Source organism: Paenibacillus sp. SAFN-117 (assembly GCF_051966115.1).
Lineage (GTDB): Bacteria > Bacillota > Bacilli > Paenibacillales > NBRC-103111 > Paenibacillus_L > Paenibacillus_L residui.
The window spans coordinates 1-57671 of record NZ_JBQCLK010000007.1 but is presented as its reverse complement, the minus strand read 5'-3'; the positions used below and the strand labels follow the sequence as shown (position 1 = coordinate 57671).

Below are 57671 nucleotides of genomic sequence, written 5' to 3'. Positions count from 1 at the left end.
TGCGGTTTCTTGAACCAGACTTCGACCTGGTATTCCTGGGGCACCTGCCCCGTATGCAGCGTCATCCGGCCCACTCCCTGATAGCTCTCCATCTTGCTGACGACTTCGTTCAGTTCCTTGACTACAGCTCCGGCATCCTTAGCGCCGCATCCGGATAAAATGACTGCAATTGCCAATACGATGGCTGCCATCCACGTGACCCGTCGCATTCCCATCATCCCTCTCTCCTCAAGGTTTGTTAACCAGCCCAGCTTTCGCAAGCCTTTGCGATTTCACTGATACATGTCTATGTAGAGACTTGGCCATTTATGCGGACGGGTTTGACGAGCATGACAAGTCGTTTCCGCTTGGAGAGGCAAGAGTCGGCGTCCCGGACGGTTTCGCTGTCTCTGTAGCAAGTTCACGAAGGCGCTCCGGGAAACTGCTTACAATCGCTCGGCGCTAACTGCTTGCAAACAGGAACTCGCTGGAAGTGGTTTCAACGAAAGAGTGAACCGAGCGTACGCTCGTACTTCTGACAAAAAGAAAAGGAACCCCGAAAGGTTCCCCTGAGTGGGCGCGGTGAAGGCGGCTACAGAAGCCAAGACTTCCGACGAGTGTCACACCGAACCGGTACACGGATGCGTGCGTTCAACCCTGTAGCGACTGACTTTGTGCCGGTTCCAGTTGTACGAGTTCGTCAAACTTGGCGGCAGCAGCTTCTTGAAGCCCAGGGAGCAAGTGGCTGTAGCGGTCCAGTGTGATCGTGACGGACGAGTGGCCGAGTCGCTCACTGACTACTTTCGGGTGAACACCGGCTTTCAAAAGCAGTGAAGCATGGGTGTGGCGAAGGTCGTGGAAACGGATGTAAGGCAACTTTGTTTTCTTCCGAAAGAAGTAGTACCAGACCCCTTCCAATTGTTGTGGGGTGAGAGGACCGCCATCTTGCTTGCAGAAAACAAGGTCGTGGTTCTGGTAGTGTTCAGATGCCAACCGATCCGCCAGTTGCCACCTTCTGTGTTTTTTCAAGGCGGTGATGGTCTGCTCCGGCAAAGCGATGGTCCGAACTCCGGCGGCGGTCTTCGGCTCTTGGAACATGTATCCCTCGTAACCTCGCACATAGGCACGGCGAACAGACAACTTCGCTTGTTCAAAATCAATGTCTTGCCACTTGAGACCAAGCACCTCGCCCCGGCGCATGCCGGTGGTGGCGGCTACAAGAAACAGCGTGTAATAGCGTTCGTTCGTGAACTCCCGAAAAAACTGCGCCAGTTGTTCCTCGTTCCAGACCCGCATCTCTTTCTTCGGCACTTTCGGGGCTTTGACGAGCTTCGCCACATTAGCCTCGATCTTCCCCCACTTGACTGCCATTTCTAGTCCATCATTAAGAACCTTGTGCACGTGCTTCGCGGTCTGCGCCGCTAGTCCGTCTTTTTGCATCTCATCGTAGGTGGCAATCAGATGTTGCGGAGCTAGCTCACAAAGCTTCACAACACCAAGTCGCGGCACGAGGTGGTAATTGACCACCCAACTATACATGTTGTAGGTGCCGGGACGAACATATTGTTTCTTTTGTTGCAGCCATGACTTAAAGTAGCTTGAGACCGTTTCGTTCGTCGGCTCGTATAGTTTGCCGTGCCCCATCTTCGCCAGCGCCTTCGCCAGTTCTGTCTCTGCTTCTGCTTTCGTCGCAAAACCGGACCGCCACTTTTGTTTACGCCTTCCTGTGACTGGATGCTTCCCGGCCTCGACAACAAACGCCCACGATTTTCCACGCTTGGTTACACAGCCTCGTATTTGGAACGCCTCCTTCCCCGTCCCATTAAAAATTTGAAAAAATTTTCAAATCAAGAGAATTGCTTTCGGGAAAAGTTAAACCGCGTTAAACCGGGTTTAACAGTGGCTTGTTAGCCGTTGCTATGGTGCTGTTGGGGGCTTCCAGTTCCTGTACAGCAAAAAAGAACGCATGGCCAACAAACCTAACAGCTTTTGAACACTTACATCTTAGCGAAGGCGTAAGTATCATGGGTACGTAGACTTGTCCTTTCCAGAAACGGCAGAAAACGACAAGTTACGACACTGGACGACAGGGAGTATTGCTGAACAAAAATATGACATGTTTTAATGGAAGTAAGACAGGAAAGGCAGGTGTCTAAGATGGTAGAGGAACTGTTAACCGTGGAGGAACTTCGGGTCAAGCTGAAAACGTCCCGGCGGAATCTGGAGCGATTGCGAAAGCAAGGCATGCCCTATCTCATGTTGGGGAAATCGCCGCGTTTTGACTACGATGCTGTCTTGAAGTGGATGAGTGATCGAAAAGAAGCCGAGGAACTGGCGAAAAACGACGTTGAATTCTAGTTCAAAAAAATTTTTTGAAAAAATTTTGCGGTTCACGGAGCTCGTCTCTGACGAACCCGAGGTCACCTGAATGGCTCTACATCAAGGGTTTAGAGGCATTTAAGGCATTTACAAATTAGGCAGAAGCGCGTATGATGTTCATATAGACAGTCCATCAGTTTGAAACATGTGAAACGAACTGCCGACCATAAAAAATACTACGGCGGGTCGAATGTTAAGGAGTGTTGAACTAAATAAGGCATGCCCTGGTCCATCGGGGTGAAAGTCTTATTTGGTTTACACTTTGTAGCATTCGGTCCGCCGTTTTCGTGTTCTGTGCAGTTCGTGAAAGAAGGTAATGCCTATGGATGTCTGCCGTTTTCGCATTCAAAAATATAGGGAGGTTAAATCATGGTAGCACGTAACGAATTCTTGACTGATGTCCGGGACACCGGCCCAATGGATCAGAGATCTTCAGATTTTTTAAAAGCACTGAAGTTTGTAGAAACGCTGGAAAGTACAAGTCTGGATGACGACAGATGCCTTGACAAGATATTAGAGTTCGAAAAACCGTTGAATGCGGACGAACGTCTGTCTTATTGGGCGGCAATTGCGAAGCAAACGGGGATTTCTCAAGAGGAGTTACTGGGTGTGCTAAAAGACTTCAGGATGACTCAAATGTCCACTAAGCCCATCCAACAACATTTTTCGGGGTTCCCATACCCGAAGCTTCATTTACCGTTCGGATATACCGCGCGGATGAATGCAAAAACAAAACTTCCAGAAATCATCCTCTATGACAAGAAAAAAACGGTCGTGGTGTCCAATGTCGCTGCGTTTCCAATTCGCATGTATATTCCAAAAGCAAAAGCTACATTGGACCACCCTGAATTGTATCAACTTACCCGATACAATCCTGGAACAGGTTTATGGGAAGAAGTACCGCAGGTGTTCAAGAAATCGTACCTTTGCTATGCAGGGAGCATCCACAATCTTGCAGACACCGGGATTTCTGTCGGGTCTGCAAATGCTTCAGAATTGGCGAAGTTTTTTCAACTGTTCATTGATACAAATGCAAAGAATCTTGAGATTGTTGAAACGGTACACAAGTTCGGCTGGGTGACCAACAAATCGACAGGTGAAAAAACATTCGCTCCTTTCTTCGGCTCGTATACTGTTGTTCCGGCCTCTGGGGATATGACAGAAAAAGAAGAAGCCGCTGGCGATTTTGAACTCGTGAAAAAGAAAGCCGGAAATCGGAATGAAGCGGTGGCTATGGTACAGGAAATGAAGGAAAACAAAGTGTTTCTGACCATGCTCGCCGGAATGTTTGCGGGTCCGGTCGTGTACTTGCTTCGGGAACACTTGCAGGAAAGCATCGGGATCGATTTGTCTGGGAAAACGTCCAAAGGGAAAACGTCAGTTCAAAAAATCGCGTTTAATCTTGTGTATGGGAATGCCAACCCTTTCACCCGTTCATGGGAAGGAGCGACGCCAAATGGGATATGGGGCATCGCAGGCATTGCGAATCATCTTCCTTTCATTCTAGATGATTCGCATCTGATTCGTAAACATACAGCGAACATGCCACACGCCCTCATCAATGGATTTCAAGGCGACAAGATGCAGGTGAATAAAGCCACCAACGAACTGTCGCTTCGGGAGAGAAAAACGGTCATGACCGTCATGTTTTTTAACGGCGAAGTACAACTGAGTGAACAAACGCTAATTTCAAACAGCCGTGGCTTGCTTGGAAGAGTTATTATGGTGCGCGCACTACCTTTCCCTGAAACGTTCACATCTGAACAGGTGAAGGCTTATGTTCGTCGTTCGTATTTGAACCGAGGACATTTTCGGGACGATTGGTTGACGCATTTGTCCAAATTGGACCCAGAAGCTACTGTAGACCTAGTAATGGAACTGACCAAGCTTTTTGAAGTGGCAGACGCCTCATCTCTTTATGGGCGTTTGACGAGCAAAGCGGCCACGCTGTATTGGAGTTTGAAAGAAGCCAACGAAGTGCTTGGCCTGGGACTAGAGCCGGACATTTTGATTCCGTTTTTAATCGAGCAGATGACGACAACGACAACAAACGGCGACATTAATGAGGAAATCGTTCGTGACATAGTCGAGCATGTCAAGCAGCACAGTGCGCAGGAAGAAACATTTCACCCATTCACGCCAAATCGACTTCGTGAGGGATATAACAGCAGTGAGGATGACTTTTTTCTGGTCAAACGTACGTGCTTGGAGAAAATCGTCAAAGAGCGTCGCAAAATTGAGCCTTTGCTTGATGAATTGCATAACGAAGGTTACCTAACTCAAAAAGGGAGTCGCAAAGTCAATTATAAAACGCGAGAGGGCTCCTCTTCGTCTACCACGGGCTATTCTTTCTCTAAAAAATTTATAAGGGATAAGTTGGGAATATACTTGGAGATGCCGTTTGATGCTACTTCGGCACAGAAACCGGATATCGTACTAACCGAATCTCGTACCGAGTTTGAAACTGCAAAACAATTCTATGCCGGTTCAGATATCCCTGTGATTCGAACACCGCAAGCTGACCGTCAAAAACGCCGCACAAAAGTTTGACGAACTCGTACAACTGGAACCGGCACAAAGTCAGTCGCTACAGGGTTGAACGCACGCATCCGTGGTACCGGTTCGGTGTGACACTCGTCGGAAGTCTTGGCTTCTGTAGCCGCCTTCACCGCGCCCACTCAGGGGAACCTTTCGGGGTTCCTTTTCTTTTTGTCAGAAGTACGAGCGTACGCTCGGTTCACTCTTTCGTTGAAACCACTTCCAGCGAGTTCCTGTTTGCAAGCAGTTAGCGCCGAGCGATTGTAAGCAGTTTCCCGGAGCGCCTTCGTGAACTTGCTACAGAGACAGCGAAACCGTCCGGGACGCCGACTCTTGCCTCTCCAAGCGGAAACGACTTGTCATGCTCGTCAAACCCGTCCGCATAGCTGTCGGAATGCCTCTTTTGCTTCTCGGAACCATTCGCCGGAACCCTCACGGCGCAAGGGATTGGGAGGTTGGGAGAACTACACGTGCGGGGATATTTGGAAAGCTGCAAACACGCTGCAAACACGAAACTCGGCTAGGATATTTCGGAACCTCCAAGCCAAGAGGTTCTAAGCAGGAGCAAGAAGCCGGGGCGAGTGTTTGGCACGAGAGCTTCGGTGGTGGGCCGGGAAGCCGCACCCTTGGGCAAGCGTCGAGCAACTTGCCAAACCTGCGGGCATCCGACCGCCCCTCCGACCGGCAACAAACTACAAGATTAGGAAAGGGACTGGGCGGCCAGGGGGGGTTCCAAAGCGCCGTCCCACCTAGCTGAAGTAACCTTAGTAACCCTCAAGTAAACATGACTACACGCCTCTGTCTCGGTGTACACGAAACGCAGTAAACCAAGTAAAAAAAGTAACTATGTATATATACATCTAAATCTGTATGTGAGTACGGGGGTACGTTTAAAGAAGGCTTCGCCAGATGTTACTGCCTTTACTGCGGTTACTGCCTCCCGTTCCCGCCGAAGCCGAAGCCACCCCACACCTTTACTGGAGCCTTACTAAGCATTACTAGCCCTTACCGGCAAAGCACTGCGGTTCCTGTAGTCTGCCTCTCCGTTCACAAGCTAGCCGAAAACACTTACAGCTACAAGGTCATCTTACACTGGAGTCATGGTGGCAAGGCGGGCGAACTGCCGAGCGCAAAGGTTCAGAGGCTGGGTCCATTGGCTTGGAACCTACACGTGTAGTTGCTGGTCGGACTCCCGAGTCTCAAGCGGAGTATCCAACTGGACTAGCGAGACGTTTCCCGACAAACGGAGAGGCATGCTTCAATCCTTGATAGCAGACGTACTGGCGAGTGTCATCCTGCTCATTCAGCACACTTTCCAAGCGCTCCACCTGGCGATTCGTATTTTCCCGAAGCGGAAAAAAACCTCCGATTGCTTCGTAGCGGTCAATTAAATCTTGCAGCTGCTCCGGTTCAGGAGGGCGTCCGCGGCGAATATGCGTATAGTAGTCTATGACTTGTTCCATGCTTTCCGGCGTTCCGTAAGACATGACCAGCACGCCAACTTTTTGTTTTGCCATACGTCAAACTCCTTCCGATTCGACAAACGATTTTTCCCTGATCGCCTCTTCCGAGTATCGGTGAACAAACTCCGTTAACGCTTTTAGCTTGTCCAGCGAAACCTCCGGAAATAACCCATGGCCGAGGTTAAAAATAAACCCTTTGTCGCGGAGTCCGTGATCGATGACGTTTTTGGCATACTGTTCGATAACTTCCTGCGGTGCAGTCAGCACAGTCGGATCCAGATTTCCTTGTACGGCTACGGGCCGATCCAGCCTTTTGCGGCCTTCCGTAAGCGTTATTCGCCAGTCGATGCCGATGACATCCGCCTGGACACCTCCAAGCGTCGGCAGCAGTTCGCCGGAACTGACCCCCGGGTAATAAATTTTCGGCTGATCGTAATCTGAGAGACGGGCGAATATGCGCTCAATCGTCGGAAGCACAAACTTTTGAAAATCTTCCGGGGCCAGCGCACCGACCCAACTGTCAAACAACTGGATTGCTTTGGCGCCGTTTTTTAATTGAGCCTGGAAGTAGGCGACAACCATATCTTCCAGCTTGCTCATCAGCTGTGCCCAAAGCTCCGGTTCGCTGTACATCATCTGTTTTGTGCGCCAATAGTTTTTAGACGGCCGGCCTTCGATCAAGTAGCTGGCGATTGTAAACGGCGCACCAGCAAACGTGATAAGCGGAATCGACAGCTCCCGGTCCAAAATGCGGATCGTTTCCAACACATGGCCAAGATCGTTTTCCACATCGATCGGACGCAGCTTTTCCACATCCCGCCTTTCCCGGATCGGATTGTGAATGACCGGTCCAACGTTCGCTACGATGTCAAAATCGATGCCGATCGATTCGACCGGATTCATAATGTCCGAATACAAAATCGCCGCATCCACACCTAGCTTCTTCACCGGCATCATCGTAATTTCCGCGGCCAGCTCCGGCTGGCGGCAAATTTCAAGCAAGCTGTATTTTTTCTTGATTTCCCGATATTCCGGATCGTATCGTCCCGCCTGTCTCATATACCATACAGGAACCCGCTCTACCTTTTGTCCGCGGCAGGCTCGAATGAACAAATCGTCATATGTCATTAGTTCTGAGTCTCCTTAAACTCCGTGCTGTAAGCCAATTTCCGTGCACCGAAGAGGTGCTTCGTCCATACATGCGATTATGGGAACCGCCATGACGAACAGTGAAATCGACTCCTGTATTCTCTTAAATCCATTATGCCCTTTTTAAAGATACGTCACAACCAGCGTAAACAAAATGTTTCTGACAAATATATGACAAAGCTGACTTCGTGACGTCAGTTGGCTCGTCATTTAACTAGACGGTAACCGATCGCTTATTCCTTTTTTGCCTCGGTTCCGTCACGATCATCCACTAATTTATCAAGCTGCTTATTGTTCATGCGAAACCCTCTGACGACGATAGTTTTAAGCTCTTCCAATTTCCGTTCCTGAATTTCAAGCCGCTTTTTCACGTTCCAATTAAGATTCCAGACTAAAATCGCGATGATGAGCAAAAGAATCTCTACCATGTTCTCACCTTACTTTTTTGTATAATTTGATATATTCCTATACCAGCCAAGACAATCGATCGTTTGGCTGCCAGTGATTCCAATCTTCCTCTTCGTTTCACTTTACCATATCATTTGCAGACATAATTAAGCTTTTCAACTGCAAATTGATTATTCGCATTGACAAATTTGATCGATCAGTATAGGATTTAATTAAATGATTAAATTTTTAATTGAATGACCAATCAAAGGGGTGCTTTGATGAGCAAACAAATTAATTTTCACGATTTCCCTCGCTCGTTTCAATTAGCCTTTCCGTTTTTAAGCATTATTTTGTCAGGTGCGTCGTTTTGGTATGTTTTTTATCTTGTTAACCAGGAATCGTTGCAATTTATACAATGGATCAGACTCATTATTTTTGCCCTCATCGGTGTCATCCTGCTCTTGTCTGCTATCATTTTCATTTTTCACAAAGCGTTAGCATGGAAAGGGTTCATTTTCGGGTTGTCATTACTTCCTGTATTATTGTGTTTACAGCTTTGCTTGTTTATTATAACTATTATAAGAATGCTGATTGGATCGATATTTCAAGGACAACTTCCTGAACCGATCCGGATGTTTATTGAAAATTATCCAAGTAAATACGATGTTGCGATCATTATTATACTCTTGATCGTTGGCTTTCTGGTGGTTATCAATAAGCTAAACAAAAAGAAAATGAAAAAGGACTAAGGCTCGGAGGAATGACAATGGGAGATCAGCCGTCTTTTATCGCTCAAGCAAGGAGAGAACAAATTATCAAGGCAGCGGTTGAAACTTTAAATGAGATTGGCTATGTCAATGTCAGCCTAGCTAAAATCGCAAAAAAAGCAAAAATCAGCGCAGGATTAATCTCCTATCACTTTCAGGATAAAGATGACTTGATCAATCATACGCTGGTATATTTGTTAAAAAAACAATATGAATATATTGAAGAAAAAGTGCGCACACAGCAATCTGCATACGACCAATTGATTGCCTTTGTTGGAGCATCTATAGATTACCAGGCTGCTCACAATGAGCATAATATCGCATTAATTGAAATTATTTTTAATGCGCGCACAGAGGAAAACGTCCCTTTTTATAAGGTAACCAATGACGATGAAGACCCGTTATATGCGTTATTACAGAACATTTTGGTCTACGGACAGAAGACACAAGAATTTTCCGAATTTAATCCTAAATACGCTGCAATCATGATCCAGGGAGCGATTGCTGAATCTATGCTGATAAACGGAGAATCCTTTGATTCGGAAGTTTATAAGCAAGTATGCATTGAAATGATCACTAGGATGATTAAACGAAACGGTACGTAGGAAAACTGGCAGCCGCACTGTAAACGGCTGCTTTTTTATATCATTGAAGTCGGTGTCATCGGATCACGCTTCATCTCAAGAGGTTCTTTATTAATTGCCAGCTTCATCGATGAAAAACCGGAAAAGCTGAGCACCCGGTTTTTCGGCTACGTTGCTAAAGGGTTTATGTTTAAATGCGATTAAACGTCTTACGAAAGTCTCCGAAGCGCTTTCCGATGAGCTAAAATGGTTTGATCGATATCTTCGTCCGAATGCGCCAGCGACATGAACATCCCTTCGAACTGGGACGGTGCGATCGAAACGCCTTCGTCGAGCATATTGTTAAAGTAATTTTTGAATTTGTCCAAATTGGAGGATGAAAAAGTAACCGTAGGCGAAATTACCAAAACGGAAGCCTATGTCCTTTACATCAAAGATATTGCAAATATGGACTATGTCCGGGAACTGACCGACAGACTTATAAACATCGAAACCGATGCTATTTATGATACTAATATGTTGATTCAAGTGATCGATGATAATCCGAATTCCATCTTCCCGCAGTTTCTGACGACGGAACGCCCCGATGCGGCCGTATCCAAATTGACTGACGGCAGAGTTCTCTGCTTTATAGATGGCAGCCCTTCGGTTATCAGTGCACCAACCTCCTTTTTCGAATTCTTTACTTCTTCGGACGATTATTATCAGCGATGGGTCATTGGCACCGCCACCCGGCTGCTAAGATATGTCTCATTTCTCATTACAATTACATTCACGGCATTGTATGTATCCGTCACCACCTTCCATTATGAAATGATTCCGGAAAATTTGCTGCTGTCTCTGACAGAATCAAGAAGCAAGGTACCGTTTCCGCCATTGATCGAAGCTTTACTGATGGAAACGACGATTGAGCTACTACGGGAAGCGGGGGCACGTCTGCCTACCAAAATCGGTCAGACGATCGGAATTGTAGGGGGAATCGTTATCGGACAATCGGCGGTTCAAGCGGGCTTTACAAGCAATATTTTAGTGATCGCTGTCGCGTCTTCCGCCATCGCCTCCTTTGTCATCCCGAGTTATGTCATGAGCGCCTCTATTCGTTTGATTCGCTTCGGTTTAATCCTGTTGGCCGGAATGTTGGGAAATTTCGGACTGGCGTTAGGCATTGCCTACATTGTTATCCATTTAAGCGGACTGACAAGCTTGGGTACTTCCTATGTTACACCGGTCGCGCCATTTCAAATAACGGATTGGAAGGATGTATTCGTTCGAGCTCCGTTCTGGGTTATTAAACGAAGACCGACACAATCCGATTCGCCGAATAAAGTGCGTAACAAAATGCGGAAATGAGGTAATTCCAAAGTGAAAGAGAAGCTGAGCTTTTTTCACGCAACCATCTTAATCTATATGTTCCAATCAGGCGTCGCTATCTTGGGTATGCCGAACCTATTGGCAAATTATTTTGGAACGAACGGATGGCTTGGGATTTTCCTTGTTTCCTTTATAGTATCCGTCAACATATTGCTCATATGGATAGTTCACCGGCTTGGCGGAAGCAGATCGGTATACGACATTTTGGAGCAATCCGTTCCGAAGCTCGTCCTCTTTCCGGTTTATTTGGCATTAGCTTTTCTGTGGGCTATGCTTGGATGCCTGACAACCAAACAGTACGTGTTAATTTTTCAAATGTTCTCTTTTCCTACTACCCCACCAATGGCCTTGAAATTATTAATGGATATTCTTGCTTTGTTATTAATTAGTAAGGGAATTTACGTGATTGCTAAAGCCGCGACTATTTTTTTCTGGCTCATCATATGGATGCTGCTGTTGTTACTTTTCTTCTTGGGAGATTTCGAATGGGCCAGATTGACCCCTTTTGTATTTAAGGGCGGGGAGAGCATACTCTCGGGAAGTCTGAATCTTTTCTTCGGTTACCTCGGGTACGAACTGAGTCTTTTTATTTTCCCCTATACGGACCGAAAAACAAAGTTTATAAAGGCGGTGTTCATCGCCAACATAATGATCACATTCGTCTATTTAATTACTTGTATTGTTTGCTTCGGTTTTTATAGTATTGATCAATTGAAAACGATCCAATATCCCGTCATTGACATTATGTCTTACATAAGGCTCCCGTTTGTGCAGCGTGTAGAAAATTTATTTTACGGATTCTTTATGTTTACAACCTTATTTTCTACAGTCATGTATGTTTGGGCGGCCAAAGAAGCTTGTCAGCGTATATTCCCAAAGACGAAACCGGGAGTGCTTGAGTTTATCATCCTGACGATTGTTTATTTCATCGGATTTATTCCCGAAGTCATGAACGAAGTTAGACAATGGCTTCAGACGTCGGGACATATCCAAATCGGTGTAGCATTCGGCTTCCCTATCATTGTCATTCTCGTATTACTTCTACAGCGTAAGAAAGGTGGAGTGGCAGATGGTTAAAAAATGGTTTGGCCTAACGATACTTTTGTTAACCATTCTTACCGGATGCGGAGACCAGCGTATTTTGGAAAAAGCAGGATTTATCGAGACGGAAAGCTTCGATTTGCTACCGAACGGGCAATTCCTTATATCCAATAGCGTTCCGATTACGGAACCGGGGGTTAAAACTCAGAGGAAAGTGTTAACCACTGAAGCGAAAAGCAGTAAAGAGGCCAAAGTTGAGTTTGCCAGACAGACAAGCCTGACCTTAGTGAACGGACAATTACGAAATCTGATATTCGGTGTGTCGCTGGCGAAACGGGGGTTATGGGACCAGTTTGATACATTTAGCAGAGACCCTTCCGTTTCTCCACATGCCAAAATAGCAATAGTCAATGGGAGTGCAAGCAGCCTGCTGGCCAAAGATTTCAAGCAGCACCCGCGTACAGATCAATACATTGATCGATTATTAACAAAAGAAGCGAAGGAGCACGCAATACCTAAAGTGACATTATATGAATTTACCAGGGATTTTCTAGATGACGGCATCGACCCCGTCGTCCCGGTCATACGGGAGGATCGGGATAATATTTCATTAGACGGTATCGGTTTATTTAAGGATTCTCGATATATCACCAAAATTGAGCCGGATGATGCGCTTATCTTCGGATTTCTCCGAGACAATGTCAAACGTGGTCATCTTGATGTGGAACTCGGACAGGCTGAAGGAGAAAACGAATTGGTAATGTTCAATTCCTTAACCTCCCGCAGAAATATAAAGGTAAAACGAACGGACTCGGGAAGTCCGGAAGTCGAAATCAACGTGAAAGTAAAGGGTTCCATCCTCGAGTATATTGGACCGCGTGATCTGAGCGAAGAAAAGAATCGAAGCAGCATCGAAACCATGATGTCTGATCATATTACCCGTAGGGCAAACAAAATGGTAAAACATATGCAGATGAATCGGGTAGATAGTTTAGGGATAGGCAAATACGTGAGAAACAACATGAGTTACGAAGCATGGAAAGCTATGGATTGGGAGCAGAAATACCCGGATGCAAAAGTCAAATGTAAAATCCGATTTAAAATAAAAGATACCGGTAAAATCGAAAAATAAAATGCCGCCCCTTCGACAAAAGTGGACAAGAGAGTAAATGGCTTCCGAAGCCATGAAGCAACCGGCCGGGAAACGATGAACGTCCCCGGCCAAGGATATACTATTGCTATTCGATAAGGCGGTATGGCAAAAAACTCCGGCCCCCTTCAATTTAATTCCGGCTTCAGCGGACCGGCCAACTCGTTCATGAAAAACAGCTTGCCGGGGAGAGTAGGCATGTAGGAGGAGGGCACCCATGGGTCCGCCCCATACCGCAGTGTCGTCCAGAGCGACATTCCCTGCCACATCATCCCCCTGCCGAGAATTCCGTCCGCTCCGCCAATCGCATAGTCGGCCTGCAGGAACAGTCCCGGCCCGATCGTATTAGCGTAGCAAGGAATCAGGGTAGTCCGGCTCTTGAAGCTTGTGATTGCGTTCTGCTCGATCGTCAGCGGGTGGAGACGGGCCCCTGTCCGATGCGTGCTTAGCTTCCATTCGTCTTCCGAGCTGTATTCCCCGGCATAATGCGGTTCCCAGAAGGCAATGTGGAACACTCTCCCTATTCCGTATACGACTCCAAGCTTCGCATTCACCGATTTTAGCTCCGCTATTTTCTCCGCGTAGGTCCCGATATTATCCCTGGTTGCGAAGTTTCTCTGCTGCACCGGGACCGTCAGCTCGCCCAGCGGCCCGTAGAAAGCTTTTTCCATGGCATACTGGAACGAGCCCGGATTGGAAGCCGGAAGCGTATTTCCGTCCGCATCGCTCCATTCATCCATGTTGAAGCCATGGACATGATCAGCGCTCACATTCCACATTTTCAGGAAGTAAACGGTCCACTTGTACATCCCCATAGGGCCGACCGGCAGGATCAAGGCCAGCGGCTCTCCGCGTTCTTTGGATGTTTTGATAAGCATGGCTATTTCATGGCCAAGATAGACGTTAAATTCCTCAATACTATGGCAGGCCACCGGCTGAAATTGCTCGTGCCAATGCGCCTGACGCTCAGTAATCTCTTCGGGGGAGTTTCCTATGCACCCCTCTATTTTGGCAAGATCCCAGCCCGAAGGCAGCCATTCTTCCATCATGGACCCTTTGATCGTCGTCAGCAGATTCATCGACATCACTTCCTTCGCATATTTTATTGCAGCCAGCCCTTCAGTTGGGCAATCGCCGCTTGAATATCCCTGGTCTGCTGCTCTCCCCAGATTTCCCTCTCGATGATCAGGTTTCCGTCCATTCCTATTTCCCGCAAGCGTCTTATCAGCTCCGGAAAATGGGCTTTGCCTTGACCGACGGGAACCTCCCGGCCCAGTTCATCCCCATTGGAGGGGTACATCCCGTCCTTAATATGGACTTCCCTCACATGCTTACCGATAACATCAAGTGCGTCTACAGGATTTCCCTTGCCATACATAATCAGGTTCGCCGGATCCAGATTTATGCCCACGTTGCTCATTCCGACGCGTTCAATCGTTCTCAGCAGCACCACCGGCGTCTCCTGCCCTGTCTCCAGCCAGAACTCGATTCCCAATCGCTCGCAATAGCTTGCAATTTCACGGATAGCTTCCACAACACCGTCATACTCCGGGTCCGTCAAGTTCTCCGGGATAAAGCCGCAATGGGTGACCAGAGCCCGAGTCCCTATCCAACCGGCAAAATCGGCCCACTTCTTCAACACTTTCATGCGCTCCTCCCGGTACTTGACCGGAACAATGCCGAGGGTAAGCGGCCCTTCCTTGAAGTCCCACACCTGTGGCTGGGGCAGCCCACCCCAGAAGGCGCTGATCGTTACACCGGCAGCCCCGGCATGACGGACCGTGTTCTCAGCGATCTCCCGAGTCGCCATGGACACATCCCAGCACATGAGCTGGCAGACGTTCAAGCCGAAATCGCTCATCTTGGCAAAACAGTCTCCCTCATTCGCCAAGTGGGTGATAACACCGATATTCATTGCCATGAATTTCACCTGTCCCTCCTATCGTATTCATTCCATAAAATACTATAGATCCGGGGCAGGACCAGGACATATTTATAACCGGTCAAGTCATTTATTAAGCATTGGTGCACTCCGCTATTTCCCGGATGGCTTGGCGAAGCATCGGTTCGATCTCCTCGGAGAAAGGCGCGGGCAGCAGGAAATAATGAGTGGACCAATAAGCTTCATAGCCGCCCTCTCCAATCTGTGCCGCGGTAGGAATATACCCGATCATTCCGTTCGTGTATCCTAGAGGCAGTACGCGCCCATTACAGGCTTCTTTCATGGCTTCTTTAATATAGAGGCCATACTCCACAACGACTTCCGCATTCATGGCGACAACGGACAAGCCCTCTGCCAAAGTTAAGGTGACGACGTCCAGCGGCCTCTGCGGCTGCAGGCGGGGAGGGCATTCCAGCAGCTTCCTGCTCCATTCCCCGATGACCCCGGGCTCATCCATCCGCTTCACAAGCTCCTGAGCGGAGGGCGGGTTCTGCAATGGGGCGGACAGCGTTACGATGCGGGCTGTCAGCGGACAACCCTCCAGCCGTTCCCACTCTCCGTTCATCGCCCCGAGGACATCGCCGGCGAACTGCTTCGCTATTCGCGTCACTTCATCGTCATTGCCTTTCAGGATCAGCTCGCCGTCGGCGCCCGCCGGGTTGATATCCCCGCAGCAGCCCTGCAAATAAGCGGAGACGACCCCTCCCCCCAGCGTTTGTTCAATCGTATCCATGGCCGCTCCGCAAAATTCGGAAGACACCCAATTTTCCATATTAGCGACAGGATGACAAGCGAAATGAACAAGCAGAGCTTTCGTTTCCCCTGTCAGAGAACGGTAACGGACCAACTGCACTTCAGAGTCATGCGGCCCGTCCGGATTCGCCTTGAAATCACATTGTCCGTCCACCATCTTCCGGCGGTTGATGCCTATATCGCTGCGCCCTCGTATAAATTCCACATGTACGGCCTCCCGGTCGGCCATAGCCTGCCCGATCCCCTCCAATACAAGAGCCTCCAACTCCACTATATAGCGGAGATCCGCTTTGCCCAGTAAATCGGAAAATTGGGTGCTCGTCTGGGGCCCGGAGTGCGTATGGGTGCCATGAAGCAGGATCGAATCTTCCGGAATGCCCCACTTCTCATGAATTTGCAATTTAAGCTGAGGTACCCGCTCACTGCCCCACCAGATCAAATCCGCAGACACTAACAGCGCCTGCGTCTCTCGTCCGTCCCCGTCCATATGGCGATAATAAAAGATCCGGGCGTACAGCGGATGAGTTATCCCCTTGCAGCCCCCGTCTTCACTTCGCAAGCTGAATCCGGCAAGAGGCACACTATGCTGCGGGGTAATATCGATTTTCGAGGTTCCTAACCAAAGCTTCGTTTCCATCCTCAATCCTCCTAGTATATGTCAGCCTTTCACCGCTCCGACCAGTTGGCCGTGAATGAAATACTTCTGAACAAACGGGTAAATCGCAATAATGGGCAAGACGGTCAGCATCAACGCCGCCATCTTGATATTCTGGGGGTGTACCCGGTCCTGCCCTTTGATCATGGCCTCTTGCGAGAGCTTGCTGGCCGATCCGGAATCTATCAGTATGTCTCTCAGATGATATTGTAAGGTCCATAATTCTTTATCACGGATGTATATTAATACGTTAAACCATTCATTCCAGTAAGCAACGGCGCTGAATACCGTAAAAGCCGCTATCATCGGCAGAACCATCGGGAAGATGATACGTGTAAGCATCACCAGTTCCCCGGCTCCGTCAATTTCGGCGGATTCCATAATTTCCTTATGCAGCCGGTCAATCACATTTTTGAAGACGATAATGTAAAAAACGTTACATATGCTGGGAAGAATGAGCGCCCAATAAGTATTCGTCAGGCCCAGCTTTGTGACAACCAGATAAGTCGGAATCAACCCGCCGTTGAAAAACATCGTCAATAGAATGAAATGGAAGAAAAATTTTCTGCCGATCAAATGTTTATGGGAAAGGGAATAGGCCGCACTGATCGAGAACGCAATGACCAGAACCGTATTCACGACCGTCAGCATGACGGTATTGGCGAAAGAACGAAGGAAGGAAGCATTGGCCGCCAGCTTGATATACCCGTCCAGGTTGAACCCTCGGGGCCAAATGCCGATATTGCCTTGGACAACCTCTTGGTAGCTGCTTAGAGAGATAGCCATCGCATTGAAGAACGGGACAATAACGGAGAGGCAGAACAGCCCGAACAAAGAGTAGTTAAAGATATTAAAGATAGTTCTGGAGGTTGATTTGTAAACAATCATAGTTATGCCTGCCTTTACTAGGTTAATAGAGCCCTGTACCGCTCAGTTTCTTGGAGACCCGGTTTGAAACAACCAACAGCACAAATGCCATTACACTTTGAGTCAAGCCTATCGCAGTCGTTAAACTATATTGAGATTGTTCCAACCCCACCCGGTATATATAGGTGCTGATAACTTCAGATACGTCATACACCAATGGATTTTGCAATAAAAATACCCTCTCGAAGCCAATGCCGAAAATGTTCGCGAGCTGCAGCAAAAACAGCAGCGTAATCATAGGAACCATCGCAGGCAGCGTAACATGAATCGCCTGCCGGAAACGGCTGGCTCCATCGATCATCGCCGCCTCATACAGGCTGCTGTCAATGCCGGCAATAATGGCAAAATATAAAATCGCGGACCAGCCCACACTTTTCCATATTTGCGCTATGACTGCAATGGCACGGAACATTTCTTTCTCGGCCATAAAGTAAATCGGATCGATTCCGAACGCCGATTTCAGGAACATATTGAGCAAGCCGTCCGCAGGGGACAGCATCTGATGAACCAGCCCGGCGACGACAATCCAGGACAGGAAATGGGGCAGATAAGAAATGGTCTGCACTATTCTCTTGAAGCCTCGGGCGAAAATTTCGTTAGCCAAAAGCGCAAACAGAATCGGCGCCGTAAACCCGAATAGAAGATCATAAAAGTTCAAGATGAGGGTATTTTTCATAACCGACCAAAACTTGGCATCGTTAAGAAAATAGGCGAAGTATTTCAAACCTGCCCAATCGCTGCCAAACACGCCTTTATACACGGAATAATCCTTAAAGGCGACAATGACGCCGTACATCGGAATGTAGTTGAAGAAGAACAAGGAAATAAGGGTCGGCGCTAGAAGCAAATAGAGGGTGATAAGGGATCGGGTGCGTACTTTTCGCTTGGACATCTTCCCCGCCATATCCTCCTTCCTTTAATAGACTGAGGCGCCCGCTTTGAGCTATGGAAGCGAAAGGGCACCTTCGATATAAAATCAATGAGCTTTACCAGCCGGCATGCTTCACGCCCTGGCGGATAAGCATTTCTTTGTTTTCATCCAGATATTTCTGCATCGGACCGTAGATAACATCGCGGAATTGAGCTTCCCATTGCTTCACCCGCTGATCGAATTGTTCCATCGTAATCTTGCCCATGATCGCCTCGACCGTAAAGCTGTTGATCGCCAGCCGGGCTTCCGAAGCCTTCAATACGGCTTCATCCGGCGCTACATAGCCGGGCAGCTCTCCGATTCCGTTCTCCCTTGCGATTTGGTCCATTGCGTATATGCTGTTATATACCTCGTCCGTATACTTATCCCCGAGAGCCAGTCTATGAGAAGCGACTTTGGCATCCTGCCCTTCGAGAAAACCGAACACTAATGCCAAATGAAGTGACCAATAATCCTCTGTCCCGGGTCCGATCTTATCCGTAGGAACCCGCTTTCCGTCAACGGTATTATAGGTCACGCCTTCGCCTTCGTAGCCCCAGAAGATGGATTCGTATAATTCGTCCGAGGCGAAAGCTTCGATTACCTTCCATGCTTCATCCGGATGTTTGCTGCTCGAAGAAATGTACAAACCGTGTGTAATGATGGGAAGCCCCATCTTCGGCTCGGCATATTTCTTATCTTTCAACACTTTCGGATATTCCTTCAGCGGAGGCGCAAACAGCCACTTAACCTCTTTGGCGTGAGGAGGCAGCGATTTCTCCGTCTTGTAGTACACCGCCCCGGGAGCGATCTGATCCGCGCTGTTCACCTGCAGCAATACCGTGTTGTTAATAACCTTCTCATTGTATCTGGAGTCGTCGGTCGTCGCGAATTCGGGATCCAGCAGTCCCTGGTCGTATAAATCTTTCATAACCAATGTCGCTTCCCGGAATTCCGGCAGAAGGACGTTGGGAATGATTTCTCCGTCCTGAATTCGCCAACCGTAGGGAACCGCCCCGTACCAGAAATAAATCACGCTGCCTCCGCCCGTGAATACATTATCACCCGATGCCGCATTGGACATGATGACGGCGTCCGGGATCTCCTTCTTCACGACCTTGAAAAATTCAATCCATTCGTCAACCGATTTGGGCCATACCCCGTTATTATATTTATCGATGAGTTCCCCTCTCATCATGTTCACACCCGAGCCCTGCGGACCGGCCTCCCAGGCCATCGGTATCCTCCAATACTTGCCGGTGACCGGATCTTTGGCAAATTCCATCATTTCCTTCGTAATATACTTCTGCACCTGCGGGGAATTGTCGTAGTATTCCTTCAAGTCGATGAAGGCGCCTTGTCTGGCGGCCCGGTAGGTCTCGTCAACCAAATAAGTCTGAACCAAATCGGGCATCTTGCCCGAAGCCAGCATAAGATTGAATCGGGTTGGAAAATCTGCGTAGGAGGGAACCTCCAGCTTCAGGTCTACACCCGCTTGTTCCTTAACGATATTAATAAACTTGTTGTTCTCCGGATCGACTCCTTCGGGATGGGGCAGTCCGGAATCCCCCATGAACATGGAAATGGCCACCCTGCCTTTGTTATCCGAATCTCCTTCATTCGAAGAGGGATCTTTCGAGCATGCGGCGACAAACAGGATCAGTACGGTTATCATAGACAAAAAGATACGATTGGTTTGTCTACCCATCGTTGATCAGCCCCCAATTTTTCACAACGGTTGTAAGCGCTTACTAATGGTTTGTGCCATACAGCCTCACGATATAATTACTTCTGAGGCAAGTGAATATCAAACCGGTTCGTTTGCATCACTGGCCTCAGATGAAATCATTCGTATAGGATTAGGAATAAGATTTAATGACTTTCTCAAGAGCTTTCGCAATATCATGCATGGCCTGCTCATCTTCGAGCAGTGTAACCTGTGTCAGCCACAGCGCCTCTTTCTCGCAAGCTCTTTCGCTTACAGGACAGGAATACTCATGATCCCGCCCGCTTAACTCCTTGGATGCCTGCTTGATGGCCTCGTTGGTATTCAATGAGTTATAGCCGGTCAGGACGAAGATGCCCTCCGCATTCACCTTGTTAATAAAATCGTCCTTATCGATGCCGCTCGCGAAATCGGAATCCAGCTTGAACATATACAAGTGATTGGCATGTCTCGTCACTCTCGGATCCCTGGTCAACAGCTTAATGCCGTCTATCTCGGAAAGAAGCCCATCCAGAATCTTTACATTGGCCTCCCTTGTTCTCATCTGCTCCTCCAGGCGGGTCATTTGCGCAAGGACGAGCGCGGCCTGGAATTCCGTCATCCGGTAGTTTTGGCCGATTCTTTCATGCTGGTACCACTTGCCTCCCGGGATTCTGCCGACGTTGATCAGCGACCACGCATTGATCAGCAGTTGTTCGTCATTCGTCGTGATGACTCCGCCTTCTCCGGAGTTCAAGTTTTTGCTGGATTGCAGACTGAACGTCCCCATATCGCCGAGCGTCCCGACACAGCGCCCGTCCCACTTCGCCCCAATGGCTTGAGCGGCATCCTCCACCACGACAAGATTATGCTTCTTGGCGATCTCTACAATGCGGGTCATATTGGCCGGGCCGCCCGCGATATGTACCGGAACGATCGCCTTGGTGCGCGGGGTGATGGCGGCTTCGATCTTGTCAGGATCGAGGAGCAGAGTATCCTCCTCGACATCGACGAATACCGGAATGGCGCCGATAGCGAGCGGTGCCGAGGCGGTAGCGACGAACGTATAGGGAGGTACGATCACTTCATCTCCCGGCTTCACTCCGCATGCCTGAAGCGCTACCGAAATGGCGACGGTCCCGTTAACCAAAGCGATCGCATGATTGGCCTCCTGAAGTTCAGCGAATTTCCTCTCCATATTCGGCAGTTTGCCGTGCATGGAACCGTATTCAAAAATACCTCCCCAATTGCCCGATTCCAATACTTCCATAATCATTTTTCTTTCCAAATCGTCAAATACGGGCCATCTGGCTTTCCAGCCTCCTTGCCTTACGGGCACGCCCCCGTCAATTGCCAGTTTTTCCTTATCCATGTCCCATCTTCTCCTTAATCATATTCTTTTTCTTTTCTAATATGTAAGGTACTATAGATGTAACTACGGGATAGGTCATTATCCAAATAGCATAAGTCACATTTTAATCTTTGGGAGAAGGGAAGATTTTTCCGATGGGAATGTTTCCTGAATATCACGACACCATCACCGTCGCCAATGTCAAGAAGGGCCAACTGCCATTCTACATATTGGAAATTACGATTGATTTCCTCATCAACATGCATCACCACGATTACGTGGAGCTCTTATACGTAGTGGAAGGCAGCGGCATCGAGATCATCAACGGAAAGAAACATACCCTTCAGCCGGGAACGGCCTCCTTCCTGCTCCCGCACCATATTCACGAGATTCAAGGCAATCCTGCCTCTCCGCTGCGGGTCTATTGCTGCATGTTCGACATCAGCGTCCTGTTCGGCTCCCGCTTCGACTTCGAGCTGGTGGGCAGATTGCTGCGTTCGGGGGTCGACCTCCCGTCCTTCGTCGACTTCAAGAATGAACAAATCGAACAGATGAACAGCATCTTCTCCTCGATCGTCCGGGAATATACCGGCTCCAACTTCGGCAAGTTCACTTTCATCCGTGTCAAATTGCTGGAAGCGCTGCTTCAGTTCGCCCGCGAATTGCAGCCTGCGGCCCAGGATGAATTCAGGCCTGCGCATGATTCACAGAAAAGGCTGGAGAACGTTATTCAATACATCCACACCCACTACGCCGAGAAGCTTACCCTGGAAACATTGTCCAAGAAATTCAACTTAAGCCCTCCTTACATAAGTCAGGGTCTCAAGAAGCTGTGCGGGGAAGGGTTTGTGGATTATATGCATAAGATCCGAATTGGCAGCGCTCTCAGTTTACTATCTTCCACAGATATGCCTGTCGCCGACGTTGCGGTGGAGGTCGGCTTCGATTCTTATCGCAGCTTCACCCGCGTGTTCAGGAAACTGCGGGGAATGACGCCGAGCCAATACCGGGAAACGTATATCAACACAGACGATATTGCGTCTCATTTTACCCAAGGGTAACCGTAAGAGCAAGCAAGGCCAAGGGGACTCAAGCTTCGAGCGAAATTTTCTCGCCCGTAGCGATGGACCGGTCTATAGCAAAGCATACTTCCATCGATTTGTACGCATCTTTAAAATCGCATCGGGTCGGTCTCTTGGTTTGGACAGCCTCCACGAATTCAGCAATTTCCATCTCGAAAGGCTGATGCGATACATCACCGCTTTCCGGCAAAACGACCGGGAAGGTGGCGAAATCCGTTTGTCCTGGAAACTTGTCGCTGAATACCCGGTTATTCATGATTGTTCCCTTGTCCCCCAGAAGGTGAATGTTAAATTTATAGGGCGTCCTGCACTCCAGGGAAGAGGATACTTTGCCGATCCCGCCATTCTTCAGCTTGAAGAGAGCTATTACATTCGGATCGAATTCGTAGTCGGAATCCGCACGCGTAGCACAGCTATAGGCCGTTACTTCGACGATATCGCCCGCAAAATATCTCAGTGCATCCACGGCATGGCATCCGGCCGACAGCATGCTGCTGCCGCCAAGCTCTGTCTTGGTGCTCCACCGGTACTGGGGAAATTGCGGGCCGATATGGTTCCAATAATCGATTTGGGCCATGAAAATACGTCCGACGGCATCATCCCGGATTAGTGCTCTGATCATCTCGATGGCCGGATTCCAGCGCAGCACGAAGCTCGCGATGGCCGTTATCCCCGACTCTTCTATCGCCGGAGCCATCTGCCTCATGGCCTCCATGTTCATGGCCAAAGGTTTCTCCAGCACCAGATGCTTGCCATTCCTTGCCGCCAGCTTGGCCTGATCAGGGCGCACATCGGGGGTCGAGCATAGGATAACGGCATCTATGTTCGGTTCCTTGATCATCTCTTCGTAATTCGTATAGATGCGCGCTTCCATTCCCAGCTCCGCCAACCGGTTCCCTGCCCGTTCGGCATCGCCGGTCACCACGGCGTACAATTCAGCCTCCCGGTTCGAGCGAATCGCCTTCATATACTCCTTCGCGACCCATCCCGTACCCACCACTGCAAAACGTATCATGTCCGCCCTTCTCCTCTCATGTTCTCTTATCAAACCGGAAATCGGACAGCGTTTGGCCTGCTCCAGGCCATATGCTGAATAAATCCTTCGGCATACGCACATCCGGCCTGCATTCCGCGGAATTTGTTCATCGTCATCACGCTGTCCAGAATATCTACGTTGTCATGGTTTTTGAGCCAGACCAATTGGCTCTGGTGCTTCTTCAGCATTTCAAGCTTGGTGCCGAACGTTGCCGTAATATCCACATAGAGAGTCGGCTGAAAATCAATCCCCGACAAATTGTCCATGTAATACAATGCGGGCACCTTCGCAGCGGGCTTGTGCTGCCGGGATGCACCGGGCAGCGTGGCCAGGAACGTCGTATCGAAGACGATTCGGCTTAATGCATTGTGGTCTGGCATATAATCGTTAGGAGCATGTGTGATCACGAGATCAGGTTGAACCGTGCACATCAAGTCGATGAATTTCAGACGGATCTCCTCTTGCTCCGGCCAAATTTCCCCATCCCGGAGCCCCAGCGAAACGACACGGCTGCCAATGACAGCCCCGGCCTGCTCGGCCTCTCGTCTGCGAATGGGCACCAGCTCCGAAGCAGGGATTTCGTAATGACCTTTATCCCCGTCGCTGGCATGACACAACACCACTTCATGACCGGCCTCGACCATCTTGGCCAGCGTTCCTGCACAGGAAATTTCAATATCATCCGGGTGAGCCCCGATCGCCAATACTTTCAATATCCATTCCCTCCCCATATCCATTTAATAGACGGCCGCCGGCTACAAGAGCCGGAGCGAACTCCTATTTTGAAAAATACCCGATTGGAGAAGCCGATGCAGGTCATAATTCAAACCGTTTAAGCCATATTTTAATATTCTTCCGGACGGGACATTGCGTACTTGAAAATGAGAAGCCGCGGCGCACCGGGAAGAACGGCACTTTGATGGAGGCGCCTCTGCAAATGCACAAAAAAACCTTGATATTCAATTGTATATATCATATACTGTTTATACCATAAACGGTATATGATATATACAGAAAGGGGAATGCAATGAGTTCGTTAGCTATTGAAGTAGTCGGACTGCGCAAAGCATTCGGTCAACAGGTTGTTCTGGACGGCATTGATCTTTCGGTACAGAAAGGTACTGTATTTGCCTTGCTAGGCCCTAACGGAGCCGGCAAAACTACACTCATCCATATTCTGTCTACCTTAGTGGCTCCCGACGCCGGGACCGTCAAGGTGGGAGGATATGATCTCACTGCCCAGAAGAGTAAGGTAAAGCAGTCCATCAGTCTCACCGGCCAGTATGCAGCCGTTGATGAGATGCTGACGGCAGAGGAGAATCTGCGCATGATCGGCAGACTTTCGGGACTGACCGCAGCGGAATCCCGGGCCCGCGCCGACGAGCTGCTGCAAGCCTTCGATCTGACGGCAGCCGCCCGCAAGTATGTCAAAACCTACTCAGGCGGCATGCGGCGGCGCCTGGATCTCGCCATCAGCCTGGTGGTCAGCCGCCCCATATTATTTCTGGACGAACCGACGACCGGACTGGATACGAACAGCCGGCGCACCCTGTGGGACATCATCACGCAGCTCAAAGAGCAGGGGATGACGATTTTCCTGACAACACAGTATTTGGAAGAAGCCGATCAATTGGCGGATAGGATTGCGGTGATTCATAAGGGGAAGGTCGCAGCCTCCGGAACGGTCAAGGAGCTTAAATCCCGCGTAAGCGAAGAGGTGATTGAGCTGCGCAATGACAAGGATGAACTGATCCGCAGCATTCCTACCTGCGGAAGTATTCAAGGGGTTATGCGGGCGCTTGGAGAGCTGGCCGGTACGGTTCCTGATGCAACCAAAATCAGCATTCGCCGGCCCAGTATGGATGATGTCTTTCTCGAATTGACGTCCGAGGACAAGAAGGAGGCGGTGTAAAAGATGAATATTTCGATAAATCCGTCCAAAAAAGCTTCTTTCGGAGCTGCTCATCTTGCGTTCATCGGACGCAGCCTCCGTCTTTCCCTGCGCGACGTTGAGGCATTGATTATGGCCCTATTGCTCCCGATCCTGCTCATGCTCCTGTTTACCTACGTCTTCGGCGGAGCGCTGGATGCCAGCGGCAATTATGTCAATTATGTCGTTCCGGGCATCATTTTGTTATGTGCCGGCTTCGGGTCGGCCGGTACGGCGGTAAGTGTAGCCCAAGACATGACGAACGGAATCATTGACCGATTCCGGACGATGCCGGTCAGCAGCTCAGGCGTCATCACCGGACATATTATCGTAAGTCTGGCGCGCAACCTGCTTGCCACCCTGGTGGTTATCGGTGTTGCTTTCATCGTAGGGTTTCGCCCTACCGCAAATGTGCTTGAATGGATTGGCGCCCTGGCCATCATCTTATTGTTTATCCTGGCGCTCACATGGCTGTACGCAGCGATCGGATTAGTCGCGGGAAGCACATCCGCCGCCAATGGTTACGGCTTCATCCTGCTCTTTCTTCCCTATCTGTCCAGCGCATTCGTCCCGACGGAGACGATGCCGGACGGATTGCAGTGGATCGCTAATCATCAGCCTATTACTCCGGTGATCGAAACCATCCGCGGGCTGCTCACCGGAACCCCGATAGGCAATCAAGTCTGGTGGGCTATCGGATGGTGCGTGCTTATCATTCTTATTTCTCTCGTATGGAGCATCCGGGCATTTCAGCGAAAAGCAGGGCGCCGTTAATGACCCTCTTGCATGAAGAGTCCTGTCAAGTATGAGCTGGGTTCGCATAACATACGGCCACGTCTCTAATATGAAGCAAAAAGACCTCAAATCCCGCCATGGAGTGGGTTCGAGGTCTTTTCTAATGGACATAAAAAGCTGCCTTTAACACCGGGTTTAGGGGACAACCCCAGCCTCGGTCATCTGATCGGATAGTGTAAAAGACGAGCAAAACTGCAGGTCTTTTTGGAAAAAAGCCGCGCACTGCCTTATTCTAAAGCGATAATGCAGGTCTTTGGAGAGATTTTTGCGAAATCGCTCCATTTTGTGAGAAAAGACCTGCACATTTGAGCGTCTTTCGCTCTTTTTTTGGTAAAAGGCAGGATTTCAATGTACTATTGCTCGTCTTTGCGTCTTAGCGACTTTGCGACGTCCTAACGAGTCCGAATGCGACCTTCATGCTTAAGGGACGGTTGACTTTCCCTTGTGTCCCGTGGGCAGCGATATACCACTGGCCTTACTCTTTTTCTCGTTTTCGCAGTTTTGCCGGTTCAGGACGTCCCCGTTGCGAACACTTTGAGACAGCCGGTCTATTTTCCATTTTCCGCTTGTCTTTGATTAAGGTAGTACTCAATCCCGTCCAGAATTCGTTCCAATCCAAATTCGAAGTCGTTGCTTCCATCATCCGACTCATTCTCCCCGGCATACGTGCCTGATTTCACCATTGCATAAAGCTGGGGGAATTGTTCTTGGGTCACTAAATACTTAAGCGCATTATGTATATCTGATGTGCTTGGGGCAGCAGAACGGCTGCCTGCTTGAACCGCCTTATCTATATCCCGGATAATTCCTCCCCAAGATCGGGCGTAACTGTTTAACAACAGCACGATGGACATCTTCTCATGATCACTTAACGGACAATGACGCATGATCCGAAGTCCCCACTCGACAATTTGAAGGATATTGGGGGTATATGGTTCCCCTGTAATCGGAATGTCAAAAAACCAAGGGTGTTCCCGCAAAATCTGGATGCAAGCTTGTACATACTCCCGCATGCCGGTTTTCCAATCCTCATCCTTCTCCTCGGGCGGAATGGGGATATCGCACACTGCGTCCTGCATAAGGAGCAATAAATCTTCCTTGCTCGGAATGTATCTGTATAAGGACATCGCCGTATACCCCAGCGAAGCCGCAACACGGTTCATGGAAACCGCAGATAGTCCATCCTTGTCCGCAATCCGGATAGCAGTATCGACAATTTTCCGGATGCTAAGCTCGCGCTTCGGTCCCCGCTGAGGCTCCTTTTCCAACCCCCAACTGAGGGCTATGCCGCGCGGCAGGTTTTGCATGGCTTCGTTGTCCTTGCGATCTTCATCTTGCATGGGTTCAGCCTCCACGAAATTGCTTATATCATATACAGTATAACACATTTTTATGGAGCATTATCAGACAGCCGGTAAGGTAATAGAAGTGCAGCTTATCTTCAAAAAGATTCAGGAAATAAAAACCATAAAAATTCTAGATATGGTAAAATCAGATTGTACTGCCATACTCAGTTCATAAATAGAAAGGAGCCAATGAATATGTACGATATTGCCGTTATTGGATCCGGACCTGCGGGAGCAAGCGCTGCCATATTCGCTGCCAAATCCGGCAAGAAAACACTGGTGATCGATAATGATCAAGGGGTCACGCGGCGGGCCTGGGTCAAGAATCATTACGGTGTGGAAGACATTAAGGGACCCGATCTAGTTGAAGTGGGTAACAAGCAAGCCGCAGCATTCGGAGCCGAATATGTTCGCGACAAAGCCGTCGAAATTGCCAAATCGGAGGAAGGCTTCATCATTCATTCCGAAAACGGTTCCTATCCGGCCAAGCACGTCATACTGGCTACCGGCTTCTTAACCGACCTCGCGGAAAAAAGCGGAATCAAGACGGTGCCCGGTACGGAGCCGCGTGTGAAAACCATCATTCAGGTGGACTCCAGCGGAAAAACAAACATCGACGGCATCTGGGCCGCAGGCACTTGTGCGGGAGTTAGTGTACATACGATCATTACCGCAGGTGACGGTGCCAAGGTAGCCATCAATGTGATCAGCGAAATGAACGGAGAACGTTACGTGGACCATGATGTTCTATGAGTTGAGGTGAGGAGATCAGAAGCACTTTCTTCTTAGATGCCCGCTCCTCTGTTTAAAAGTAAAAATAACTCATTCCTATTTCATAAAAACCTCTGGCAGGCCGAAACACAGTCATCCAGAGGTTTCCTTATCCTGTATGGCAAGCAGTAGGTATTCCCATAAACGGCTTTGATCCTACCCGATCATCATGTCGTTTTAACAGAGTCGAAGATATAAAAATTTGCTGCAGTTTAAAATCTTCGCGTAAGGAATTTTTCCCGTCGTCGAAGTACCTGTCGGTAATAATCTTGTTTTGGAGGTGGTGCCTATATGGTTAAAAAATTATTGCAATTACTGTTGATTTTAATGATTGTTCTTACATTTGCTGGTTGTAAGGATAGAACGATTAATCAAGAATTAATCGATCTCCAAATAAAATATGATGAACTAACTTCTCTAACTAAAGAAAACAATAGTATACTTCTAGAAATGAAAAATAGATTAGGTGAACATGATGAGAAAAACCCTGTAAAAGAAACAGAATTTTTGGAGTTTCTTAAATTACCATTTGACGAACAGAACGAATTAGTTGAACATTATGCTCATTCGGGAAGGGGAGGAAGTGGACTATCAAACTATGATTTGTATATGTTGGTTTTACTCTTGGACATATTCCATTATGATAATTTACAAGAGCGTTTTTCTTCTAGAGATAAAACGGAAATCGACAATAATCTTATTTTATCAGACCCAAATCTTTCCGAAATTTTGGATGATTATATTGTAATTCGTTTTTTTGAACCCATAAATATTCTTAATATGAAAAGCGATGGCCTATCGCTATATGTCCTCCATGATAACTTATATTTGTCCTTATACCAAAATAGTAAGTTTATTGAAGGTTTTATAGTAAACCCGCTTTATTATAAAGAAATGTTCATTCAAGTAGGAGCCTTGACAAAAAACCTCCTGGAAATTCAATGTGGAAAAGGTCCAGACTGCTGAATTATCTTTAGCTAGTTGGTGCAATCAAGCCTAAGCAGATATTTAGTAAATACCTTTAAAACGTAAGGTTACGCGCAGCGTAACCGACAAATTAGTGCTTAATTCAATGAGTTTGATCTCACATTACTTTCTCCCTTTACTAACATTTAGGTCAGAAAATTAGGCCCGCATCTTAATTGATGGCAGCCTTGAGATAATTATTTAATAACACGTTCGGTAACAATTGTAGAGGATAGCTAGTTGCTAAGACTTTTACTTGTATCGTTGTAATCCTTAGATATCCGGGTAATAAAGAAGTACCATATCGTGATCTGCTCTCCTTGGATTCCCCTTCATTTGCAGCAGCTAACTGCATTTATGCAGGTAAAATGAAGTGAACGATAGAAAATGATTAAACTACCTTGAAAATCCGTCTATTTTACCGTCTGCAGGCATCGTTGCAAGCGGAGCGGCACGTCTAACTGTATTTTGTACAGGTAGATTCAAGCGAATGGGCGAAAATGATCAAACTAACTGGATAAACTACAGTTAAAATGGGCAACTTTGGGCGAAACGGCTGTTTTGGCGCAAACTAGCTGTAGGTTTTCCAGTTAGTTTCCATATTTCTTCCGAATATAGAAATCTAACTGTATGAAATCCATTTAGTTTTCAAATTTCACATTATTGAAGCAATTCAACTCTTATTCTACCTTGAAAATCCATCCATTTTCACCATCTGATGGTGCCGGGCAAACGGAATGGCGCGTCTAAATGGAAAAAGTACACTTAGAATCGAGACTTTTCGCCAATTTCCCACTTTTAAAAAAAAGCTTCTAACGAAGCCTTTTCGAAGAAGTTGTTGAATCCATCTTTAGCGGAAGCTTTTTATGCCGATTAGAAAGTTGTTTCATTTATTGCTTTAATGCACTTAAACTTTCTAATAGGGCAAGGATAAACGGCTATCGCCCCTTTGGACAGGCGCGTTTACCGATGGAATATAAGAACGGGTATAAGGTGAAACTTATATTTCTTCAAAAAAACCTCCGGAAGACCGAAAAGGCGGTCATCCGGAGGTTTTTAATTCTACTATGGCCTAATATTGATTTTAGTCGGCCTGGCAACCAGCATCCACTGCTCATCGGCAAATTCGTACCGGTAATAAGCTTGGACCCAGGCTTGGCCTTCGGCCAGCGCGGTCATGCTTGTTCCGTCTTCGCCTACGGCGATCAACTGGGATTCCGGATCCAGGGGCCGGATGAACAAGGGAGCTGGCTGCCCGGTGTATGACCGATATTGCACGGACCCGGATATCGAAGCGGACTCGCCTACCTTCATCGTCAACTGATCGGGGGCTTCTACCGCAACCGGTACACCGGCATAATCGTTCGGATTATCAGTCACGTCACTTATCGGCCAGGCAAAAGTGACAAGCCCCCGGTGTTTCACATAATCCAGCATTTCCGGAGTCATGGAATTGGAAGGATTGAAATGGACGTTCTCCCTCACCGCTTCCCTTATAAATTTATCCGCATGGCCAAGCGGATTTTCCACGGGCGCCGGACCGTTATGGATATAGACCAGTCCGATCTCCTTGTTCAGCTGGCGGACCGTCTTTAGTTCCTCCAAGCGGAATGTGATGATAAATACATCTTGTTCCAAACCGTAGCTCTTAACAAGATCAATGATTTTTTGTTCCAGATGGGGCGCTTTAATTTCCAGGAACAAGGCCATTTCTCTCGTCTTCTTCTTGGAATTGACCCATTCCAGTAATTCTATAAGCGTCGGTACCTGGACCGGGTCCGATGGCTGGATATAGTTGGCGTTCAGCTGTTTCATTTCAGCCAATGTCTTATCCCTGACCTTCCCGGTTCCGTCCGTCGTCCGGTCCACATTATCATCATGCATCAGAATGAGATGCCCATCCTTGGTTTCCAGTATGTCGGTTTCGATAAAATCGGCCCCTGCCAGCCAAGCTTGCTCAAATGCGGGCATCGTATTCTCCGGCACTTGATCGAGGGAGCCGCGATGACCTCCGATAAGGGGACGCTGGGTGACGGTCTTTTCATCGTACTGGCTTAACGAAGCAATGGCGTCGCGGGGATTTTCCGTTACTAGTCCGGCAGCCCCTATCGCAATCAAATCATGAGCTGCCTTCTCTTCCTGCCTGCTCATGCCCCATACCGTGATTCCGCGAATACGCAAGTAATGAATGCTGTCGGCCGTTAGCCTGCTGTGATCCAGCATGACGACGGAAGCACCGCTTTTGCGTGCCGCTAACACGATCTTCTGAAGCTGCGCCTTGTTTAAAGGATGGTTCCCGTAGATAATTCCTCCGCGCAATTCACGGTTCATTTCCCGCACACCGGCGACCACATGCTCATTCTCTGAGACGATGAGGGCATCGAGCATTTGTTTCTCCTCCAGCAGCTGCACCACCTTGGCCGCCGTTTCCGCACTATCCGCCTTAATAACCGGGATCAGCTTGCCTTCTATCCTATCCAACACTTCGGATAGAAGAGGCACCCGCTCCCCTGCGAATTGCGGAGAGAACCAGCTTCCTGCGTCCAGCGCCCGGATTGTCTCCCACGTGTTCTTATCGACACGGCCCTTTCCATTGGTAGTCCGATTCAACGTATGGTCCTTCATCAAGACCAGGTAGCCATCGGATGTTTCCCGGACAGGAAGCATAATGTGGGCGGCCTCGGTTTCGAGCAGCTTGTCGACTGCGGCCAGGGTATTTTCCGGTGCATTGACTGCATCGCCGCCATAGGCCACAATCGTAGGCGATACAACAAGGCCGTTGGCAGGCTCCCGCGCAGCCAGGACGTCTTCCCGCAGCGTTCTGTCCGGAATACGGCTTTCATCGGCATATGGCCCGAATAGAATCACACCCGGAGAAGGGTTAGGCTGGGCGACAAAATCGATCGCACAATTATTCGTATCGATTTCATTCAACCTTTCGATCGAATGCCCGTTATTTCCAAATATCGTCGTATCGTAAGGGGTAACCCCCGGGAATGGCGCCGGATCTTTCCAGACCACCGCATCGATAATTTGCATATCCCGGTCGAAAAGCAGAGCCTGATCGCCGGCATTCGCCAGCCGGACTGTACCGTCCGCCCAAGCCGTATTTTTCTTCAGAGTCGGAACCTCCGGCATGGAATCATCCAATTCAAAATCCGGAGTAACGCCGTACCTGGCTTTAATCCCTTGGGCATTGCCCGCTACGACGATCACCTGATACGGCTCGATCAAGGTTCCCTCGGGAAATTTGAACATTCCTTCCCCGGCACTGCCCACTCTCGGGAACTCGGAATCGCCAATGTGGTAGCCGCTTATATCGATCACATCATCGCCGACATTCGTAATTTCAATGAATTCCCCGGTATCTTCATCGTGAATCGCGTCATACAGAACTTCCGTAATCAGCAGGGAACGACTGATCACTGGACCGGAGAACGGATGCGGTTCGTCGCTTCGAAATTCATAGGACTTGGGTGTCGGCGCAAGCGGCCAGAAATCTATCGATGCGTCGCCGGTAGTATATATCCGCTGCAGGGACTGGACATGCTAAGTCATCGTTGGAGCCGCCTTGTAGGTAACTCCGTTCAGCTTCCTCTCGATAATATAGGGGACATAATCGATGACCTGTTGATTGTTATCCATCAACAATATATCGTCGCCCCCCTGGGCCAGACTGAGGTATCCTTTCCCCCAGACATTATCCGCCAGCATATCCGGGACATTCGGATCCGGCCGAGGATTGTAGGTTGCATGCATGGGAAGTTCAAAATCGGCGGTAAAGCCGTATCTTTCACGGGTAATGATCGCTGATTGGGTGATCACTACCGACTCCCCGGCTCCGATGACGGTTCCTTGCGGAAACCGGTACATCCCTTCGTTGGCGCCCTTCGCTGCCGCATCCCCGATATAGTATCCGCTTATATCGAGAGGCTCCTGTCCCGCATTGGAAATCTCCACATATTCGGCTCCATTGTCACTGCCGGGGGCATCATACATAATTTCCGTAATCCAGAGGGATTGTCCGACCACCCTCTCACTGGCGTACACGATCTGGTCCTTAGGTGAAACAACAAGTCCGGAAGCTGCAAGCAGTACACTTAAAACAGAAAATACCGTTTTTATAAGCCATACTTTGCCGTTCATAAAGTTGCCTCCCGTTTCACTATTATTTCACACCGGCACTCAGAAAGCTGCTGATGATATGCTTCTGCACAAGCAAAAAGGCGAGCACAGGCGGAATGGACGCCAGAGTGGCGACAGCCATCATCGGCCCCCAAGAGGTTCCCCCTTCCGAGTTAATAAATAGCTGCAGGGCCAGAGGAATCGTGAACATGTTCTCATCGTTAATGACCATCAAAGGCCAGAAATACTCGTTCCAAACATTGATAAAAAAGATAATCCCAATCGCCACGATCATCGGCCGGACGGCCGGAACGACAATGAGCCACATGCGCTGCCAGTCACTGGCCCCTTCCACCTGCGCCGACTCCAGCAGTGCTTTGGGAATGGTGCGGAACGACTGCCTCAGGAAAAAAACACCCATCCCATTAGCCAGCTGCGGCAAAATAATAGCGGCATAGCTGTTGAGAAGCCCCCATCTGCTGAGCAGCAAATAGTTCGGCAGCATCGTTACCAAGACGGGAATCAGCATGCTGGCCACGATAATGTAGAACAGCGCATATCTGCCCCTGAACTCGAATTGGGTTAACGCATAGGCCGCCAATATGCTCGTTAACACCTGAAAGATCGTAGCCGCCGCTGCGACAATGAACGAATTGAACACAAACCGGGACATAGGTGAACTAACCATAACATGTTGGAAATGTTCAAACGTTATCGGCAGAGGGATCGGATTGAGAAAATCGCTAAAGATTTGTCCTGTTTCCTTCAAAGAAGTGCTGACCATCCAAATGAGCGGAAAGAAGCTGAGCAGCAGTGCAACGATGAGCAGCAGGTGCCACCAGTTGAAACTAATTTTCATAGTGCACCCTCCGTTCCATCACTAATGACTGGAAAATAATCAATCCGCTGAAAGCTATGAAGGTGAGAACCGAAACAGCGGAGGCCAGACCGCTTCTGAAAAATTGGAAGGCATACTGGTAAACCGTATAGACCAAGTGCGTGGTAGCCTGATCCGGTCCGCCGTTCGTCAGCATCTGAATAGGCACGAACGACCATTGGATGCCAAGAACAACGGTGATAACAAAAACAAACATAATCGTTCCCCCGGATAGAGGGATGTAAATTTTCCGGATCAGCCCCATGCTGCTGCTTACGCCATCGATGCGGGCCGCCTCCACGATGTCCTGCGGTACGGACAAAATACCGGACAACAGTAAAATAAAATGGTAACCGAACGTTTTCCATGAGGTGATGATGACGATCGAGATCAGTGCCCAACCGGGATCGGACAGCCAATTGACGCTCGGCAGCCCGATCAAGCCTATCAAATGGTTCACCGAACCGCTGATCGGATTGAACAGCCATAAGAAAACGATGGAAGCTACCGCCAGAGACAGAACGGTAGGAACGAAAATGGCGCTCTTCAAGAACGACTGCATTTTGCCGCGAACCCGAGTCACCGCATAAGCTACGAAAAAAGGGGCGACAAGCAGAAGAAGAAGCAGCAATACAATATACATTCCCGTGTTCCACACCGATTTCCAAAATTCCGCGCTTGTCAGCAAATGCACGTAATTGTCCAGCCCTACCCACTTGCGGTTAGGGCTCACCATATTCCAGCTGAGAAAGCTGATTTCCACCGACTTCACAAGCGGATAATACACGAAGACCGCAATCGGAATGACGGCAGGCGCCAGATAAAGATACGGTTTAAGTTTTTTGAATACCGTCATTATTCGAACCCCATTCCCCTAACTTTTATTTCAACAACTCCCTGATCCGCTCTGCGGCCTTGGTCATGGCATCCTGCGCACTGCTCGTTCCGTTGAGAATCTGATCTCTGGCATCGATAAGCGCTTGTTCCGCCTGAAGTCCGTTCTCCCCCGGGAAGTTGGCCCATTGTACCGTAGAATCTTTTTGCTCGATTGCCGCTTTCATTAAGGGATTGGATTCAAGGAAAGGCTTCAGACCGTTGGGATCTTCGGCCACTCCTTCACGGGGAGGCAAATAACCGGTCCCTTCCACCCATCGGGTTAATGCTTCGGGAGACTGCAAATATTTGATAAACTCCCATGCTGCCTTCTGCTTATCCGGATCCTTGGTAAACACGACCAAAGAGTTGCCCCCGGCCGGTATCGATCTCGGCTTGTTTCCAAACGTAGGCGATGTGGTTGTGCGAAGATCGAAATTGCTCTGCTCTTGAATGCCTTTCATCCGTCCGATGGTTGTGTACAGCATGGCGATTTTACCGTTGCCGAATGCCTGCTGGCCTTCCTCCTGTTTGGCGTGGAAAGCAAGCTTGTTCTTGACCATGTCTCCCATCATTTGATAAACCTCGACAACTTCGGGAGAGTCTACGACTACCTTCCTATTCCCTCCGTCGCCTTCCTGCCAATCCCCCCCGTTAGATTTGACCAGAGCGTATTGGGCCCAGTTATCCGGCGGTTCTTGAATATACAGCCCGTAATTGCCCGTCTGATCCCGCACCTTCTCGCTTAACTCCATGACTTCTTCCCAAGTCTTGGGCGGGCTGTCCGGGTCCCAGCCTACTTCTTTAAGCATATCGGCATTGTAATAAAGAACCGGATTGCTCAGACCGTACGATAATCCGACTATCGTGCCGTCATCCGCCTTGCTTAGCTCAACAATATTCGGCAAAAAGTTGTCCTGTATGAAACTAGGCTCTTCTTTATCCATCGCGGCGACTTCCATTATTGGGGTATATGGCAGGTTGCCGTTCACATAGGACAGATAATTGTAGCCCATCATGGCCACATCGGGAGGATGGCCTCCGGCAATGGCTGCCTGCGCTTGCTGGATGACCCCTTGGTATTGGTTGGGAATATACTTTCCTACCACTTGAATGTTCTCGTTCGTTTCGTTAAACGTATCAATAATTTTCTTGACTTCATTACCGCCCCAGTCATTGGAATTGACGTGCCAATATTCGATCGTAATCTTCTGCCCCGAGCCTTGGGAGTCTCCGTTGGAATTGCCCTGGGGGCTGCCGTTCGTCCCCGAAGAACAGCCGACAACAGCCAGCAATAAGGCCGGGATAAGCATACTAACGGACCAAAAACGTGCTTTTCTCACAGTTCTTTCCTCCTTGTTTACATTTCCGTAAATTTAAGCGCTTTCAATTTTAGTACAATAAAAATTCCGCCCGGACTGACAAATTAATATTCGTCAAAAAATCAGATTTAAATCCAACCCCCTCGCTCATTTATGTTCATTTCATAGCAAGTATTGTTCGTTTGTGTATCGTAATAATACAACGATTCTTAATATTCAGTCAATAAAATTGTTTATTTTCAATTATATATGCACAATATTTTTTCGAGATTCCGCGTCTTTATGTTTATTTATATAGATTTAATGATTATAAAAGCTTGTGACGCTCTAGTCACAAGCTTATAAACATACTTTTATTCTTGATTGCCGTTTGTTGGTGTGCCCTGCTACCATAACCAGTCTTCAGACCGTGGGCTTACTAAATCATAACGGGTAACCCGGGCGCCTTGGCCGGATAAGACTGGCCGAAGTTTTCCTTTGGCGCAAAGGGATTTCGAGCAACGAACGGCTGTGCGCTGATTAATTTGCAGGCTGGCAGGAGGCACCAGCGTTTTCCTGCAGTCAAGCTCGCGGTCACCCATGCCCCCTGTAATTACCGCTGCTCCAGATGCCGGCGGAAGACTTCAAACATGGCTTCGCAGATGGAGTCCTTCACGAAGGTGTTCCGCTGGGCAAGGATGCCGAGCTCGGGCCCGGCTTCGAGAAAATCCATCCGCCTCGCTATCGTTCCGGAGGGCAGCACGGAAGCCTCCACCTCGGGCACGAAGGCCAACCCCAGCCCGGCCTGAACGTAATACTTAAGCGCCGTGATGCTGGCTACTTCAATGTGGTTCTGCAGCGTCATACCCAGCTTGCGTGACAGGATCGAGTCCAGCTTGATCTGGAAAGGACAAGCCGCCGGAGTCAGCAGAAAGCGCTCCTTGGCCAGCTTCTCCAAAGAAAGCTCAGGCTCTTCAGCCAGGGGATGATCCCCGGGAAGCAGCAGGACAAACCGCTCGAAGCCGAACGGGTGGAACTCCAGCTCCACATTGGCATCCGACCGTCTGCATAGGGCGAACAGATGAGGCTCCGGCTGATGGCAGAGGGCGAAATCGACCTGATCGTCCAGCACCATCTGCATCAATTGCTGATTAGTTCCGACGGCGATTTGGATTTGAACATTCGGCTTCTGCTCCAGGAAGGCCGCCAGGATCTGCGGCAGCCGCTGAGTGGCGGACGGCTCCGAGGCGCCTATGTGAAGGACTCCGGCCTCCCCTTGACGGAATTCCTCGACGGAACGGTTGAAATCCGTATATTCTTTCAGCAAGGCACCGGCGCGATGATATACAAATTGGCCGGCCTTCGTCAGCTTCATCGTTTTCCCCCGCTCGAATAACGTGACGCCCAGTTCATTTTCCAGCCTTTTGATTTGCATAGTTATAGTGGGCTGAGAATACCGCAGCACTTCCGCCGCCCGGTGAAAGCTTCCCTCTCTGACAATCGTTTGAAACGTTTTAATCAAGCGAACCTGCATCCCTGTCACCATCTTTACGATTATTAATCAGTTCGATTACCATTTTCAATTATACTTTCGTGAATAAATTTAGTATGATGACCATTACAAGTTAAAACCAAGTAAATAAGTAGGTATAGTATCGTTTAAATCGTACAACAGATATCCCGACAATTCAAGACCGGCGTAGCCCCATGCGGTCGATGAGCTGCCGTCGTGCAGCGCGATACTGCCCGCTGGAAGCTGCACCCGGCGCGAAAAGAGGGGCTCCTTGAGCCGACGATTAAGCGGCTATGGAGTTGTGCGGATCTGCCACCTGCGCAGTACCGCAATATGCGCCGGAAAAGCACATATGTAAAAACAATGATGGATCAAAGAGACAAAACATCTAAAGGGGGGGCCCCGGTTGTTGCCCGAAATTGAAGTGGAAAATGTCAGCATGCGCTACCGGACGGAAGGTTCCGAAGTGGTGGCCCTGCATCAGGTAAGCCTGGAAGTGGGCGCAGGGGAGTTCGTTTCGCTGCTCGGCCCTTCCGGCTGCGGGAAGACGACGCTGCTGCGAATCATGGCCGATCTGCAGCAGCCCACAAGCGGTGTAGTCAAAATTGCCGGCAAATCGCCAAAGGAAGCACGTCTCTCGCAAAAATACGGCATCGTGTTCCAAAGCCCCGTGCTGTATGACTGGCGAACGGTTAAAGCGAATATTACCCTGCCGCTGGAAATGATGAGCATCCCCAAGGCCGAGCGTAACAGACGAGCCGACGAGCTGCTGGAGCTGGTGGGGCTCGGAAATTTCAGCGATAGATACCCCTGGCAATTAAGCGGAGGCATGCAGCAGCGTGTAGCTATCGCGCGGGCGCTGGCGATCCGGCCGGAAATTTTATTGATGGATGAACCCTTCTCCGCACTCGATGAATTTACGCGAGAACGGTTGAACGAAGAACTGCTCGCCATCTGGAAGCAAATCCAGAGCACGGTCGTGTTCGTGACGCACAGCATTCCGGAGGCCGTTTTTCTATCGGATCGGGTATTCGTCCTGTCTCCGCATCCGGGCAGATTGTCCGCGGTGGTCGATATTCCGCTGCCGCGCCCCCGTACCCAGAGCATGCGAAATGACCCGGAGTTTTTCCGGCTGATTACGGAAATCCGGGATCGGTTTGAAGGGGTATAGCATGAAAATCATTCACAACCGGCTGTTTCCGGTGTTTGTAATCGGCTTGGCTCTGCTCGTGTTATGGGAGACGGCATCCTGGTACTTAACAGAAGTGCTTGATACCAATATGGCTCAATCCAAGCTGCCTTATCTTCATGAAATGGCGGCGACCTTGTTCACCTACAGCCCTACCCTGCTGCACGAAGGCTGGTCCACGTTCATGAATGCGGGTCTTGGATTACTGCTCGGCGCTGCCGTCGGCTCCCTGCTGGCGATTATCATGAGCCTGTCCGTTTGGGTGGAACGGGTCAGCTTTCCCTACATCATTATTTCACAAATGATTCCCGTGCTCGGGCTGGCACCGATCATTTACGGAATAGTGCAGGACGAGAACTGGTCACGCATCGTGATTGCTGCGTATATAACCTTTTTCCCGGTCAATTTAAACCTGCTCAAAGGGCTGCGGAGCACAAGTCCCCAGGCCTTGGAATTAATGCGCTCCTATGCCGCGAGGACATGGAGCATCTACTGGAAGCTGCGCTTGCCCAACGGGCTGCCCGGGTTGTTCAGCGGGTTGAAGATAGCCGCTCCACTTTCGGTTACGGCGGCTATCTTGGTTGAAATGATGGGCGCCCAGCATGGATTAGGCGTTATTATGCTGCGCAATTTATACTACGGCCCGGCCAATACTTATCTGTTCTGGTCCACGGTAGCGGCGGCCGCTTTAACGGGAATAATCAATTACTTAATCATCAGCGGGCTGGAGAGGGCTCTGACCCCCTGGCAGCCGGCTTATCGCAATAAGGGAGGTGAGCGCTGATGGAGGGAGCTGCCGCCCGTTCGTCAAACCAAGAGGCCGGCCACCCGCCAATTGGTCGCAGAGCCATAACATTTGCCGTCCGCATCCTGAAACAATATACCGTTCCGGCGGCATTCGGGGCACTGTTTATTCTTCTATGGCAGTGGGAATGGTTCCATACCCTGCTGAATATCAAAGTGCATCAACTGCCGCTGCCCACATCCATCTGGAAAGCGCTGAGCTCGAATATTGATGTTCTGGCAAGACACGCCGGTTATACAGTTGCGGAAGCTCTGCTGGGAATGCTGGCGGGCTCGCTCATCGGCTTTGCCGTCGCCCTCTTGGCGACTCAATGGCCCCGCTGGGGCTCGACCGGCCTGATCTTCATCGCGGCCCTCAATGCCGTCCCCATTATCGCGCTCGCGCCGATTATGAATCTATGGTTCGGGGACGGACTCGGCTCACGGGTGGCGGTAGTCACCATCACGACGATGGCGGCCATGGCATTCAACGCTCACAGAGGCTTAACCCAGATCGATCCGCTGGCGCTTGACCTGATGCATTCTTACGGAGCCCGGAAGAGCGAGGTGTTCCGCTATGTAAGGCTGCCCAACTGCCTGCCTTATCTGTTTACCGCTCTGAAAATCAATGCGACCGCCAGTATGATCGGCGCTATAGTGAGCGAATTTTTTTACTCGTCCGGTGGAATCGGGTACTTGCTCTCCAACTCCATTAAAGTAGCCAAAATGTCCATGGGCTGGGCCTGCATCGTGGTCGCATCGGCGGTCGGAGTTATTTTATACATTCTTATTGAGGAAATAGAAAAGCTGGCCATCCGCTGGCATTCCTCCCGGAAAACATCCACATAGAAGGAGCGCAGATGATAACATGAAATCAAACTTTAAATGGATTCGCCCCGCCTGGATTCTCAGCTTGCTGCTTTCGCTGTCTCTGGTTCTGTCCGCCTGCGGCGGCGGGGAAAGCAAACCAACCGGAGCCGGAGAAGAAACCAAGCCGGTCAAAGTGAAGCTTCAGCTCAAGTGGCTTCCGCAAACTCAATTCGCCGGTTATTTTGTGGCCCTGGAGAAAGGGTATTACCGCGAAGAAGGGCTGGATGTCGAAATATTGCCCGGCGGTCCGGACATCGTCCCCGAGCAGCAGGTTGCCAATGGCACGGCCCACATTGGGAACTCTTGGGTAGCGAGCCTGCTGTCGCATCAAGAGGAAGGCTTTCCTTTGGTGGAAATCGCCCAAATTTCCCAGAGAAGCGGTCTGGTGCTCGTTTCCAAAAAATCGGCAGGCATTAACCGTCCGGAGGATTTGAAAGGCAAAAAAATCGGAAGCTGGATGGGCGGCCTTGAATTCGAAATTCTGGCTTTGTTGGACAAATACGGAATCGACGCCGACCGCGATGTGAAATTGACGAAGCAGGGGTTTACGATGGATCAGTTTTTCAACGATCAATTGGACACGGCGTCCGCCCTTACGCATAATGAGTTTCCCTTGGTGCTGAGTCAAGGCATTCCGGAATCGGACCTGAATGTCATCGATATGAACGATGAAGGGGTCGCGATGCTGCAGGACAATCTGTTCGCCAACACGGAATGGCTGGAGAACAATCGGGATGCCGCGGTCAAGTTTCTGCGTGCCTCGATCAGAGGCTGGGCCGATGCGATTGAAAATCCGGAGGCCGCCGTCGATATTGTCATGAAAAGCGTGGATGAAGGAAGCACGACAAGAGAACACCAGTTGAGCATGATGAAAGCGATAGGAGAGCTGATTCTGCCCAAGGGGACCGATCCGTCGCAGATCGGCCGCATCGATCCGGCCTTGTTCAAGCAGACGGCCGATATCGCCTACCAGTTCGGAGTAATTAAAGAAGAAGCCGATCTGTCCAAAGCCTATACAACGGAAATTTGGGATTCAGCCGCAAAATAATGCTAAGGTTACGGGAGAGTGAAAACTACGATGAAGAAAATATTAGTCAGCGCATGCCTGCTCGGCCAGAAGGTCAGATATGACGAGGGAGATGTTCCTTGTCTGGACCCCCGTTTTCTGAAGTGGCACGATGAAGGGCGCCTCATCCCCATCTGCCCGGAAGTCGTCGGAGGCCTGCCGATTCCCCGTCCGGATGCGCAGAGACAAGGCGACAAGGTCGTTACCGGAGCCGGGGTGGATGTCACCGCCGAGTTTGAGAAAGGAGCGCAGGCCGCCCTTCGTTTGGCCAATGAGCATCAGGTCGCTCTGGTCATTCTGAAGCAGGACAGCCCGTCGTGCGGTACTTTGTTTATCTATGACGGAACCTTTACCGATACGAAGGTGCCGGGAGAAGGGGTGACGACAGAGCTGCTGCGCAAACATGGGTACCAAGTGTTCGGCGAGGATCAGCTCGATGAAGTCGAGAAGGAGCTTGCGCGGATAGACGGATAACCGCCGAAGGAGAATGAAAGCTATATCCACCCTCAGTCCGCCAACGTGCGCCGGGAGAGCCTCGGTTGCTGCGGCCAATCTCAGTTGTGCGATAGAATGCCTTCACGGTTTCTTTTCCCAAACCTGCACTTTAACTTCGTCCTTATCGGACGGAGTTTTTTATTTTTACAAAGAAGTGCTGCAGCGGCATCGTCCCTTATCTATATAAATTGTGAACAATTAGTGAATTACCAATAATTAGTAATGTATCCCAGCTTCAATACCGAAAAAAATAGTGGGTGCTTCTACATAGGGAGAATAGAAAGGATCAGAACAATGAAAATAATGAACCACTTAAACAAATGGGCGGCCGCCGCCCTGATCACGGCCCTCTTGATGACCGGCTGCAGCAGCTCGGGAGGAGGACAAACTCTGACCAGCGGCGGCGGAGACGTCCAGACGACCTTCCCGTCCGATTGGAATCCGGGATCCGGACCGGAATTGAACGTATCCGGCCCGAAAGATGACAAGGCTGTAATGGTAAACAGCGTGCCCAAGACCGATATGGCCGACGATATCGATCTGAACGGCTTCATGGAAGTGATGAAGGGCAGCTTCAGCAATCAATACCAGCTATTTCGCATGTATGAGATTCAGGATGTCACGATCGATTCGCTTCCCGGCAAGCAAGCGGAATACACCGGCATGCTGGATAAGGATTTAATTCACGGAATCCTTACGGTAGTCGATCAGGGGGATCATTTCTACCAAATTCTCGCAGTCACCCCGGATCAGAAATTCCATTCGACCAAGAAGGAATTATTCGAAATTATTAAATCGTTTAAAATCGTTCAAGCGAAGCCGGCATCGGGTGCCGGGGCTCAAAGTCCGACTGATGCCAAGGTCAAGCTGGCCAGCAGCGATGAGAGCATGGAATTGACGGTAACCGGCCAATGGGAGCAGATGAACGTGAAAGAGGTGGATATTCAGGCCGTCGATACAGCAACCAGCTCGGTGCTATTCGTCCTGGGACAGGATTATAATAATGAATCTTCCCTGGACCAATATTATCAGTTTATTGTGGACAACCGGCTGACCGATATGGAGAATCTGACGATTACCAAGCCCGTGAAGCTGACCGTGGGAGGCCATCCGGCACTGCAATTTGAAGTATCGGGCAAGGTGACGACTAACGGAATGAATATGGCTTTCCTGATCACCTTGGTGGATTCGCCCAAGCAGTACGTCCGCATAATGTTCGGAGCCCCTCAGTCCAGCATGGATAAGCTGCGAGACGGATTTGCCGAAGCGGTTCTTACCTACACCGAAAAGGAATAAGCGCGTTTTAGTCAACCTTAAATATTTTAGAAAAGCCGCCCCCGGCTCTATGCAAAAGATGCGTTTTGCAGAGGGCCGGTTTTTTGCGCTCCGTCTTTTTCCAAAGAGGTTCAAATAATTCGTTTGTAACAGAATGTGTCTTAATCTTGTCTTGCAAGGCCAGTCAAAGATTGGCAATATAGAAAGAAGAGAACTATGGCAGCGAGAGGAATCAGCAGCTGCAGCAGGAACAGTACCTAACTCCGCGCATCGGCGGTTCAACTCCATATAAGCTGTTCACAAGGAAACGGGGAGGGAAGTCTCATTAAATCGGATGAACGGAATGTACCTCATGAAGCCTCCAAGGGAAATCGGGAAGATCCGCCCAAACGCCCTCGTCAAGGCCAGGAACCTCATAGAGAGGTGCATGAAGATGCAGATGAAGCGGCACTTGAGGAAGCGCGTGCCACGAGTGGAAAACCGGAGGATACAGATCGGGACGCCGAATTTTCATATGAAGATTTTGATCCGGAGGACCCCTCCTTTTTTGATGATGACGATTCAGAGGAGGAGCCGAAGCCTTCCCGTCGGAAGCTGAGAAGGTGGATCGTTCTTTTGCTTGTGCTGGGCTTATTGGCTAATATAGTTGCTTTTTTCCCGCAGATGTTCAGCTTGCAGGCGATAGAATTTCTGAAGACAAACAGGGAATTGTCCAAGAATGAAGCGATTCAGCAATACAAGCAGGCGGTAGTTGTCGTAAATGCCGGCGGCCGCAAGGGGACCGGGTTTAACATTGCCGATAACGGCCTAATCCTGACCAATCATCACGTCATCGAAGGGGAGCGTACGAGCCTGGTCAGCTTTCCATCGGGCCAAAACTATACTGCCGACGTTGTGGCCAGCGACCCCGCCATTGACGCAGCCATCCTGCAAATAAGGGAGCCCGGCGAGCTCCTGCCTTCCCTTGATATCGAATCGGCATCCGATGTTCAGGAGGGAACACCTATCTACGTGATCGGCAACCCGTTATTCTTCAACCAGATCGCCAACGAAGGAACGGTTCTTGGTCAAACCCTCCTTACGGATTGGGAGGTGCCCGTGCTTATGATTCAAGCCCCGATCTACAAGGGCAACAGCGGCAGTCCCATCCTCAACAAAGAAGGCAAAGTCATTGCCGTTGTCTTCGCTACCACCAAGGCGAAACTGGGGGACCGAACAAGCAACATCGGGCTTGCCGTTCCTATCGCCCACTTTCATAAGTATCTGCCTCAAGGATAAACGGCTATCGCCGTCCTTTGGAAACTTATACTTTTTTAACAAACAACAGGAAGGGACCGCTAATAAGCGCCCCTTCCCGTCTATTTTTTCCAACTGGTTCAGTTCGTCGGAATATGGCTTACTAGCAGCTTACAAATCTCCTCCACGATACTCCAACGTCTTGACCACTTTCATCGGACAACCCTTTGTCTTGAACCTGCTTTATATTATCGCTCGGCAAAATAATTTATGTTCATAGCTTCACGGACCTCAAGCATCGTTTCCCGGGCAATGTGCCGGGCTTGCTCCGTTCCGGACTGCAGAATCTCCTCCACCCTCTTCGGTCTGGCCTCATAGTAGGTGCGCCGTTCCCGCATGGGCTCCAGAACATCGTTAATCCGGCGGGCAATCCTTAGCTTGCACTCCGCACAACCGATCTTGGCTTGTGTGCACTGTTCGCGGATATCTTCGCTCTCCTCGGGCATAAATGCCTGATGATAGGCAAATACAGGGCAAATATCCGGATGGCCCGGATCGCTTTTATAAACACGGGCAGGGTCCGTCACGGCTTTCTTCAGCTTGGCCTCCACTTCGCTCTTCGACGAATCCAGTGAAATGGCGTTGCCCAGGCTTTTGCTCATTTTTCCTTTCCCGTCCAAACCAATAAGCCTCGGCACCTCTCCCACCAATGCCCTCGGCTCCTCGAAGACGGCACCGTACAGCTCATTAAAGCGGCGCACGATCTTTCGTGTCTGTTCAATATGCGGTATTTGGTCCTCCCCGACCGGAACAAGCGTCGCTTTGCAGAAGGTGATGTCGGCCGCCTGACTGACGGGATATCCGAGAAATCCGTAATACAGATCGTCATACCCCCGATCGGCTGCTTCCGATTTGACCGTTGGATTGTGCCTTAATGTATTTACGGTTACAAACATGGAATAATACACCGTCAGCTCCGCGATCTCCGGAACCAGCGACTGAATAAAAATCGTCGATCGATCCGGATCAATCCCTGCGGCCAAATAATCCAGCGCCACTTCCCGCAAATGCTTCCTTACCAATTCCGGCTGTTCAAAATGAGTCGTCAACGCCTGCACATCCGCCAGAATGAAGTAGGGGTCATACTCTTCCTGCAGCTTCACCCGGTTTTTCAAGCTCCCGACGTAATGGCCCAAATGCAATTTTCCTGTGACACGGTCGCCCGTCAAAATACGTTCCCGTTGCGGTTCTTGTCTCAATGGAATTCCTCCTCGAATAAAATGTTGTTCCTCTGCTTTCCTGCTCTCTCCGTGTTGCTTTCCACGTTCTTGACGATTTCAACGTTCTCAACGACCGCCACCAGCCATCTTCCATTTGGCCATCACCTCCTTCAAAAATAAAAAACCTCCGTCCCATAAAAAGGACGAAGGATCGCGGTGCCACCTTTAATTCGCCTGACCGAGCAGGCGCACTCTGAAGTACGGAATCCGGAATGACAAGGAACGGATTCGATACCCGACTCTGAATAACGGGGAGTTCATTCCCGGCTTGGTCTACTGGGGTTTAACCGGGTCCTCCCGGCTCGCTTGGGGCTGCTGGCCTGCTTCCTTAAGCTTCCCTGTTCGACAAGCGGCTCATAAGTCCATTCCGTGGGACCAGGACACCGATTTGCACCCACCACCGGCTCTCTGCCAGCCCTCGGCTCCCCGCATACTCTTCTTAATCTCAGCCTTTAAAATATATATCATCATATTCTATCGCTTAACTTTTTGTCAAATGCTTTTCAGCCATATCCATAAACCGAAGCCAATCATCCCCCACAAGATCAATCCGATCAAAACACCCGCTACCATCCCTTTGCCTACCGATCCTTCTGCTTGTTCCCCCGGTTCCATCATTGCTCCCACTCCGGCTTCCACTTCCGCTTTTTGCACCGCTTCCAGCTCTTCTGTTGATTCCAGCTTTGCTTCCATTTCTGCTGTTAATTCTAGATCTGAGTTCCCTGCCGTTTCCGCTACTTTTCCATCTCCGGCTCTCCCATCGTTTTCTAGCTGTAGCTGTGCTTCTCCTGCTTCTGTTTCTTGCTCTGCATTTCGTTCTGCCTCAGACCCCACCTCTGCTTCTCCTGCCTCTGCTACTACTTCTAGCTCAGTTATTGCTCCACACTCAGCTTTTTCTGCCCCGGCCCCGTCTGTTATTTCAACTCCTACCTTAGCCTCGGCATTCGTCGCTGTCTCTTCTGCTTTTACCATGTTTGCATCTGGTTTTGCTTTTGCTTTTGCTTCTGCCTCTGATTCTGTTTCTAGCACTATTTCTTCTGCCTCTGTTTCCAACTCTGCATTCGTTTCGGTTTCCGCTTTTTTTCTGCCTTCTGCTTCTGCTTCTACTTCCGTTTCTACTTTTTCTCTTTCCGCTCCCGTTCCAGACTTGCCCTCCTTGTTCATGTAAACCCCTCCCTGGAATACAAAACAACCCTTAAGCCTCAACAATGACAGCTCGTCCGATACGCGAAGTCTTTTCTATCATCCAATTTCCGTTTCCGTTAGTCTGTTCCTGAAATTCATTTTGGGATAGATCGCATGCTTATACGTTCCGTTTTCCTAAAAATAACTATATTTCATTATATTCATTATTTTCTTTTAAAGTCCGTCCAATGAATGAAAATGATGCTCTTACTTAAAAATGAAGCCAATCCGGAATTTATCAGGTATAATACAGTTGATAAATAATGTCATACTTCCGCGCGGCAGTAACCAGGTTACGTTAGCGAACCGCTGGACCTGCACTAGTCCGGGTCCCTGTTTTTGTAATCTTAAGGTTGATCTACGAATATCTTTTACCCTTTAAAACAGCATGACAATCGTCTAGTTAGGGAGTGTCAGTAACTCGAAGAGTATATCGAAAAAGGAGAGGGCTTATGAATTCTCTGGTTGCGGTCATTGGAACCGTATTTGTCGATTGTAAAGGCTTTGCTAAAGAAGCTTATCATAGCTCGTCCCGGAATTTGGGGACCATTCAGTTCGTGCATGGAGGAGTCGGACGCAACGTAGCGGAAAATATTGCCCGTATCGGGCTCCCCACTATGTTCGTAAGCACCTACGACTTAAGTGGTGTAGGGAAAGAAGTGCCTGCCCGCTTGCAGGAAATCGGCGTCAACCTGAAGTATTTGCAGGGAGTGGACAACGGCGGAATGGGGATGTGGCTTGCCATCCTAGATGAGCATGGCAATCTGGCCGGATCGATCTCGCAAATGCCGGATTTGCAGCATCTGGCTCGCATCATTGAAGAGAGCGGAGAGGAAATCGTCCGTTCCTGCAGCCATCTGGTCCTAGAATTGGATTTAAACGAAGCGATCTCCCGTCAGATGCTAAACCTGGCTAAACCGCATAACAAACCGGTCTATGGAATTCCCGGAAATCTGGATGTCATCGGCCAACACCCTGATTTACTGCGAAGCTTGGAATGCTTCATATGTAATCATTACGAAGCCGGCAAGCTGCTCGGAAGCGATCTAACCCAAATGCAGCCGGACGAAATGATTCCGCTGCTGAAGAAGTTTGTGGACTCCAACGGCATGCGTTCCATGGTCATTACTTTGGGAGAACAAGGCTGCATCTACTACGATTCCGCTGCCGGAGAGTCCGGGCACCAGCCCGCTCAGCCAGTCCAAATGGTCGATTCCACCGGAGCTGGAGACGCCTTCTTCTCCGGCACAGTATCCGGACTCGTCCAAGGCCTTCCCTTGTCCACTGCCGTCCAATACGGAACCAAAATAGCCGCCTGGACCATCGAATCCGCCGAAAGCACCTGCCTCACTCTAGGTGATAAGATCCGGGAGGATGAGTTTTTTCGGGGATTGGGGTAAAGAAAAAGGGACTCTAAGAGAGTCTCTTTTTCTATCAATAAGCATTCTTATTAACAAACCCATTCCAAATTGTCTTGTAAATGATTTTAATATCAAATAAGAAAGTCCAATTTTCTATATAGAAAATATCGTGATTAATGCGATCTTCAATGGAAGTGTCGCCCCTTAGACCGTTGCTCTGTGCCCAACCCGTAATGCCCGGACGAATATGATGCTTAACCATATATTTGGGGACTTCTTCCTTAAACTGCTCTACAAAATACGGTCGTTCCGGTCTGGGACCGACAACACTCATATGTCCGACCAACACATTAAAAAACTGTGGAAGCTCATCCAGGCTGGTTCTGCGCAAGAAAGCACCGAACGCGGTTCGTCGAGGATCATTTTCAGTCGTCCACTGGGTGTCCGAATCCTTCTCATCCATCACTTTCATCGTTCTAAACTTATACATTGGAAAGGTCCTTCGATTCAGACCTACCCTTTCCTGTTTAAAAATGATGGGGCCCGGAGATGTTAGTTTAATACCTAGGGCAATAAGAAGCATAACCGGCAAAGTAATCATGATGGCTGCCAGAGAAAAAACGATGTCAAAAGACCTCTTCAAAATCCGATTCGTGAGGTTATCCAATGGAATGTCCCTTACATTTATTAAAGGAATTCCCGCAAAATTATCGAAATTGGGTCTTGCAGGCAGGTAGTCAAAGAAATCAGGGATAATCATTGTCCTGACCCCTGCCTTTTCACAAGTGGAAATGATGCTGCCATATTTGTCATGGGCCGCCAATGGAAGCGCAATGATCACTTCATCGATCGGCATGTTATTAAGCTTATCCTCTAATTCATCAATCGTTCCAAGAATGGGTTTGTAGTTTAGGGCGGTATCTTCATGCATTCTCAAGTAATCATCTAGAAAGCCTACAACTTCAAAACCAAGCTCCGGGTATTTCTGCAAATTGGCATAAAACCGTCTTCCCAAGTTTCCAGCTCCCAGAATCAATACAAATTGCTTGTTAAACCCTTTTTCCCTAAGCTTCTTTAACCAGATCTTAATGTAATAGCGGTAGAAACCGAGAAAAGTAATGCTTGTAATTAAATACATAGCCAGCATCTCTCGGGAAATATGTACTTCTTTAAAAATAAAGAGGAAGCTGAGCAAGGCCAAGAAGCTGATAACCTGAATTTGTATGATTTTATAAGCCTCGTAAGCAAACCTTTTTTTACGTTTCGGTGTATAAAATCCGGTAAAAAAACCAAAAGCGATGCAAAGGAATCCGTATATTAAGCTCCATAATAGATAGGTCTGGAAAGACAGAGTGCCTCCGGATTCAATCCAACCCGATTTAAATTTTAGCCAATAGGCAGCCAAAAATGCGATTTGAATGACGATAAAATCGCAAAATGCATAAATTTTGGACAATACACTTTGATTCCCACGAATCACTGTTTCTTCACCTCGCCCTCACCAAACCATTCCTTAAAACAGCCAAAGCCAGCTTTAATCCGATTCCCCCGTAAACCAATAAATTCGTTGGCAGGGAGTACCTTGAACGAAAATGCTTACGATGGAATAAATACATGGCTCTATGAAACTCATAGACGATCTTTAATGGTCTCTTCCGGCTGCTGGCTCCCTTATAATGGATAATATGAGTCTTGGGGTAATAATAATTAGTCCAACCGGCCTGTTTAATCCGATAGCACCAGTCCACGTCTTCCCCATACATAAAGAACTGCTCATCCAACAGGCCTACCTCATCGATCACTTTACGCCGGACAAGCATAAAGGCGCCAACTAGACAATCTACCGGATATTCCTCGTCCGGATTCAAGTATCCTAATTGGTATTGATTGAACCTGGGAACATGCGGAAAAAGCTTGGAAATCCCAAACGCATAGTAAAAAGAAGCTGATGGTGTAGGAAAACCTCTTCGGCATGCCTTATCCAAGGAACCATCGGGAAGAATGACCTTGCAGCCGCTCGCTCCAACATCCGGATGCTCATCCATAAAACGAATCATAATCTCTAGTGTATCTGCTTGAACAATCGTGTCTGAATTGAGAAGGAGAATATATCTTCCCGTGGCGATCCTCATTCCCTGGTTGTTTGCTTTCGCGAATCCGACATTCTCCTGATTTTCAATCAATCGAACCTGCGGAAATTCCTCCCGGATCTTCTCGACAGAGGAATCCGAAGAGGCATTATCTATGAGGATTACTTCAAATTGGTACCCGGTCCTCGAGGCATAGACCGACCTTAACGCTTTCAAGGTCAGCTCACGGGTATTGTAATTTAATATAATAATACTTAAATCCATTAAAAATCACCTAATCCATTATAGCATGAATTGAAGGTGATTTCGGCTTATTGGAAAAAAGAGTAGATTTTTTGCAATTCTTTTTTTCGATTTTGCTGGATGACCCTTCTTTGCTGCTTAATATAAGATAATTGACGCAGTAAAACGCTCCATGATTTGATTAATTCCGGCTCCCTCAGGATCATATATCCTGCACTTAGGATTTCATGCCATACAAAACTGGGGAAATGCAGCAAGATGTACTTGATGGAGTCATTTTTCAAAATCATCCTGTAACGATTGATATATGAATGTCTCCTTACAAATAAAGGCTGTTTTTGACGGCTTCCTGTTTTCCAGCCCCTTTCATGAAGGGCCGAAGCCTCGGGAACGTAGATGGCGCTCCATCCATAAATTTGCGCCCTCCAAGCTACATCGACATCTTCCTTATAGGCGAAGAATTGCTCGTCGAAAAACTCCCCATTAACACTTATACCTACCGCCATCTTTCGTGAATAGAGTGCCGCCGCTCCGGAAACACCAAAGACCTCGGCATAGTCAGCGTATTCTCCCTCCGGCTGCCCCATACCTCTGTCAAATGCTCTCCGATTTTTATGGATCACTAATCCGGCGCTGTCTAATAACCCGGGCGAGGACTTCAACAGCAGCTTGCCGGTGGCACTTCCTACATCAGGACGCTGTTCCATTCTCTCAATCAAACAACGAACATAATCCGGATGCAGCAGCACATCCGGATTCAAGACCAGAAAATAATCGCTCGTTGTCATTCGTAACGCCTGGTTATGACCAGGGGCGAAACCGGTGTTAACCTTGTTTAATACAACATGAACTCGTTCCGAATACTGTTCTAATATCTCCGCCGTTCGATCCTGGGAAGCATTATCGATCACTACAATCTGGTCAATCGGATAATTTTGCCGGAACACGGCCTGTAAACAATCCTCAATATAGGGTTCACTGTTATAAGTGACTATGTGGATACTAACGCTTTTTTTGTTCAATAGTCTCATACCTTTATTTGATTTAGAAACTGTCGCAGTGCATCTCTCCAGTGACGAAATTCTTCGAAGCCCTCTGCACGCAGGGACAAATGATCCAACACCGAAAACTTAGGTCTTGGTGCAGGCCGTGGAAATTCTTCTGTTGTACATGGAATAACCTTTGTAGTCATCCCGCACTCTTCAAAAATGGCTTTAGCAAATTGATACCAGGTACAGGACCCGGAGTTGGAAGCATGGTAAATCCCATATTGCTCTGTTAAAATAAGCTTTTCGATAAAATCCGCCAAGTCCGCTGTATAAGTCGGAGATCCCGTCTGATCGTTAACAACTTGGATCTCGTCCCGCTCTTTTGCCAGTTTAACCATCGTCTTTACAAAATTATTGCCGTACATCCCATATACCCATGAGGTTCTGACGATAAAATATTTGGAGGTTAGCGCCCGAATTATTTCTTCCCCGGCCCATTTCGTTTTACCATAAATCCCGATTGGGTTGGGTAAATCGATTTCCCGGTATGGACTCATCGTTTGTCCGTCAAATACATAGTCGGTGCTAATATAACAAAACTTAGCCCCGATTTTCTCCGAAGCGACGGCTACATTACGGGTCCCTGAAACGTTAACCCTATACGCCTCTTCTGCTTGAGTCTCAGCCAGATCCACCGATGTAAAGGCCGCAGTGTGAATAACCGCATCTGGACGAATACGGCCAATGACTTCTTCGCATTGCTTTGGCTGTGTAATGTCTAATTGTGCCCGACTCATAGCATAAACATCATAATGATGATTTAACTTGATGGATAGCTCTTTCCCTAATTGGCCGGCTGCTCCTGTAATCAGTATTTTCATACTTCTCTCATCCTAGGAAGTTCCATATTGTCGTTCATAAAATTTCTGGTAGTCCCCCGAAAGAATCCTCCGCCACCAATCTTCATTGTCCAGATACCATCGAATGGTAGCTTTAAGCCCTGTTTCCAAATGATGCTTAGGCTGCCATTCCAGTTGTTCTTGGATTTTCGTTGCATCTATGGCGTACCTGCGATCATGTCCGGGACGATCTTTCACATAATTAATTAAGGACTCCGGTTTCCCCAATTCCTTCAAAATCATCTTAACGATCGATAAATTTGTCTTCTCATTGTTCCCGCCAATATTATAGACTTCCCCATCCTTACCCTGATGAAGAACAAGATCTATCGCGCTGCAGTGATCCTCTACATAAAGCCAGTCACGGACATTTAGACCATCTCCATACACCGGAAGAGGTTGATCTTGAACAGCTCGTGTGATCATTAGCGGGATCAATTTTTCTGGAAATTGGTACGGACCATAATTGTTGGAGCAGCGGGTAATATTTACCGGAAGCCCGAAGGTTTCATGATAAGCCCGAACCAGCAGGTCTCCTCCAGCTTTACTGGCTGAATATGGGCTATTAGGAGCAAGGGGGGTCTCTTCGGAGAATAATCCCGTTTCACCTAACGTTCCGTAGACTTCGTCAGTAGAAACTTGAACAAACTTCTTTATTTTATACCTATGGGCAGCCTCCAATAAAACCTGAGTTCCCATTACATTTGTTCTAACAAATGCCCCGGGGTCTTGGATACTGCGATCAACGTGAGATTCCGCTGCGAAATTAACAACGACATCCACCCCTTGTTGAAATAATCGCTCTACAACAATAGGGTCGGCAATATCCCCTTTCACGAAGCTGAAATTAGATTCGTTATGAACTAGAGATAAATTCTCCAGGTTGCCCGCGTAGGTCAACAAATCCAAATTAATGATCCGATACTCGGGATATTTGTTCAACATATAGATGACAAAGTTGCTTCCAATAAAACCCGCCCCGCCGGTCACCAGAATATTCATCTTATCCTCCCCTAATCTTTATCTGCAACGAAGAGCGGTCAAAAGTTGATATCCGCATCTTTTAAGATAGGATGGCCTCTATCCTTTTCCGAAAGAACAGGATTCGTTACAGGCCAGTCAATGGCTAATTCCGGATCATTCCATAATATGCCTCTATCGCATTCCGGGCAATAATATTCGTCCACCTTATATTGAACTTCCGTATTAGGGACCAGGGTGCAGAAGCCATGAGCAAACCCTTTAGGGACCAACAACTGCCTATGATTATGAGCGCTTAGAATAACACCGATCCACTGACCAAATGTAGGAGATCCCCTTCTAATATCAACCACAACATCATACACGGCACCCGCTGTCACCCTTACCAGCTTCGTCTGAGCCTTAGGGTTTAATTGGTAATGCAGTCCTCTGATCACTCCGGGGTCTACTGAAAGAGAATGGTTATCTTGAACAAAATTATGTTGAATACCTAGCTCTCTCAGCTTTCTTTCATTGTAGCTTTCCATGAAGAATCCGCGAGAGTCCCTGTGAACCTGGGGCTCAATAATAAAGGCGCCTTCCAGTTTTTGAGGGGTAATGTTCATACTGTTCCTCCTTTCTCGTCGTTCACTAGTCACAATATTATATTAAGCTCATCTTAACCGATTATGGATAAAATAACAAAAATATTGGTGATCGTTAAGACCACCAATACAGTTAATAATTTTGTTCGTTAAGGTAAATCAAATGTTTCTCCAAGCATCATATCTTTGGCCAGTTCATTGGCTTTGGCCAAGGACAAATGGGTTCCGGCATCCGTCCACCACCCTTGCAGAATATCATAAGTAAGTTCATTACGACGAATGTACTCATTATTGACATCCGTAATTTCCAATTCTCCACGTTGGGATGGCTTTAAACTCTTTATTATCTCAAACACCGTACTGTCAAACATATAGATTCCTGTCACAGCGTAATTACTTTGGGGATACAGGGGTTTTTCTTCAACGGATACAATTTTTCCGTTCTCCAATTTCGGGACGCCATATCTGTGTGGATCAGGTACTTCCTTAATTAAAATTTTGGCCCCCTGACTCTGCTGCTCAAATCTCCTAACATAAGAGGCAATGTTATCCGAAAAAATATTATCCCCAAGTATAACCACCATCTGTTCTTGTCCAACAAATTGTTCAGCGAGTCCTAATGCCTGAGCGATACCACCAGCTTCATCCTGAACCTTATATGTGAAGCTTACTTCGAATTCTTTTCCGCTTCCTAACAGATTAACTACATCCCCCATATGTTCCTTTCCCGTAACAACTAAAATGTCCTCAATTCCAGCTTCCTTCAGTTTATATATAGCATGAAAGATCATCGGATACTTCCCAACGGGAAGAAGGTGCTTGTTTGTAATTTTAGTTAAGGGAAAAAGACGCGAGCCCGTTCCACCAGCTAGAATGATGCCTTTCATTGAGAAGAGCCTCCAATATTGGTTTAATAATTCATTATGGTGTCCCTTTGCACATTATTATTCAAAATTATACATATCTCCTGAAATATTTCCATCGTGATATAATACAAGAACAGCGTCTATCTCTTTCTCTTTAATATATTGATATACATTCATTTCTTTGTAATGTCGAAGATCAAGTACATATGTTTCCGAAAAATACTGTGCCAAGCTTGGGATCATTGGATTAGCATATGAATCTTTTAAAATTAACAGATTAACATCACTAACGTTATCATATTTGAATTTTAATTCAGGATAATCACTTGAGAAAAGTCCAGCGTAAGTAAGTGTTTGATTCTTCAATCCAGTACCAAACACTTTTTCAATTTCATTAATAACCTCCTTCTTTCTTCCAACGCTCTCAAAATAAATAAGATCAGTAAAATTGCTTGGTGTATATCTACAAGTTAATTCTTCATCTGATTTAATCATATTAAAAATCTTCCTACTGTAGCTACCAATGAAATCAAGATCATTACATTCAAAATCATAGCTGAAATTACTTAAATTGCTTCGATTATTAATCAGTCCATTTTTTGTCATCTCTCTAATCATTATTTGAAACGCTTGATACGCTCCTTCTGCATTCCAATGATGATCCGTTTTAAAGTACATTTTTTCAATTTCATCATTTGTGAACTTATTTACAAATTGATCGTAAATATTTATTACATTCCATTTCTTATTTAACTTATTGACAAAATATTTATGGTTATCCACACCAGTATGCTCTCCTAAAAAGCTGGGGTATTTATACGCGAGAATATTTTTCTTATGTGGAACTAACGCCAAATAATACAAAACTTCATTTCCATTAGTATGTGTCGACAGATTGTTCATACTATTAATAGCTATATCAATGCTCTTTTTATTAGTAGAAACTGTTGGAGTCTCCATCAACCAATTATCCTCACCTATGATTACATCGTTTACTATTGTCTTACCTACCTTAATCTGTAGTGATGTGTAAGCTTTAATCAACATATCTCTCTTAAATAATTGGTCACTAAAGTACACTTCCAACTGCTTAGAAAAATTACCTGATCGAATTTCTTCCAAGCTTATTTTTGGTTTTTTTGCAAGCGTTCTATTCTCGACTTCAGAAATATTGCGTTCAGATGACGCAAAAGTGGCTATACTAAACGTCAAAAGGATTACCATAAAAAAACAACTGATAATATAGCTAAATAGTCTAGGCATGTTTTCCTCCTTAATCAAAACAACTAGAACCTGAAATAAATAAATGGGTTATAAGTAGAAGTTGTGAGATAGATAATTGAAATAAAAAATATGATTAAATAGAGGAGAACTCCGATAGTATTCCAAACAAAATGAAATATATTATTTTTAATCCTACCTACAAGCAAAGAAATCTTTGCTAGCGGTAGAGAACATAATACTCCGACGACGAAATATAACCAGTAGTCATATATATAATATAAAGTAACATTATCAAATATTTCTGTACCATTAAGCCCAAACATTGCTTTTATAAATTCAAAAGAATATGCAAAGTCATCAGCTCTAAAAAAAACCCATCCAACCATAACAACTATTAATACATAAATGTGTTGGATTGGTAGCCAAAGGCGGTTTAATAGGTTATTTAGCACAAATCTCTCCAATGCAATAAAAAAACCGTAATAAAGTCCCCAAATAATATAGGTCCAACTAGCACCATGCCAGATCCCAGTAAGTAACCATACTATAAATAAATTACGAATTTGTTTCCATATTCCCTGACGGTTTCCTCCCAACGGAATGTATACATAGTCTCTAAACCATGAACCTAGAGTTATATGCCACCTTCTCCAAAATTCGGAAATATTTTTGGAAATATACGGATAATTGAAGTTAGCAGGCAAATGAAATCCAAACATTTTGCCAATCCCGATTGCCATATCAGAATAGCCAGAGAAATCAAAATAGATCTGTAAAGTATATGCCACTATTGCTACCCATGATAATGATGTACTTATTTCAGATGAATCTATACCAAATATCTCATCGGCTACAATTCCTAACTGATTTGCAATCAATATTTTTTTTGCAAATCCTATTATAAATAGTCGTACTCCCTGTGAAAACAAATCAATATTCTCAACTCGGAACGATAGTTGTGAGGCTATTGACTCATACCTCACTATTGGACCCGCTACCAATTGAGGAAAAAAAGATATATACAAAGCAAGATTAATAATATTTTTCTGTGGGGGAACTTCTTTTCTATACACATCTATTAGATAAGATATTGATTGGAATGTATAAAATGATATACCAATAGGCAATGCAAGATTAGTTGGTTCTATCGAAAAATTAAATATTTTGTTTATATTACTAATGATAAAATCTGCATATTTATAGTAACCTAACATACAGACATTTATTAGAATTGAAAATGATAATACTATTCTCCGTGTTGATTTGTTTCGATAATTGCAATTTATGAGAAAACTCAGAAAATAATTTATAACTCAACTTTCGCACCTGAAATTCTTGCCTGATGCCAAGTATGACAAGGAGTTAACGGTATATTTCAGGTGGTGT

Annotated in this window: 52 protein-coding genes (1 of these 52 running past the window's edge); 20 read left to right on the top strand and 32 right to left on the bottom strand. The window is 47.8% G+C overall.

The genetic code is table 11. The annotated features are described in order from the left end of the window. Together ACTHRH_RS06575 and ACTHRH_RS06570 are read right to left on the bottom strand one after the other, a co-directional pair. Nucleotides 1-218 carry the beginning of an outer membrane lipoprotein-sorting protein gene (locus ACTHRH_RS06575; RefSeq protein ID WP_379290252.1) on the bottom strand. The gene continues 1057 nt to the left of window position 1, outside the view, so only the first 218 of its 1275 coding nucleotides appear in the window; its start codon is at nt 216-218; the stop codon falls past the left edge of the window. Nucleotides 219-630: 412 nt separating this feature from the next. Beyond that, complete coding sequence (locus ACTHRH_RS06570; protein ID WP_440414765.1) at nt 631-1776, bottom strand: tyrosine-type recombinase/integrase; 1146 nt, start codon at nt 1774-1776, stop codon at nt 631-633. A gap of 351 nt (nt 1777-2127) precedes the next feature. Between ACTHRH_RS06570 and ACTHRH_RS06565 the strand changes: the two genes are divergently transcribed. Then, the gene (locus ACTHRH_RS06565; protein ID WP_440414698.1) at nt 2128-2337 is read left to right on the top strand and encodes a helix-turn-helix transcriptional regulator; all 210 of its coding nucleotides are present in this window, start codon (nt 2128-2130) and stop codon (nt 2335-2337) included. Between the two features lie 390 nt (nt 2338-2727). Further along, on the top strand, nt 2728-4908 hold the full coding sequence (locus ACTHRH_RS06560) for a DUF927 domain-containing protein (RefSeq protein ID WP_440414696.1): 2181 nt from the start codon (nt 2728-2730) through the stop codon (nt 4906-4908). A gap of 1187 nt (nt 4909-6095) precedes the next feature. On the opposite strand, the gene ACTHRH_RS06555 is transcribed toward ACTHRH_RS06560, so the two are convergent. The 3 genes from ACTHRH_RS06555 to ACTHRH_RS06545 all read right to left on the bottom strand — a co-directional run bounded on the left by ACTHRH_RS06555 (nt 6096) and on the right by ACTHRH_RS06545 (nt 7936). Next, on the bottom strand, nt 6096-6413 hold the full coding sequence (locus ACTHRH_RS06555; protein WP_440414694.1) for a ferrochelatase: 318 nt from the start codon (nt 6411-6413) through the stop codon (nt 6096-6098). A 3-nt stretch (nt 6414-6416) separates the two neighbouring features. Next, nucleotides 6417-7487: a uroporphyrinogen decarboxylase gene (gene hemE, locus ACTHRH_RS06550; RefSeq protein ID WP_440414692.1), complete on the bottom strand. Its 1071-nt coding sequence runs from the start codon at nt 7485-7487 to the stop codon at nt 6417-6419. 254 nt (nt 7488-7741) lie between these two features. Continuing rightward, complete coding sequence (locus ACTHRH_RS06545; protein WP_010276592.1) at nt 7742-7936, bottom strand: hypothetical protein; 195 nt, start codon at nt 7934-7936, stop codon at nt 7742-7744. A 240-nt stretch (nt 7937-8176) separates the two neighbouring features. Between ACTHRH_RS06545 and ACTHRH_RS06540 the strand changes: the two genes are divergently transcribed. The 5 genes from ACTHRH_RS06540 (at nt 8177) to ACTHRH_RS06520 (ending at nt 12793) form a co-directional block, all read left to right on the top strand. Continuing rightward, nucleotides 8177-8647 (top strand): hypothetical protein, encoded by a 471-nt coding sequence (locus tag ACTHRH_RS06540; protein ID WP_010276595.1) that lies wholly within the window; start codon nt 8177-8179, stop codon nt 8645-8647. A 17-nt stretch (nt 8648-8664) separates the two neighbouring features. Further along, nucleotides 8665-9270 carry a TetR/AcrR family transcriptional regulator gene (locus tag ACTHRH_RS06535; RefSeq protein WP_010276598.1) on the top strand — a complete coding sequence of 202 codons (606 nt, stop codon included), beginning with the start codon at nt 8665-8667 and terminating at the stop codon, nt 9268-9270. A gap of 339 nt (nt 9271-9609) precedes the next feature. Further along, on the top strand, nt 9610-10599 hold the full coding sequence (locus ACTHRH_RS06530) for a spore germination protein (protein WP_440414689.1): 990 nt from the start codon (nt 9610-9612) through the stop codon (nt 10597-10599). Between the two features lie 12 nt (nt 10600-10611). Continuing rightward, entirely contained in the window at nt 10612-11697 is a 1086-nt protein-coding gene (locus ACTHRH_RS06525) for a GerAB/ArcD/ProY family transporter (protein ID WP_379290256.1), read from the top strand. After that, a complete protein-coding gene (locus ACTHRH_RS06520; protein WP_440414686.1) occupies nt 11690-12793 on the top strand; it encodes a Ger(x)C family spore germination protein in 1104 nt (367 codons plus the stop codon). The genes ACTHRH_RS06525 and ACTHRH_RS06520 overlap by 8 nt, the downstream gene beginning before the upstream one ends. Nucleotides 12794-12939: 146 nt before the next feature. Here ACTHRH_RS06520 and ACTHRH_RS06515 read toward each other — a convergent pair whose 3' ends face one another. From ACTHRH_RS06515 to ACTHRH_RS06485, 7 genes are all read right to left on the bottom strand, one after another. Continuing rightward, complete coding sequence (locus ACTHRH_RS06515) at nt 12940-13890, bottom strand: glucosamine-6-phosphate isomerase (RefSeq protein WP_440414684.1); 951 nt, start codon at nt 13888-13890, stop codon at nt 12940-12942. Between the two features lie 23 nt (nt 13891-13913). Beyond that, on the bottom strand, nt 13914-14732 hold the full coding sequence (locus ACTHRH_RS06510; RefSeq protein ID WP_379290275.1) for a sugar phosphate isomerase/epimerase family protein: 819 nt from the start codon (nt 14730-14732) through the stop codon (nt 13914-13916). 94 nt (nt 14733-14826) lie between these two features. Then, a complete protein-coding gene (locus tag ACTHRH_RS06505) occupies nt 14827-16143 on the bottom strand; it encodes a neutral/alkaline non-lysosomal ceramidase N-terminal domain-containing protein (RefSeq protein WP_440414682.1) in 1317 nt (438 codons plus the stop codon). Nucleotides 16144-16164: 21 nt separating this feature from the next. Beyond that, the gene (locus tag ACTHRH_RS06500; RefSeq protein WP_379290264.1) at nt 16165-17049 is read right to left on the bottom strand and encodes a carbohydrate ABC transporter permease; all 885 of its coding nucleotides are present in this window, start codon (nt 17047-17049) and stop codon (nt 16165-16167) included. Nucleotides 17050-17071: 22 nt separating this feature from the next. Then, complete coding sequence (locus tag ACTHRH_RS06495) at nt 17072-17980, bottom strand: ABC transporter permease (protein WP_379290265.1); 909 nt, start codon at nt 17978-17980, stop codon at nt 17072-17074. A 94-nt stretch (nt 17981-18074) separates the two neighbouring features. Then, nucleotides 18075-19706, bottom strand: coding sequence for an extracellular solute-binding protein (locus ACTHRH_RS06490; RefSeq protein ID WP_440414679.1), 1632 nt, complete (start codon nt 19704-19706; stop codon nt 18075-18077). Between the two features lie 151 nt (nt 19707-19857). Continuing rightward, complete coding sequence (locus tag ACTHRH_RS06485) at nt 19858-21075, bottom strand: DegT/DnrJ/EryC1/StrS family aminotransferase (RefSeq protein ID WP_440414677.1); 1218 nt, start codon at nt 21073-21075, stop codon at nt 19858-19860. A gap of 134 nt (nt 21076-21209) precedes the next feature. Here ACTHRH_RS06485 and ACTHRH_RS06480 point away from each other — a divergent pair, with 134 nt between their 5' ends. Further along, nucleotides 21210-22115, top strand: coding sequence for an AraC family transcriptional regulator (locus tag ACTHRH_RS06480; RefSeq protein WP_440414675.1), 906 nt, complete (start codon nt 21210-21212; stop codon nt 22113-22115). Between the two features lie 28 nt (nt 22116-22143). Here ACTHRH_RS06480 and ACTHRH_RS06475 read toward each other — a convergent pair whose 3' ends face one another. Together ACTHRH_RS06475 and ACTHRH_RS06470 are read right to left on the bottom strand one after the other, a co-directional pair. Further along, nucleotides 22144-23151, bottom strand: a complete 1008-nt coding sequence (locus ACTHRH_RS06475; protein ID WP_379287891.1) for a Gfo/Idh/MocA family protein — start codon at nt 23149-23151, stop codon at nt 22144-22146. Nucleotides 23152-23180: 29 nt separating this feature from the next. Beyond that, a complete protein-coding gene (locus tag ACTHRH_RS06470) occupies nt 23181-23885 on the bottom strand; it encodes a PIG-L deacetylase family protein (RefSeq protein WP_191964308.1) in 705 nt (234 codons plus the stop codon). A gap of 314 nt (nt 23886-24199) precedes the next feature. On the opposite strand from ACTHRH_RS06470, the gene ACTHRH_RS06465 reads away from it, so the two are divergent. Beyond that, nucleotides 24200-25084: an ATP-binding cassette domain-containing protein gene (locus tag ACTHRH_RS06465; RefSeq protein WP_379287893.1), complete on the top strand. Its 885-nt coding sequence runs from the start codon at nt 24200-24202 to the stop codon at nt 25082-25084. 3 nt (nt 25085-25087) lie between these two features. Further along, nucleotides 25088-25876, top strand: coding sequence for an ABC transporter permease (locus ACTHRH_RS06460; protein ID WP_440414672.1), 789 nt, complete (start codon nt 25088-25090; stop codon nt 25874-25876). Between the two features lie 569 nt (nt 25877-26445). Here ACTHRH_RS06460 and ACTHRH_RS06455 read toward each other — a convergent pair. Next, the gene (locus ACTHRH_RS06455; protein WP_144937927.1) at nt 26446-27237 is read right to left on the bottom strand and encodes a TetR/AcrR family transcriptional regulator; all 792 of its coding nucleotides are present in this window, start codon (nt 27235-27237) and stop codon (nt 26446-26448) included. 201 nt (nt 27238-27438) lie between these two features. Here ACTHRH_RS06455 and ACTHRH_RS06450 point away from each other — a divergent pair, with 201 nt between their 5' ends. Both ACTHRH_RS06450 and ACTHRH_RS06445 read left to right on the top strand, forming a co-directional pair. Continuing rightward, nucleotides 27439-27996: an FAD-dependent oxidoreductase gene (locus ACTHRH_RS06450; protein WP_150959454.1), complete on the top strand. Its 558-nt coding sequence runs from the start codon at nt 27439-27441 to the stop codon at nt 27994-27996. Between the two features lie 309 nt (nt 27997-28305). Next, nucleotides 28306-28980, top strand: a complete 675-nt coding sequence (locus ACTHRH_RS06445) for a hypothetical protein (RefSeq protein ID WP_440414670.1) — start codon at nt 28306-28308, stop codon at nt 28978-28980. Nucleotides 28981-30045: 1065 nt separating this feature from the next. Here ACTHRH_RS06445 and ACTHRH_RS06440 read toward each other — a convergent pair. The 6 genes from ACTHRH_RS06440 to ACTHRH_RS06415 form a co-directional block, all read right to left on the bottom strand. Beyond that, a complete protein-coding gene (locus ACTHRH_RS06440) occupies nt 30046-32406 on the bottom strand; it encodes a glycerophosphodiester phosphodiesterase family protein (protein ID WP_440414668.1) in 2361 nt (786 codons plus the stop codon). Nucleotides 32407-32529: 123 nt separating this feature from the next. After that, nucleotides 32530-33126 carry a lamin tail domain-containing protein gene (locus ACTHRH_RS06435; RefSeq protein ID WP_440414666.1) on the bottom strand — a complete coding sequence of 199 codons (597 nt, stop codon included), beginning with the start codon at nt 33124-33126 and terminating at the stop codon, nt 32530-32532. A gap of 22 nt (nt 33127-33148) precedes the next feature. Continuing rightward, complete coding sequence (locus ACTHRH_RS06430) at nt 33149-33964, bottom strand: carbohydrate ABC transporter permease (protein ID WP_144940532.1); 816 nt, start codon at nt 33962-33964, stop codon at nt 33149-33151. After that, the gene (locus ACTHRH_RS06425) at nt 33954-34838 is read right to left on the bottom strand and encodes a carbohydrate ABC transporter permease (RefSeq protein ID WP_440414663.1); all 885 of its coding nucleotides are present in this window, start codon (nt 34836-34838) and stop codon (nt 33954-33956) included. The genes ACTHRH_RS06430 and ACTHRH_RS06425 overlap by 11 nt, the downstream gene beginning before the upstream one ends. Before the next feature lie 25 nt (nt 34839-34863). Then, entirely contained in the window at nt 34864-36198 is a 1335-nt protein-coding gene (locus ACTHRH_RS06420) for an ABC transporter substrate-binding protein (protein WP_440414661.1), read from the bottom strand. A 571-nt stretch (nt 36199-36769) separates the two neighbouring features. Continuing rightward, entirely contained in the window at nt 36770-37678 is a 909-nt protein-coding gene (locus ACTHRH_RS06415; protein WP_191964307.1) for a LysR family transcriptional regulator, read from the bottom strand. Nucleotides 37679-38108: 430 nt separating this feature from the next. On the opposite strand from ACTHRH_RS06415, the gene ACTHRH_RS06410 reads away from it, so the two are divergent. The 7 genes from ACTHRH_RS06410 (at nt 38109) to ACTHRH_RS06380 (ending at nt 44625) form a co-directional block, all read left to right on the top strand. Next, nucleotides 38109-38840, top strand: coding sequence for an ABC transporter ATP-binding protein (locus ACTHRH_RS06410; protein ID WP_379288029.1), 732 nt, complete (start codon nt 38109-38111; stop codon nt 38838-38840). Between the two features lies 1 nt (nt 38841). Continuing rightward, complete coding sequence (locus ACTHRH_RS06405; protein WP_440414659.1) at nt 38842-39642, top strand: ABC transporter permease; 801 nt, start codon at nt 38842-38844, stop codon at nt 39640-39642. Continuing rightward, nucleotides 39642-40490 carry an ABC transporter permease gene (locus ACTHRH_RS06400; protein ID WP_379287906.1) on the top strand — a complete coding sequence of 283 codons (849 nt, stop codon included), beginning with the start codon at nt 39642-39644 and terminating at the stop codon, nt 40488-40490. Before ACTHRH_RS06405 ends, ACTHRH_RS06400 begins: the two co-directional genes overlap by 1 nt. Before the next feature lie 19 nt (nt 40491-40509). Further along, a complete protein-coding gene (locus ACTHRH_RS06395) occupies nt 40510-41559 on the top strand; it encodes an ABC transporter substrate-binding protein (protein ID WP_144940545.1) in 1050 nt (349 codons plus the stop codon). A gap of 30 nt (nt 41560-41589) precedes the next feature. Beyond that, nucleotides 41590-42051 (top strand): DUF523 domain-containing protein, encoded by a 462-nt coding sequence (locus ACTHRH_RS06390; RefSeq protein ID WP_144940546.1) that lies wholly within the window; start codon nt 41590-41592, stop codon nt 42049-42051. Nucleotides 42052-42366: 315 nt separating this feature from the next. Further along, nucleotides 42367-43368: a hypothetical protein gene (locus tag ACTHRH_RS06385; protein ID WP_440414656.1), complete on the top strand. Its 1002-nt coding sequence runs from the start codon at nt 42367-42369 to the stop codon at nt 43366-43368. A gap of 402 nt (nt 43369-43770) precedes the next feature. After that, on the top strand, nt 43771-44625 hold the full coding sequence (locus ACTHRH_RS06380; RefSeq protein WP_440414654.1) for a S1C family serine protease: 855 nt from the start codon (nt 43771-43773) through the stop codon (nt 44623-44625). 206 nt (nt 44626-44831) lie between these two features. On the opposite strand, the gene trpS is transcribed toward ACTHRH_RS06380, so the two are convergent. Beyond that, nucleotides 44832-45842: a tryptophan--tRNA ligase gene (gene trpS / locus ACTHRH_RS06375; protein WP_440414652.1), complete on the bottom strand. Its 1011-nt coding sequence runs from the start codon at nt 45840-45842 to the stop codon at nt 44832-44834. A 513-nt stretch (nt 45843-46355) separates the two neighbouring features. Beyond that, complete coding sequence (locus ACTHRH_RS06370; RefSeq protein WP_440414650.1) at nt 46356-47027, bottom strand: hypothetical protein; 672 nt, start codon at nt 47025-47027, stop codon at nt 46356-46358. A 473-nt stretch (nt 47028-47500) separates the two neighbouring features. Between ACTHRH_RS06370 and ACTHRH_RS06365 the strand changes: the two genes are divergently transcribed. Continuing rightward, nucleotides 47501-48448, top strand: coding sequence for a carbohydrate kinase family protein (locus ACTHRH_RS06365; RefSeq protein ID WP_440414648.1), 948 nt, complete (start codon nt 47501-47503; stop codon nt 48446-48448). A 34-nt stretch (nt 48449-48482) separates the two neighbouring features. On the opposite strand, the gene ACTHRH_RS06360 is transcribed toward ACTHRH_RS06365, so the two are convergent. The 9 genes from ACTHRH_RS06360 to ACTHRH_RS06320 form a co-directional block, all read right to left on the bottom strand. Continuing rightward, entirely contained in the window at nt 48483-49889 is a 1407-nt protein-coding gene (locus ACTHRH_RS06360; RefSeq protein ID WP_440414646.1) for an undecaprenyl-phosphate glucose phosphotransferase, read from the bottom strand. Nucleotides 49890-49896: 7 nt separating this feature from the next. Further along, a complete protein-coding gene (locus tag ACTHRH_RS06355) occupies nt 49897-50763 on the bottom strand; it encodes a glycosyltransferase family 2 protein (RefSeq protein WP_440414644.1) in 867 nt (288 codons plus the stop codon). 47 nt (nt 50764-50810) lie between these two features. Then, nucleotides 50811-51773, bottom strand: coding sequence for a glycosyltransferase family 2 protein (locus ACTHRH_RS06350; protein ID WP_440414642.1), 963 nt, complete (start codon nt 51771-51773; stop codon nt 50811-50813). Next, the gene (gene rfbD / locus ACTHRH_RS06345; protein ID WP_440414640.1) at nt 51770-52612 is read right to left on the bottom strand and encodes a dTDP-4-dehydrorhamnose reductase; all 843 of its coding nucleotides are present in this window, start codon (nt 52610-52612) and stop codon (nt 51770-51772) included. The genes ACTHRH_RS06350 and rfbD overlap by 4 nt, the downstream gene beginning before the upstream one ends. Nucleotides 52613-52624: 12 nt before the next feature. After that, entirely contained in the window at nt 52625-53632 is a 1008-nt protein-coding gene (gene rfbB / locus ACTHRH_RS06340; RefSeq protein ID WP_440414638.1) for a dTDP-glucose 4,6-dehydratase, read from the bottom strand. A gap of 38 nt (nt 53633-53670) precedes the next feature. Continuing rightward, nucleotides 53671-54216 carry a dTDP-4-dehydrorhamnose 3,5-epimerase gene (gene rfbC, locus ACTHRH_RS06335; RefSeq protein ID WP_440414636.1) on the bottom strand — a complete coding sequence of 182 codons (546 nt, stop codon included), beginning with the start codon at nt 54214-54216 and terminating at the stop codon, nt 53671-53673. Nucleotides 54217-54344: 128 nt separating this feature from the next. Further along, the gene (locus ACTHRH_RS06330) at nt 54345-55082 is read right to left on the bottom strand and encodes a sugar phosphate nucleotidyltransferase (protein WP_440414634.1); all 738 of its coding nucleotides are present in this window, start codon (nt 55080-55082) and stop codon (nt 54345-54347) included. Between the two features lie 57 nt (nt 55083-55139). Further along, on the bottom strand, nt 55140-56324 hold the full coding sequence (locus tag ACTHRH_RS06325; RefSeq protein WP_440414632.1) for a DHHW family protein: 1185 nt from the start codon (nt 56322-56324) through the stop codon (nt 55140-55142). Nucleotides 56325-56347: 23 nt separating this feature from the next. Continuing rightward, nucleotides 56348-57499 carry an MBOAT family O-acyltransferase gene (locus ACTHRH_RS06320; RefSeq protein WP_440414630.1) on the bottom strand — a complete coding sequence of 384 codons (1152 nt, stop codon included), beginning with the start codon at nt 57497-57499 and terminating at the stop codon, nt 56348-56350. Nucleotides 57500-57671: the final 172 nt, after the last annotated feature.

What these genes read in the sequence shown, in the direction of transcription:
- ACTHRH_RS06560 (WP_440414696.1), top strand. Translation starts at nt 2,728, where the DNA reads ATGGTAGCACGTAACGAATTCTTGACTGATGTCCGGGACACCGGCCCA.
- ACTHRH_RS06555 (WP_440414694.1), bottom strand. Translation starts at nt 6,413, where the DNA reads ATGGCAAAACAAAAAGTTGGCGTGCTGGTCATGTCTTACGGAACGCCG.
- hemE (WP_440414692.1), bottom strand. Translation starts at nt 7,487, where the DNA reads ATGACATATGACGATTTGTTCATTCGAGCCTGCCGCGGACAAAAGGTA.
- ACTHRH_RS06545 (WP_010276592.1), bottom strand. Translation starts at nt 7,936, where the DNA reads ATGGTAGAGATTCTTTTGCTCATCATCGCGATTTTAGTCTGGAATCTT.
- ACTHRH_RS06540 (WP_010276595.1), top strand. Translation starts at nt 8,177, where the DNA reads ATGAGCAAACAAATTAATTTTCACGATTTCCCTCGCTCGTTTCAATTA.
- ACTHRH_RS06535 (WP_010276598.1), top strand. Translation starts at nt 8,665, where the DNA reads ATGGGAGATCAGCCGTCTTTTATCGCTCAAGCAAGGAGAGAACAAATT.
- ACTHRH_RS06520 (WP_440414686.1), top strand. Translation starts at nt 11,690, where the DNA reads ATGGTTAAAAAATGGTTTGGCCTAACGATACTTTTGTTAACCATTCTT.
- ACTHRH_RS06515 (WP_440414684.1), bottom strand. Translation starts at nt 13,890, where the DNA reads ATGAATCTGCTGACGACGATCAAAGGGTCCATGATGGAAGAATGGCTG.
- ACTHRH_RS06510 (WP_379290275.1), bottom strand. Translation starts at nt 14,732, where the DNA reads ATGGCAATGAATATCGGTGTTATCACCCACTTGGCGAATGAGGGAGAC.
- ACTHRH_RS06505 (WP_440414682.1), bottom strand. Translation starts at nt 16,143, where the DNA reads ATGGAAACGAAGCTTTGGTTAGGAACCTCGAAAATCGATATTACCCCG.
- ACTHRH_RS06500 (WP_379290264.1), bottom strand. Translation starts at nt 17,049, where the DNA reads ATGATTGTTTACAAATCAACCTCCAGAACTATCTTTAATATCTTTAAC.
- ACTHRH_RS06495 (WP_379290265.1), bottom strand. Translation starts at nt 17,980, where the DNA reads ATGTCCAAGCGAAAAGTACGCACCCGATCCCTTATCACCCTCTATTTG.
- ACTHRH_RS06490 (WP_440414679.1), bottom strand. Translation starts at nt 19,706, where the DNA reads ATGGGTAGACAAACCAATCGTATCTTTTTGTCTATGATAACCGTACTG.
- ACTHRH_RS06485 (WP_440414677.1), bottom strand. Translation starts at nt 21,075, where the DNA reads ATGGATAAGGAAAAACTGGCAATTGACGGGGGCGTGCCCGTAAGGCAA.
- ACTHRH_RS06480 (WP_440414675.1), top strand. Translation starts at nt 21,210, where the DNA reads ATGGGAATGTTTCCTGAATATCACGACACCATCACCGTCGCCAATGTC.
- ACTHRH_RS06475 (WP_379287891.1), bottom strand. Translation starts at nt 23,151, where the DNA reads ATGATACGTTTTGCAGTGGTGGGTACGGGATGGGTCGCGAAGGAGTAT.
- ACTHRH_RS06465 (WP_379287893.1), top strand. Translation starts at nt 24,200, where the DNA reads ATGAGTTCGTTAGCTATTGAAGTAGTCGGACTGCGCAAAGCATTCGGT.
- ACTHRH_RS06460 (WP_440414672.1), top strand. Translation starts at nt 25,088, where the DNA reads ATGAATATTTCGATAAATCCGTCCAAAAAAGCTTCTTTCGGAGCTGCT.
- ACTHRH_RS06455 (WP_144937927.1), bottom strand. Translation starts at nt 27,237, where the DNA reads ATGCAAGATGAAGATCGCAAGGACAACGAAGCCATGCAAAACCTGCCG.
- ACTHRH_RS06450 (WP_150959454.1), top strand. Translation starts at nt 27,439, where the DNA reads ATGTACGATATTGCCGTTATTGGATCCGGACCTGCGGGAGCAAGCGCT.
- ACTHRH_RS06445 (WP_440414670.1), top strand. Translation starts at nt 28,306, where the DNA reads ATGGTTAAAAAATTATTGCAATTACTGTTGATTTTAATGATTGTTCTT.
- ACTHRH_RS06435 (WP_440414666.1), bottom strand. Translation starts at nt 33,126, where the DNA reads ATGAACGGCAAAGTATGGCTTATAAAAACGGTATTTTCTGTTTTAAGT.
- ACTHRH_RS06430 (WP_144940532.1), bottom strand. Translation starts at nt 33,964, where the DNA reads ATGAAAATTAGTTTCAACTGGTGGCACCTGCTGCTCATCGTTGCACTG.
- ACTHRH_RS06425 (WP_440414663.1), bottom strand. Translation starts at nt 34,838, where the DNA reads ATGACGGTATTCAAAAAACTTAAACCGTATCTTTATCTGGCGCCTGCC.
- ACTHRH_RS06410 (WP_379288029.1), top strand. Translation starts at nt 38,109, where the DNA reads ATGCGCTACCGGACGGAAGGTTCCGAAGTGGTGGCCCTGCATCAGGTA.
- ACTHRH_RS06405 (WP_440414659.1), top strand. Translation starts at nt 38,842, where the DNA reads ATGAAAATCATTCACAACCGGCTGTTTCCGGTGTTTGTAATCGGCTTG.
- ACTHRH_RS06400 (WP_379287906.1), top strand. Translation starts at nt 39,642, where the DNA reads ATGGAGGGAGCTGCCGCCCGTTCGTCAAACCAAGAGGCCGGCCACCCG.
- ACTHRH_RS06395 (WP_144940545.1), top strand. Translation starts at nt 40,510, where the DNA reads ATGAAATCAAACTTTAAATGGATTCGCCCCGCCTGGATTCTCAGCTTG.
- ACTHRH_RS06390 (WP_144940546.1), top strand. Translation starts at nt 41,590, where the DNA reads ATGAAGAAAATATTAGTCAGCGCATGCCTGCTCGGCCAGAAGGTCAGA.
- ACTHRH_RS06385 (WP_440414656.1), top strand. Translation starts at nt 42,367, where the DNA reads ATGAAAATAATGAACCACTTAAACAAATGGGCGGCCGCCGCCCTGATC.
- ACTHRH_RS06370 (WP_440414650.1), bottom strand. Translation starts at nt 47,027, where the DNA reads ATGAACAAGGAGGGCAAGTCTGGAACGGGAGCGGAAAGAGAAAAAGTA.
- ACTHRH_RS06365 (WP_440414648.1), top strand. Translation starts at nt 47,501, where the DNA reads ATGAATTCTCTGGTTGCGGTCATTGGAACCGTATTTGTCGATTGTAAA.
- ACTHRH_RS06355 (WP_440414644.1), bottom strand. Translation starts at nt 50,763, where the DNA reads ATGGATTTAAGTATTATTATATTAAATTACAATACCCGTGAGCTGACC.
- ACTHRH_RS06350 (WP_440414642.1), bottom strand. Translation starts at nt 51,773, where the DNA reads ATGAGACTATTGAACAAAAAAAGCGTTAGTATCCACATAGTCACTTAT.
- rfbD (WP_440414640.1), bottom strand. Translation starts at nt 52,612, where the DNA reads ATGAAAATACTGATTACAGGAGCAGCCGGCCAATTAGGGAAAGAGCTA.
- rfbB (WP_440414638.1), bottom strand. Translation starts at nt 53,632, where the DNA reads ATGAATATTCTGGTGACCGGCGGGGCGGGTTTTATTGGAAGCAACTTT.
- rfbC (WP_440414636.1), bottom strand. Translation starts at nt 54,216, where the DNA reads ATGAACATTACCCCTCAAAAACTGGAAGGCGCCTTTATTATTGAGCCC.
- ACTHRH_RS06330 (WP_440414634.1), bottom strand. Translation starts at nt 55,082, where the DNA reads ATGAAAGGCATCATTCTAGCTGGTGGAACGGGCTCGCGTCTTTTTCCC.
- ACTHRH_RS06325 (WP_440414632.1), bottom strand. Translation starts at nt 56,324, where the DNA reads ATGCCTAGACTATTTAGCTATATTATCAGTTGTTTTTTTATGGTAATC.
- ACTHRH_RS06320 (WP_440414630.1), bottom strand. Translation starts at nt 57,499, where the DNA reads ATGTTAGGTTACTATAAATATGCAGATTTTATCATTAGTAATATAAAC.